The sequence below is a fragment of the Desulfocurvus thunnarius genome, assembly GCF_055390965.1.
The window spans coordinates 227,089-282,433 of sequence record NZ_AP042411.1 but is presented as its reverse complement, the minus strand read 5'-3'; the positions used below and the strand labels follow the sequence as shown (position 1 = coordinate 282,433).

The window sequence follows — 55,345 nt, the reverse complement described above, 5'->3', positions numbered from 1 at the left end:
TGAACCCTTACGGCCGGGCCAAGCTCGCGGTCGAGGGCATGCTTGCCGACTACGGGGCGGCCTACGGTCTGCGGCACATGAGTTTGCGCTATTTCAACGCCGCCGGGGCCGACCCCGACGGCGAACTGGGCGAGGAGCACGACCCCGAGACGCACCTCATTCCCCTGGCCATCGGCGCCGCCCTGGGCACGCGCGCTTCGCTTAAGGTCTTCGGGCAGGACTACCCGACCCCCGACGGCACCTGCGTGCGCGATTACGTTCACGTCGCCGACCTGGCCCGGGCGCACATCCTGGCCCTGGAGCACCTGGGCGCGGGCGGAGCCCCAGGGAGCCTGAACCTGGGCACCGGGCGCGGGCATTCCGTGCGCGAGGTGCTGGACGCCGTGGGGCGCGCTGCGGGGCGCCCCGTGCCCCACGAGGCCGCGCCGCGCCGCGCGGGCGACCCCGGGCTTCTGGTGGCCGCCGCCGGGCGGGCCCGCGAGGTGCTGGGCTGGGCGCCGGAGTTCACGGACATGGACGCCCTCGTCGCCACGGCCTGGCGCTGGCACGCCGCGCAGGCCCAGCCCCGCTGACGCCGCAACAGGGCGGGATTCGGCCATGCGCATCGTCGTCGTCAACCAGCGGACCATGGCCCGGACTTTCCGGGAGCTGGGCCACGAGGTGCTGGAACTGCACCTGGAGCCCGGGCCGCGCAGCGTGCCCGCCGCCCTGGCGGATCACGGGCGGGACGCGGCGTGGCCGGAGCTGCTGCTCGAAGTGGAGCGCCTGTCGCCGCGCACCATTCTCATGGGCCTGGGCGATCTGGCCTGCCCCAAGCTCTTCTGGGCCATCGACGTGCATCTCAATTCCTGGTGGCACCGGTTCTATGCCCGGCAGTTCGACGCCGTGCTCTGCTCCCAGTTGCCCTGGGTCCGGCGGTTGGAGGCCCTGGGCGCCGGGCGGGTGGCCTACCTGCCGTGGTTCGGCTCGCAGCGGCCCTGGCGGCCCTGGGCAGCGCGCGGGCGGGCCCTGTGCCTCGTGGCCCGCGTAACGCCCGAGCGGCCCGTGCGCAAGCGCATGGTCGAGCATCTCGTTGCGCGCCACGGCCTTGCGCACCTGGACGGGCTGGACGCCGAGGCCATGCATGAGGCCTATTGCGACACGTGCATCGTGCCCAACGAGGCCATTGCCAGCGAGGTCAACTTCCGGCTGTTCGAGGCCGCCTCGTGCGGCTGCGCGGTGCTCAATCATGCCGCCGAGGGCGGCGTGGGGCATCTGTTCGAACTGGGGCCCGAGGTCTTGGAGTTCACGGATATTCATACGCTGGATGCCCAGGTGCGGGCACTGCTGGCCGAGCCCAGCCGGGCCGAGGCCATGGGCCGCGCGGCCTGGGAGCGCGTCCGGCGCGAGCACCTGCCCGAACATCGCTGCGCCGCCATCCTGGAGACGGCGACCCGGGTGGCGGGCACGGCGCCCCGGGGGGCGCTGGCCGACGCCCATGCCTGGGCCGCCGTGGACCTGCTGGCCGAGGGCGGCATGGTGGAACCTCCGGCCGGGCCGGTGCTCGCGGCCCTGGGCGCCCTGGGCCGGACCGAACCCTGGGCCTTCACCGGGCTGGTGCGCACCCTGTGGCGCGCGGGTGAAACCGGAGAGGTGTTGCGCCTGCTGCGCGCGGCCCTCGGCCAGAGGGCTTTTGCGGGCGACCTGGAAGCGGACCTGACCGCTTCGGGCGCTGCCCTGCGTGCAGGCGATCCCGATCTGGCTCGGGCCTTCTGGCTGGGCCACGCCCGGGCGCACGGGCTGGCCGACCGGGGCGGCAGCGGCAGCCCGGTGGACCTGTTGCTTTCTTGGGCTGGGGAATGCGAGCGCGCGGGGCACGACATGCGCCCCGGGCTGCGTTTCAATGCCGCGCGCACCGTGCCCGGCTCGGCCATGGAGTGCCTGCTGTGGGCCAACGAACTGGAGCCCGGGCAGCCGGGAATCATGCGCCGCCTGGACGCCGTGGCCGCGCGCCATCCGGGGGTGGAGGAGTTCCGGCTTTCGGTGCTCTCCTGGCTCGGGCTGCGCGAGCCCGGCGACTGGCGCCTGGGCCTGGAACTGGGGCTGGTGAACCTGCGGGCCATGCGTCTGGCCCAGGGCCTGGAAGAGCTGGCCCTGGCCCGGGGCGCGGCCCTGGCCAAAGGCGCCGCGCGGCGCTTCGACACCGTGCTTGCCGCGCGCGGCGGGGCCGCCCTGGCCGCCACGGTGCGCGGCCTGGAAGCCCGCCCTCAGGGCGCGGCCGCGTCCGTCCCGTCTGCGGATTCCCCTCCTTCCGCACCGTCCAGATAGATACCTTCGGCAATCCACAGCCCGTGGTAGGCGCGCCAGGAATCCGCCAGCGCGCGGGGCACGACGTGGCGCACGCGCACGCTGTACGGCTCGGGGTATCGCGCGCGCACGGCCCGGCCGAATTCGCGCAGGCCGAGTTTGTCCAGCGCGCTGCCGTCCGGGTCGGGCAACGTTTCGGTGAAATCGAAAAATTCCGTCTGCATGGGCAGGGGCGCCAGGGCGCGCAGGTGGCGGTTGTTGGCCAACTGCTCCGCGCGCCGGGCGCGGCAGTTGTTGCCCGCGTGCTCGCGGTAGCGGTAGAGCTTTTCGGGTACGAAGGCCGCCTTGGCCGCGCCCGCGCGCTCGATGAGTGCGAAATACAGCGCCAGGTCGCCCGCCGCGCGGCAGGGGCCGCCCTCGGGGTCGCACAGGTACTCCGGCGGCAGCCCGCGCAGCAGGTAGCCCTTGAAGCTGCGCAGTTGCGACAGGCACCAGAGCTGCTGGCGCACGGGCACCCCGGGCAGCAGCGCCCGGCCCGTGGACCCTGCGCGACCTTCGATCTCCATGTCCGTCCAGACCACGTCGCAGCCGCGCGCGTGCTCGGCCATGAGCCGCGCCAGGGCTCCGGGCAGCAGGGTGTCGTCGCCGTCGAGGATCGCCACCACCTCCGCCGGGCCGGGGGCCAGCCGGGCCAGGGCTTCCCTGGTGTTGGCCATGAGCCCGCCGTGCGCGGGCAGGCGGCGCCAGGTGATGCGCGGGTCGGCCAGATAGGGGCGCACGGCGTCGGCCGTGGCGTCGGTGGATGCGTCGTCGGCCACCAGCAGGCGCCAGCCGGTGTACTCCTGGGCCAGGACGGAATCCAGGCAGGGGCCGATGAAGGCCGCGCAGTTGCGGCAGGGCACCACCAGGGTCGGGCCCGTCGGGCTCAGGGCGCTGCGCACGGCGCTTTCCCGGGGCTGTCGGGCCGCAGCCCGGCGTAGAATGCTTCCAGCCGCGCCACAACCCGCGCCTCGGACCAGCGCTGCTCCATGAAGCGGCGCGAGGCGCGCCCGGCGGCCTCGCGGGCCTCGGGGTCGCGCGCCAGCCGGGCCAGGGCCGCGGCCAGGGCCGCCCGGTCGCGGGCCACGATCCACGGCAGCTCCCCGCAGTCGGCGAATTCGCGCATGTGCGCGGAGCACCAGTCGTCGAGCCCCGCCACCACGGGCACGCCCTGGGCCAGGGATTCCAGGCTGCTCATGCCGTAGTAGCCCTGCATGTGGTCGAAGACCATGTGGCAGCGGGCCTTGCGGCGCAGGCACTCCTCGTGGGGCGCGTCGTCGATGAGTTCCAGGCCCAGGTCCAGCCCCGAGGCGCGCAGCCCGGCGACCACGGCCAGCAGGTCGTCGGTGTTCTTGAGGTCCTTGCGCGTGGGCGCGTGGGCCACCAGGGGCGGCCCGGCGGGGCGGTCCTCCACGGGCCGGTAGGCCGGGGCCTGTTCGGGCACGAGGTTCGGCTGCCAGCGGGCCCCGGGCAGCAGGGGCAGCAGGTCCGGCGTGGAGACCAGCAGGTTGCGCCGACCCCGTTCGGCGTAGCGTGCGCGGTATTTTCCGGGGTGGGCCCGGAAGTCGGGGTGGCCGTGGTGGTGGTGGACCACCAGCTTGCCGCGCAGGAAATCCGCCGGGACAAAGGGCCCCAGGCGCAGGTGCTCGTCGGCGGTCATGTGAAAATGGAACAGGTCCGCCCCGCGCAGGGCGGCTTCCAGCTCGGCCAGCCCGGCGTCGTCCAGGTCCGGCAGGTGCAGGTCCTTGCGCCAGCCGTGGTTGTAGCGCGTTTCCAGGGTCGCTACGCGGCAGCGGTGGGCCGTCAGGCGGTTTACGGCGTCGGCCAGGCCGATGGCCGTGCCCGCCGGGTCGTTGACGGCGATCATCAGGATGTTCACGGTCGGCCCCCGCCTTCGGCGGCCCGGGCCGGGGCGAGGTCGTCCCAGGCCAGGGGGGCGTCGGCCTCCAGGGCGCGCAGCAGCGTGCGCCCGGGCAACTCGTCCCAGAACAGCGGCGAGATGCCCGTGCCCGGGCATTTCACCGTCAGGTCGGCGGCGGTGAGCACCGTGCCCGGGGCCAGGGGGCGCGCGGCGACGATGCTCTTGCGCAGCTTGGCCGCCGTGGCCTGCTCGGCGGGGGTCACGGTCTTGCGGGTCACGCGCAGGGCGGCTTCCAGCTCGCGGACCATGCCCGCCAGCCGGGCGAAGCCTTCGGGGTCCAGGGAGGCCGGGTGGTCCGTGCCGGGCAGGGCGCGGTCCAGGGTGAAGTGGCGCTCGAGCATGCAGGCGCCCAGGGCCACGGCGCCCAGGCTGGGGGCCAGCCCGGCCTCGTGGCCGGAGTAGCCCACGGGCAGGCCGAAGCGTCGGGCCAGGGCGGGCAGCACGGGCAGGGCGGTTTCTTCCGGCGGGCAGGGGTACGAGGAATTGCAATGCAGCAGGACGAGCGGCGCGCCCGTGGCCCGCAGCGCGGCCACCGCCGTGGCGATTTCGTCCATGGTGCTCATGCCCGTGGACAGCGCCACGGGCAGCCCCAGGGCCCCGGCGCGGCGCAGCAGCGGCAGGGTCGGCAGGTCGGCCGAGGCGATTTTGAGCAGTTCCACGCCCAGGGCGGCCAGGGCGTCCAGGCTGGGCGCGTCCCACGCGGAGGCGAAGAAGACCAGCCCCAGGGCCTCGGCGTGGGCCTTGAGCCGGGCCAGGGCCTCCAGGGGCAGTTCCAGGGCCAGGCGGTGGGCGCCGTAGGTCGGGCCGAAGCTGTTGGGCCCCGCGTAGGGCGCGTGGCGTGCGGCGCTGGTCAGCAGGGCGTGCACGTCGCGTTTCTGGAATTTCACGGCGTCGGCCCCGGCGGCGGCGGCGGCCTCGATCATCCGGCGGGCCGTGGCCTCGTCGCCCTGATGGTTGTTGCCGATTTCGGCCACCAGGAAACAGGGCCGCCCGGGGCCGATGGCCCGGCCCGAGGCCAGTTGCACGGGGCGCGGCGCGCTCATAGCCGGACCACCTCCAGGGCGGCGGCGCCGGGCATGGCCCGCAGGCGGGCCTCGATGTCGTCGCCGCGCCCGAAGGAGGTGACCACCACGGCGTCGCAACGCAGGCCGGGCAGCACCTCGGGCGGCAGGATGGGGTGCCCGCCGAGCACGCCGCCGTGCTTGGCCGGGTCGCTGTCCAGCAGGGCCAGCACGGTCAGCCCCGTGGCGCCCAGGGCCGCGAGGACGACCTCGCAGGTCTCCGACGCGCCCCACAGGGCCAGGCGCGTGCGCCCGGCGGCTTCCAGCCGCGTCAGCTTGGCGCGCACCAGAGCCTTGATGGCCGTGTAGCCGCGCACGATTTCGGCGCAGTAGTCGCCGAGCAGGGCGCGGCGGGTTTCCTCGCCTCCGGGGGTCAGTTCGTAGCGGAAGCTTTTGCCGTTCACCGGGCGGGCCGCGACCAGCCCCCGGCTCTGGAAGTCGCGCAGGTAGGTGTTGACCATGGCCGGAGACAGACCCGTGCGCTCGCCCAGCACGGACTGGGAGCAGTCCGGCGCCTGGGCCAGGGCCTCGAGCAGGGCCAGGGTGCGCTGGGCGGTGCTGGGCCGGACGAATCGGCCCTGGTGGAGCAGCATGGTGCCTCCCGGCAAAATCGTTCAGTGGTCAAGCGATTCTATGCAAATCGCGCACCACTGTCAAAGCCGAGCGCAGGGCGGCCTCGCGCATGGGCAACGGAGAGTCCAGGAGGTCAACGATCAGGCTTTGTGTAATTATTTCTTTTGAATGTTTGAATATTCCGAGCAGGGCCCCGGGGGCCGGGGCGGGCAGGGGCGCGGGGCCCGGGGCGGCGGCGCAAGGGCTGGCCGGCCATTCCTGCCGGGTTTTATTCATTAAGTCGATGAACAATTTGTCCGGTACGGGAGGGGTGGCGGTGGCGTGGCGCGCGGCGTCGGCTCCGGCCCGGGCCCCGAAGACCAGGGCCGCGGCGGCCATGGCTCCGCCCACGCGGTCGGCGCCGTGCATGCCCGTGGCGCATTCTCCGGCGGCGAACAGACCCGTTACGGTGGTTGCGCCGTGGGCGTCCACCCGGGCGCCGCCGTTGCCGCTGTGGGCCAGGGGCGCGATGCGCGTGCGGCGGCCGTCGGCCAGGGCCACGGCCAGGGTGCCGTCCGTGTCCGGACGGGTGGCCAGGGGGGTGGCCAGGAAGCGGTCCAGGGCGGCGTCGGGTCGGCCCCAGGCCGCCGGGCAATGCGTGGCGCGCGCGGCGGCGTGGGCCGCCACCCCGGGCGGCAGGGGGCGCACGCTTCCATCCGCCGCGCACAGCCCGGCCCCGGGCGCGGCCAGGGTGTGGACGCGGAAAAATTCCCCGCCGGGAACCTCGCTCCAGAAGAATTGGACAAAGCCTTGGTTGTCCTGGCGGGCTCCGGCCCGTTCCAGCAGCCCGGGGCCCAGGCCCAGGCTTCCGGGCCCGGCCAGGGAACCTTCGAAAAGCGCCGCCGGGCCGCCCAGGGCCGCCACCACCGCCCGGGCCGCCACGACCACGGGGGACCCGTCGGCCAGGCGCACGCAGAGCGCCCCGCAGGCCGCGCCTTTCGGGTCCGGCAGCAGGCGCACGGCAGCCAGCCCGGGCTGGAACCGCACGCCCAGGTTCAAGGTGCGCGCGGCCAGCAGAGCCTGGGCCCGGGGCAGGTCGGGAAGCAGGACGGCACAGGGCAGATCGGGCACGAAGCAGGCCGGGTGCCGCCGTACGGCGCCGCCGGGGTCGCGGTCCAGGGGCACGCCCAGGGCGGCCAGTTCGGCCACGCGGGCGGCGGCTTCCTCCAGCAGGATGCGCACCAGGGCCGGTTCGACCCGACCCGGCGCGGCCAAGGCCAGGATGCGGGCGGCCAGAGCCTCGCGCAGGGCGTCGGTGTCCGGCGCCAGGATGCCCAGGCGGGCGTTGGCGTTGGCCAGGGCCGAGCCGGAGGGCCCGGGCCGGGGCGCGGCCAGCAGCACCCGCGCCCCGGGCGCGGCCTCGGCTGCGGCCCAGGCCGCGCGCAGCCCTGCCAGCCCGGCCCCGAGCACAAGCACGTCGCAACGCAGGAATGGGTTGGGCACGGGGCCTCCCGCAGGCTGGGGTGGACGGGGAAATCCGAAGACGCAGAATCCGGCGGCCGGAAGCGGACCGGAGCGGACGGGGCGACCGGGCCCCGCTTCGGCCGCCTGCGCCGTACCGCGTTTGCGGCGGGCGGGGCCGGGCGGGGGGTGGAATCAGGCCTGCTCTTCGGCCTTCTTGAGCTTCTTGGTGGCAAAGGCGCGCATCTTGCGCGCCTCGGCAAAGCCGGGGTTGATTTCCAGGGCGCGGGTGGCCATCTCGTCCACCTTCTCCCAGCGCTCCCAGTCGATGTACAGCCGCCCGATATTGAAGAACAGGCCCGCGTCGTCCTTGGAGAGGCGCACGGCCTTCATGTAGTATTTCTCGCTCATCTCGAACTCGCCCATCTTGCGCAGGACCATGCCCACGCGGTTGTAGAGGTGGGCGGATTCCGGGAAGTCCTTCAGGGCCTCGGTGAGCCATTGCAGGGCGTCGCGGTTGCGTTCGTGGCGCAGGAAGAGTTCCGCGATTTCGTACTTGAGGTCCGTGTCGTCGGGGAATTGCAGGACGAGTTTGTTGAAGATGAACTTGGCGTCCTTGACGTTGCCCTGGCCCAGGAGTTCCTCGCCCCGGGCGAGTTGCAGGCGCTTGGTGTCCTCCAGGGCCTGGAGCATCTGCTGGGCCTCGGCCACCGCCGAGCCCTGCAGGTCGTCCAGCAGTTCCTTGAGGGTGGTCAGCAGCGCCTTTTCCTCGCCCTCGGCATACTCCAGGACCATGGGGCAGATCTTGCGGAACCCCGGGTCGTTGTTCAGCAGGTCCAGGGCGTTTTGCAGGCTGCGCGAGAATTCGTCTCGCTCGTGCTTGATGAGCGGAGTGCGCACGATGATGCCGATGGCCTCGTGCAGCGAGACGATGGCGGGGAAGAGCTTTTCCTGTTTCAGGTAGCTCTTGATGCTGGAGATTTTCGATCTGGCCTTGATGAGTTCGCTGGACATGCTGCGCGCCTCCCCCGCTGTGTGGCGCATTGCCGGGCCACGTCCTGCTGCGGCCCGGCAATGCCTTCCAGGAAGTCTTGCCCGTTTTCCGGTTCTGCGTCTACACGCCCGCGTGCTCGCGGACCATCTCCCGGAAACGGCGGAAGAAATAACGGCTGTCGTGCGGCCCGGGGCTGGCCTCGGGGTGGTGCTGGATGGCCAGGATGGGCTTCTTGGTGTGGTGGAAGCCTTCCAGGGTCTGGTCGTTCAGGTTCACGTGGGTCACTTCCACGTCCTTCAGGCTGGCGATGTCCACACAGAAGCCGTGGTTCTGCGAGGAGATTTCGATGCGCCCGGTGGTCAGGTCCTTGACCGGGTGGTTCAGGCCGTGGTGGCCGAACTTGAGCTTGAAGGTCTTGCCGCCCAGGGCCAGGCCGAGAATCTGGTGGCCCAGGCAGATGCCCGCCGTGGGATAGCGGTCGGCCAGCTCGGCCGTGGCTTCGACCACGCCCTCGATGGCCGCCGGGTCGCCGGGGCCGTTGGAGAGGAACACCGCGTCGGGCTCCAGGGCCTTGACCTGGGCGGCGCTGGTCGCGGCGGGCACCACCAGGATGTCGAAGCCCTGGGCTTCGAGCAGGCGCAGGATGTTCCACTTGATGCCGAAATCGTAGACCACGACCTTGGGCCCGGTGCCGCGCCACTGGTGCCTGCCGTCCTTGATGGCGGCCGGGGCGGGGTGGGTGCCGGTCCAGACGTAGGGTTCGGTGGGGGACACGCGCGAGGCGAGGTCCTGGCCTTCCATGGAGGGGATGGCCCGGGCGCGCTCCACCAGTTCGGCCGGGGTGGCGTCGTCGGTGCTGATGACGGCGCGCTGGGCGCCGTGCATGCGCAGGTGGCGCGTGAGCGCGCGGGTGTCGATGCCCTCGATGCCCATGACGCCATGGTCGGCCAGATAGTCGGGCAGGCTCTTTTTGGCGCGCCAGTTGCTCGGCTCCTTGCAGCATTCCTTGACGATGAAGGCCTCGACCCACACGCGGCCGGACTCCACGTCGTCGAGGTTCACACCGTAGTTGCCGATGAGCGGGTAGGTCATGCAGACCATCTGCCCCGCGTAGGACGGGTCGGTCAGCACTTCCTGATAGCCGCTCATGCCGGTGTTGAAGATGGCCTCGCCCTGGGCGTTGCCCTTGCCGGTGAAGGACAGGCCCTCGAAAAAGGTTCCGTCTTCCAGTGCCAGGAATGCTTTCATCAGGGGTTCTCCGAGAGTCTTGCTATGACTTTGTCCACGTCTTCGGGCCGGTCCACGCCGCAGGTGCGGTGGGTGGTGGGCACCACGTAGATGGGGATGTCGTTTTCCAGCAGGCGCAATTGCTCCAGGCGCTCGCGCGTTTCCAGTTCGCTGGGGCCCAGGGCCACGAAGCGGCGCAGGGTTTCCATGCGGAAGGCATACAGCCCCACGTGGCCCCAGTAGAGGCCGGGGCCGCCGTCGCGGTCGTACGGAATGGCCGCCCGCGAAAAATATAAGGCCCCGCCGCGCTTCGTCCAGACCACCTTGACCTGATCCGGCCCGGCGGCCTGGGCGGCGTCGATGCGCGAGGCCAGGGTGGTCACGCGGATGGCCGGGTCGGCGAAGGGTTCCAGCAGCTCGGTGAGCATTTCCGGGGCCAGCAGGGGCTCGTCGCCCTGGATGTTGGCCACCACGGCGTCCTGCGGCACGCCGAGTTGCTCCGCGGCTTCCAGGACGCGGTCCGTGCCGCTGGCGTGGTCGGCGGCGGTCATGACCACGGGCACGTTGTAGCGGCAGGCGGCGTTGTAGATGCGGTGGTCGTCCGTGGCCAGGACCACGCGGCCCAGCAGCGGGCACTGGATGGCGCGCTGATAGACGTGCCAGAACATGGGCCGCCCCAGGATGTCGGCCAGAGGCTTGCCCGGAAAGCGCGACGACTCGTAGCGCGCGGGGATGATTCCGTAACAGGGCGGCAGTTGCGGCATGGTGCTCACAGGTAGCTTGCGATACGTTCGGCGGCCTGCCGGGTTCCGCCCCGGCGGTCGTTCACATAGGCCGCCACCCGGGCGCGCACATCCTCACGCGCGGCGGGGCGGCGCAGGGCCGCGACCATGGCCCCGGCCAGTTCCCGGGGGCCGTCCACTTCGACGGCCAGGCCCAGGTTCACGATCTCGCGGCCGATCCAGGCGAAGTTGGACCAGTGCGGGCCGATGACGGGCACCACGCCGTGGGCCAGGGGTTCGAGGAAATTCTGCCCGCCCAGGGGGCGCAGGCTGCCGCCCACGAAGGCCGCCGTGCAGAAGGCGTAGGCCTCGGCCAGCTCCCCGAAGGTGTCCCACAGGACCACCGCGCCGGGGGCGGGCGGCCCGCTGTGCGAGGACAGGGCCGAGCGCATGACGGGCGACAACCCGGCTTCATACAACGCCCGGCGCCAAAAGTCGAGTCTGTGCATGTGCCGGGGAAAGACGGCCAGCCCGGCCCCGGGCTCCGCGGCGCGGATTTCGCGCAGGGCGGCCAGGGCGTCCTGTTCCTCCTGGCGGCGCACCGAGGCCAGCACGGCCCAGGGCCGGCCGTCGCCCATGATCGCCGCCACGGGGCCCGCTTTGGGGGCGGCGGCGCCCTCGGCCGCTCCGGGCGCCAGGGCCGGGAAGCGGTCGAACTTGATGTTGTGCATGCGCTCCACGCGTCCGGCTCCGAAGAGCAGGGCGAAGCGCAGGGCCGCCTCGTCGGACACGGCCAGGATGCGCTCGGGCGCAAGCTCGCGCAGCAGGGCCCCGGCGCAAAGATATCCCGCCAGGCTCCTGGCGTTCATGCGTGCGTTGGCCAGGACCACGGGCACGTCGAATTCCTTTGCCGCCGCCAGCAGCCCGGGCCAGATTTCCGTTTCCAGCAGCACCAGCACCCGGGGGCTGGTCTGCTCCATGGCCCGGGCCATGAGCGAGGGCTGGTCGAAGGGGCAGTAGGCCGGGATGAGGCTGACCCCGGGGCGCAGTTCGGCCACTTCGGCGGCGGCGCGCTCGAGCACTTCGCGGCCCTGGCGGGTGTTGGTGGTCGCCAGGATGCGCAGGGGGCGCTCCTCGGCCATGGCCTCGGGCAGGGCCAGGGCCAGCTCGCGCACGAGGTAGGCCTCGCCGCCCGAGGCCGCCTGCATCCAGACGTCCACGAAGCCGTCGGGCCCGGTGCGCAGCAGGCGCTCGGCAAACCCCTCGCGCAGGCGCGGGGCCAGCCACAGCGCCGGAATGGCCAGGGGCCAGAGCAGGTCGTAGAGCCCGATCAGGGCCTTGCACTTGCCGCGCAGGGTCACGGCCGGGCCTCCCCGCGCGCGCGGGCCAGCCCGAGGTCCATCAGCCGGGCGATGAGGGCGTCGAAATCCAGGCCCACGGCGGCGGCCTCCTGGGGCAGCAGGCTCGTGGGCGTCATGCCCGGCAGGGTGTTGATTTCCAGCAGCAGGGGCTTGCCGTCGCGGACCAGGAAATCCGCCCGGCTGTAGCCCGCAAGGCCCAGGGCCCGGTGCGCCGCCAGGGTGATGGCCTGAATCTCCCCGCTCAGTTCCCGGGGCACGGGCGCGGGGCAGACTTCCTCGCAGCGCCCGGCCTCGTATTTGCTGGCGTAGTCGAAAAAGGGCGCGTCGCCCGCCGGGCGGATGGCCACCAGGGGCAGGGCCTCGTCGCCGAGCACGCCGCAGGTCAGCTCGTCGCCGGGCAGGTAGGGCTCCAGCAGGGCCTCGCTGCCCGAGGCGAAAATGGCCCGCAGGGCGGCGGCCAGTTCGTCCCGGCCGCGCACGCGGGTGGCGCAGACGCTGGAGCCGCCGGTGTTGGGCTTGGCGAACAGCGGGAAGGGCAGCCGGGGCGTGAAGCCCGGCCCCGGGTCGCGCGGGACGAATTCCCAGTCCGGCGTGGGCAGGCCCCGGTCGCGGAAGATGGCCTTGGAGGCGTTCTTGTTCAGCGCCAGATAGGAGCCCGCCGGGCCCGAGCCCTGGTAGGGGCAGCCCGCCACGTCGAGCATGGCCTGGATGAGCCCGTCCTCGCCGGGGGCGCCGTGCAGGTTGATGAAGGCGAAGTCGACCCCGCGGGCGGCGTCGAGCAGGCCGCCCAGGTCCGCCACGGGGTCCAGGTCGGCCACCTCGTGCCCCAGGCGGACCAGGGAGCGGCGGATGCCCCGGGCACCCGACAGGGAGACTTCACGCTCGGGCGACCAGCCGCCCGCTATCAAAAGGACACGCATGGAGCTTGACCTCCAGGAGTTCGCTTAAGGTGTGTTCCACGGCCCGGCCCTGGCGGAAGGCGGCGTCGATGCGTTCGCGGGCCGTCTCGTTCTTGCCGTAGCGCTCGAAGAGGTCCGTATAGCGCGCGCCGAGGGACACCACGGCGTCGTGGCGCACGCGTTTGTCGGCGTATTGCACGGCCAGGGGCAGGAAATAGCGCGCGGGCTCCACGGGGTAGGGCCACCAGACGTGGTGCATGACGCCCTGGGCCAGGGCCGGGTTGCCCGTGGCCTCCAGGGCCCAGGCCGCGCCGAGCTGGGCGTGGTTGCCGCCGTGCTGCACGCAGTAGAATTTCGCCAGGTCGTGCAGCAGGCCCGAGGCGCGCACGGCCCGGGCCCAGCCCGGGGCGACGACGCCGAGCTCTTCGCCGCGCGCGGCCAGGGCGCCCGCGATGTCGCCGACCAGGGCGCTGTGGGCGCGGATGTTGTCCGGCACGCCGAAGCGGTCCCACAGGGTGTGGCACTGCGCGTCGGTGGGGATGGGGAATTCCGTCGGGTCCGGGGGCAGGGCGGGAGCCAGCAGGGCGGGGTCCTGCGCCGCCCGGGGCCCGGCGGGGCCGGGAGCCGGGGCGAAGGGGCTGGCGTGCGGGGTCTGGGCGGTCATGCGTCGCGTGGTCCGGGCTTGAAGGGCACGCCGGGCGCGCCGTGCGTCCGGTGCCCAGGGTTCTACCAGCGTCACCGTGAAAAAGAAAGGGGTCGGCCTTGAGGTCATGGCGGCTTCGTAGTATGGCCGGGGGCCGGGGCGGCACCCCGGCGCGCAGGCCGCCTGCGCCCAACCTGCAACCGGACCTGGGAGCGCACGTGAGCATTTTCGACCAATTCAGCGATCCTGACCTGTGTAAGGCCGTGCTGGACGCCATCCACCGCGAACTGGACGGCGAGCTGCGCTTCATGGAGGTCTGCGGCACGCATACGGTGGCCATCTTCCGCAGCGGGCTGCGCTCCATGCTGCCGCCCGGCATCAAGCACCTTTCGGGCCCGGGCTGCCCCGTGTGCGTGACCCACGAGAGCGAAGTGGGCATGTACATGGACCTGGCCGGGCGCGACGGAGTCATCGTGGCCACCTTCGGCGACCTGGTGCGCGTGCCCGGCCCGGGCGGCACCTGCCTCAAGGACGCCATGGCCCAGGGCGCGCGGGTCGCCGTGGTCTATTCGCCCTTCGACGCCATCACCCTGGCTCGCGAGAACCCGGGCGACACCGTGGTCTTCCTGGGCATCGGCTTCGAGACCACGGCGCCCACCGTGGCCGCCACCCTCCAGGCCGCCCGCGCCGCCGGGGTCGGCAACCTCCGGGTGCTGTCGTTCCACAAGCTGGTGCCCCCGGCCCTGCGCGCGCTGCTGGGCGACCCGGAGCTGAACCTGCACGCCCTGGTCATGCCCGGCCACGTTTCGACCATCATCGGCCTGGAGCCCTACCACTTCATCGCCGACGATTTCCACCTGCCCGCGGCCATCACCGGTTTCGATCCGCTGGACATCCTGCAATCGCTGCTGGACATCGTGCGCCAGCGCAACGCGGGCCGGGCCGAGGTAGTCAACCTCTACCGCCGCGCCGTGCAGGACCTGGGCAACCCCAAGGCCGTGGCGGTGATGGACGCCGTGTTCACGCCCACGGACGCCCTGTGGCGCGGCATCGGCCTGATTCCCGGCTCGGGGCTGGCCCTGCGGCCCGAATACGAAGCCTTCGACGCCCAGAAGACCCTGGGCCTGACCCTGCCCGAGGCCAAGCCCATTCCCGGCTGCCGCTGCGGCGACGTGCTGCGCGGCAAGCTGACCCCCGACCGCTGCCCGCTGTTCGCCAAGGCCTGCACCCCCGCCAAGCCCGTGGGCCCGTGCATGGTCTCCACCGAAGGCTCCTGCGCGGCCTATTTCAAGTACCAGTTGGAGATATAGGCAAATGGACGCCAAGCACATCCTTCTCGACTACGGCAGCGGCGGCAAGGCCTCCCAGCGGCTGATCAGCGAACTCTTCCTGCGCCATTTCGACAACCCCGTGCTGGCGCGCATGGACGACGCGGCCTTTCTGGACATCCAGGGCCCCCTGGCCATGAGCACCGACTCCTTCGTGGTCGATCCGGTGTTCTTCCCGGGCGGGAACATCGGCTCCCTGGCCGTACACGGCACGGTGAACGACGTGGCCATGCTCGGCGCGCGGCCCCGGTTCCTGTCCTGCGCGTTCATCCTGGAGGAGGGCTTCGAGCTGGAGAAGCTGGAGCGCATCGTGGAAGCCATGGGCAAGGCCGCGCGGGACGCCGGGGTCAGCATCGTCACCGGCGATACCAAGGTCGTGCCCAAGGGCATGGCCGACAAGATATTCATCAACACCACCGGCGTGGGCACCATGCTCGTGGCCGAGCACCCCAGCGGCCACCGCGCCGCGCCCGGAGACGCCGTGCTCGTTTCGGGCAGCATGGGCGACCACGGGCTGGCCATCCTGGCCCAGCGCGAGGGGCTGGCCTTCGAAACGCCCGTGCTCTCGGACAGCGCGGCCCTGAACGGCATGACCGAGCGGCTGCTTCTTGAGGTCGGCGACATCCACGTCATGCGCGACCCCACGCGCGGCGGGCTGGCCACGACCCTGAACGAGATCGCCGGGCAGTCCGGCGTGGGTATACTGCTCGACGAGCCGGCCATCCCCGTGAGCCCCGCCGTGCGCTCGGGCTGCGCCTTCCTGGGGCTGGACCCGCTCTACCTCGCCAACGAGGGCAAGCTGATCTGCATCCTGCCCGAGGCCAAGGCCGAAGCGGCGCTGGAAGTCATGCGCGCCGACCCCCGGGGCGCGGGAGCGCGGCGCGTGGGCGCCGTGGAGGCCGCCAACCCCGGCAAGGTCGTGCTGCGCACGGCCCTCGGCGGCAAGCGCCTGCTCAACATGCTCGAAGGCGAGCAGTTGCCGCGCATTTGCTAGCGTGTTCCGCACCCGGAATGTCGGCGCCCGGCATCCCGGGCGCCTGGACGCCATGAGCCGGACAAGGCGCCGGGGCCGGGCGCGCAACCGGAAAAGACGCGCGCGAACCCCGCCCCCGCCCCGTTGCGGCCCGCTGCCGAAAATCGTGCTGCGGGCCGCGTCTTTTTCTGCTAGTTTCCTCTCGTGGGCCGGGGTGCGCACCGGGCGCGCCGTCGGCTCCGTCGCCCGTCTCCTTGCCGGGAGCCGCCATGTCTTCGCCTTTCCTGTGGCCCGCCCTGCGCATCAGCGCGCTTTACGCCCTGTTCGGCTGGGTCTGGATCGTGTTTTCCGACCAGGCCGTGGAGGCGCTGGTTTCCGACCCCGGGCTGCGCGCGCTGATGCAGACCTACAAGGGCGCGTTTTTCGTCTGCCTGACGGCGGGGCTCTTGTTCGTCCTGCTGTGCGGGGAGCTGCGCACGCGCGAGCGCGACCGGGCCCGGCTGCGCGCCCTGCTGGATGAGCAGGTCGTGCTGCTGTCCGAACTGCACCACCGGGTGAAGAACAACATGCAGACCGCCGTGGGGCTGGTGGAACTCCAGGCCGCACAGTTCGCCGACCCCGCCGACCGGGCCCGGCTGGCCGACTGCGCCCGGCGCATCCGGGCCCTGGGGCTGGTGCACGAGGCCCTGAGCCGCGAGGGCGGCCAGGGGCTGGTGCATATGGACCGCTACCTGGACAGCCTGGGCGGCGAACTGCTGCATGCCTACGACGGGCAACGCCGGGGCGTGACCCTGGAAGTGGACGGGGGCGGTGTCGTTCTGGGGGTGGACCGGGCGACTTTCCTGGGGCTGGCCCTGGCGGAACTGCTGACCAACGCCTTCAAGCACGCCTTTCCCGCCGGGACGGGCGGCACGGTGCGCGTGACCCTGCGGGCCGACGGCGACTGGCTGGAGGCCGAGGTGGCCGACGACGGCCCGGGCCTGCCCACGGACCTGGACCCGGACACGGTCCAGTCCATGGGCATGACCATCCTCGGCGGACTGACGGCGCAGATGCGCGGGAGCCTGGAATTCTTCGGCCCGCCGGGCACCCGGGCCGTGCTGCGCGTTCCCCGCGAGGGCGCCGGGGGCCCGGAGGATGCGCGGCGTGCGGGCGGCGCGGAGGGCGGCGCCGCTACTTGAGCAGCGCGCCCAGATGCACCGGGGCCACGCCCTGAACGGTGAACTCGCGCACGAAACCGACGCTCCGGCCCAGCAGCCCGGCTCCGGCCAGGCGCAGGGCGCGTTCGGCAGCGGTGGCCGCCCGGCGGCGCCCGGCGCGGACCTTGAGCCGCAGCGCCGGGCCCGGGGGCAGCGCCCCGCGCAGCAGCCGCCGCCACCAGGAGCCCGCGCCGCCCACGGCCAGGATGGCCACCTCGGCCGCGCGTTCCAGCCCGCCGGGCATTACCGCCGTGTCGTCCTCGAAATAGAAGCCCCGCCCCTCGCCGGTGAGCACCACCGAGCCGATGGGCGTGACCCGGGGCGCGCCGTCGGCGTCCACGGTGCTCAGGGCGCGGAAGCGCGCGGCGGCCACGGTGCGCCTGATTTCGGTCCAGGGCATGGGGTCGGACGTTTCGGTCGCCATGTCCGCCGCCTGCCTCGGCGCCGTTCCGGGCATTTCGGCTCCGTCGGGTCTCCCGGTCTGGATGCGTTCGGCGGTCGTTTTGATGTTCGGCGACGGCGCAGCGGTCGCGGTCGGTGCGGTCATGAGTCCTCCTTGCCCCGGCGTTCGCCAGGGGCCATGCAGAGTTCCGTCCAAAGCACATCGAGCATGGCCGCGCGCTGGGCCGGGCCCAGGGGCGGAGCCAGGGCCTCGGCCCCGGCCAGCAGGGCGCAGCCCATGCGCGCCAGCAGGGCCGCCCGGGCGGAGTCGCCCGTGGTTTCGCGCAGCAGGGTTTCCAGGGTTTCCAGGCGCCGGGCATCCACGCGGCGCTGGTAGGCCCCGACTTCCGGGTCGCGCATGGCCCAGGCGCGGATGGCGGCCTCGGGGCCGCCCGGGGCGGGCAGCAGGGCGTCCAGGCGGCGGCGCGGGTTGCGCGCGCGGCCCGGAGCCACGGCCCCGGCGGCCCAGTGCTCCAGCAGGGCGCGCAGGAAGGCGTCCCGCCCGGAAAAATGATGATAGAACGAGCCTTTGGTCACCTTCAGGCGCGCGCACAGAGCCTCGATGGTCAGGGCGTCGATGCCGCCCTCGGCCAGCAGTTCCAGCCCTTGGCGCAACACGTCCTCCCGCGAGCGGCGCGGCGCGGCGGCCGCCTTGCGCCCGCCGCGTCCGGTCGTTCCTGTTTGAGTTCTGCACCCTGAAATTCCAGAAGAAAGTGCTCCGACGTGCCGCATGTTCCCGTTCCATTGCCGGTTGGGTTCTTTTGTTCAGTACCATACGGTATGGTATTGTTTAGCGCAACTCCGGAAGGTTGTCAACGGAATAGGGCCGGAAAGACTGGAAATGCGCGGGGGAGGGAGGCGAATTGGGAGCAGGGGCCGGAGGGGCGGGGAGAGCCCGGCATGCGTTCGCGTTCGACCGGAGGGCTTCGCAGCGGGCGCCGAGGCCGGAGGCCTTGCGCATACCGGGCCGGAAACCCGGCTACCGGAAGCCGGGGCAAACGGGGGCGGTGTAAGGCCGTTGCGCCTGGATTTTCCGACATGACGAAGACCACGGGAGGAGCTTTCGGCAAGCCGGGCGTGGTGGGAAAATGGGGAGGAAAACGCGGCGCACCGGGCCCGCGCGTTCGATTGCCGCCCGTCCTCGGCCGTTTTGCGGAGCCTGGAACATCGGCACTGCAACGCTATCCATGGGGCGGGCGACAGGGCGCTTTCGGCGAGGCTTGCCCATACCCCGCAGGGTGCGCCCGCAGAGGTGCCCGCCGGAATTGCCCGCCGGGCGGGAGAAAATACCTTTGCAGGTCCGCGCCCGGGGTGCTACCAGGAAAGCGATGGACTCTCCATCCCCCTGCGGCTGTTGAAAATCGCGCTCCCGGCCGCAGGCGGCAGCGCGCGTATGGGAGCTCCATGGTGCTCAAGCGATTCTTTGCCCTGCCGCCTTGCCCGCCCGAGGCGGGCGATGCGGACGGTCCGGACCGAGACGCCCTGGTCGGGCTGGCCCTGTCCGCCGACCGCATGACCCTTGCCGTGGGCTGCCATACGCCCGCGCGGGGCCGGGGCCGCGCCGTGGACGAAACGGCCCTGCGCCAGGCCGCGCGGCGGGCGGGAGTCGAGGCCGGGCTGGACCCGGAGGCGGTGCGCCGGGTGCTGGCGTTGCTGGCCTCGGGGGGCGATCCGCGCAAGGTGGTTTTGGCGCGCGGACGCGAGCCGGTGGCGGCGGCGGACGCCACGCTGACGCCGCTGCTGGACCTGACCCGCCCGGTGCCGGAGGGGGCGGTTTTCGCACGGCTGCAACCGGCGCGCCAGGCCCTGCCGGGCCGCGATCTGACCGGAACGCCCGTGCCCCCGGCACAGGCGGACCCGCCGCACGATCTGCTTCTGGACCGCGAGGCCGGGTGCCGCCGCGAGCCCGACGGGCGGCTGACGGCTCTGACGACGGGCATGGTCCGCGTGGCGGACGGACTGGTGCGTGTCGCGCCGCTGTTTGTCGTGGCGGACGACCGGCTGACCGTGACCGGCACGCTGCACGGATTCGACGCCCAGGGGCAGCGGTTCATCCTGAGCCGGGTGGAGCAGGAGTTGGAGCGCCTCGGCGTGAGCTTCGGCATCGACCTGGACGCGGCCGCCCGGGCGCTGGAAGAAGCCTGGGCCACCGGGCGGGCGGCGCCGGATGTCGTCCTGGCGCGGGGGCGCGCGCCGCGCCACGGCGAGGACGAGCGCCTGGAAATGCTTGTGGAGGAGAAAAATGCCCTGGGCAAGCTGGATTCCCAGGGGCGGCTGGACTACCGCGAGCGGGGCTTCAGTCCGGTGGTGGAGGCCGGGGAGGAGATCGCGCGGCTGCATCCGTCCACGCCAGGGGAGGCGGGGATGGACGTGTTCGGCCAGGAGCTGCCCGCGCGCCATGGGCGGCCTCTGGGGCTGCGCCTGGGCCGGGGGGTGGAGGCCGCGCCGGACGACGACGCCCTGCTGCGGGCCACGGCCACGGGCGTGGTGCTGCATCTGCGTAATGTCATTGAAATTTCCGATCTTCTCGTGGTGCCGGGCAATGTGGACCTGAGTACGGGGAACGTGCGCGTGCGCCAGGGCTCGGTGCGCGTGCGCGGGGGCGTGGGCTCGGGCTTTGCCGTGCAGGCGCCGCACAGCGTGCTGGTGGACGGCACGGTGGAGGACGCGGCCATCGAGTGCGGCGGCGATCTGGTCGTCGGCGGGGGCATCGCCATGTCCGGAGAGGCGCGCGACGGCGCGCGGAGCGAGGACGGCCCGGGCATCCGCGCCGGGGGCTCGGTGCGCGCGCTGTTCGCCCAGAATGCGCGCGTCACGGCTGGCGGCGACGTGCTGGTGGTGCGCTATATCGCCCACAGCGACGTTCACGCGGGGTTCATGGTCCGCGCCGGGGGCTCGGTGCGCGTGACGGGCGGCAGCGGGAGGATCATGGGCGGCACGGTGGTGGCCGGGCGGGGCATCGAGACGAGCGAGGCCGGGTCGCCCATGGGGGTGGCCACGGTGCTGGTCCTGTCCCAGGAAGTGCCCGAGGCCAAGCCGCTGGTGGACGAGAAGCGCGCCCTCAAGCGGCGCATCGCCCAGATCGACACCGGGCTGGCCAAGCTGCCCCCCGAGCGCATCGCGGCCCTGACCCCGGCCCGGCGCAAGACCCTCGATCAGGCCATCGAACTGCGCCGCGCCCTGGCCGCGCGGGTGGCCAAGGTCGGCCAGGCCCTGGCCGAACTGGCGCGCACGCTTATGGAAAGCGTGGAGGCCGCGCGGATCACCGTGCGCGGCACGGCGCACCCCGGGGTGGTCATCAAAATGGGCGGGACGGCCCTGCGCCTGGAGGAGCCCCTGCGGGACGTGGCCTTCACCTGGAGCCGCCGCACGCGCAGCATCAAGGTCCTGCGCTGAGGCCGGAACGGCCCGGGCGCGATCCGTTTTCGGGGCTTTGTCTTCCGGAATGCGCGCCGGGCGCGCTCAGGTGCGCAGGCGGGATGCTAGGGGCATGCGCCAGCCGGTGCCGAAGGCGCGGTCGGTGATCTTCAGGCCCGGGGCGGCCTGACGGCGTTTGAACTCCGCCCCGGCCACCAGTGCGGCCACGCGGCGGACCAGGGCCGGGTCGAAGCCCCGGGCGGCCACCTCTTCCGGGCTTTCGCGGCGCTCCACCAGTCCTTCCAGAATCGGGTCCAGCACGTCGTAGGGCGGCAGGGAGTCCTCGTCCTTTTGGCCGGGGCGCAGCTCCGCCGAGGGCGGCTTGGCGATGATGGGCGCGGGGACGACCTCGCGGCCCCGGGCGGCGTTGAGCCAGCGGCACAGGCTGAAGACCAGGGTCTTGGGCACGTCGGAGATGACGGCCAGCCCGCCGGACATGTCGCCGTAGATGGTGCAGTAGCCCACGGCCAGCTCTGATTTGTTGCCCGTGGTCAGGAGCAGGGCCCGGCGTTTGTTGGACAGGGCCATGAGCAGGTTGCCGCGGATGCGGGCCTGAATGTTCTCCTCGGTCACGTCGGGGGCGGCGCCCGCGAAGGCCGGGGCCAGGGCGGCGTCGAAAGCGGCCATGAGCGGGGCGATGGGCACTGTCATTGTTTCGATGCCCAGGCTGCGGCCCAGGGCCAGGGAGTCGTTCACGCTGCCGGGGCTTGACCACGGCGAGGGCATGAGCACGCCGAGCACGTTTTCCGGGCCCAGGGCCTCGGCGGCCACGGCGGCGGTCAGGGCCGAGTCGATGCCGCCGGACAGGCCGAGCAGCACCCGCGAAAAGCCGCACTTGCGCGCGTAGTCGCGCGTGCCGAGCACCAGGGCGCGCCAGGTTTCGCTTTCCGGGGCGAAGTCGTCGTCTTCCACGCGCCCGGGGGCGGGCGGAGCGCCGCCGTCGCCCAGGTCCACCAGCAGCAGGTCGGTCTCGAAGGCCCGGGCGCGGGCCAGCAGGGCGCCGTCGGGCCCGAAGGCCATGCTGCGCCCGGCGAAAAGCAGGTCGTCGTTGCCGCCGACCTGGTTGGCGTAGACCACGGGCAGGCGGTATTTGGCGGCCAGATGGCCGAGCATCTTCTGGCGCACCTGCTGCTTGCCCAGGGTGAAGGGCGAGGCCGAGAGGTTGAGCACCACGTCGGCGCCCAGGGCGGCCACGGCCTGCATGGGGTCGCCGGGGTAGCGGCGGTGCTCCCAGAACTGCGAGTCGTTCCACAGATCCTCGCAGATGGTCACGGCCAGGCGCCGCCCGCCGAGCTCGAAGCAGCCCGGGCCGGGCCCGGGCTCGAAGTAGCGGTCCTCGTCGAACACGTCGTAGGTGGGCAGCAGGGTTTTGGGGAAGCGGGCCTCGACGCGCCCGGCGCGCAGCAGGGCCGCGCCGTTGCGCAGCGGGCGGCCCGGCGCGGCGTCGCCCGCCCAGGCCGTGCCCACCAGCACCGGCGGCAGGGCGGCCAGTTCGCGGGCCAGCTCCGTGAGCCTGGCTTCGGCGGCCTGCACGAAAGACGGCGCCAGAAGCAGGTCGCGCGGCGGATAGCCGAGCAGGGCCAGCTCGGGCGTCAGGCACAGGTCCGCCCTCTGGGCGGCGGCGGCGCGCACGGCGTCGGCCAGCAGGGCGGCGTTGCCCGGCAGGTCGCCCACCGTGGGGTTGGTCTGGATCAGGGCGATGCGCATGATGCTGCGAAAGGAGCGGCCCGGGTCAGCCCTGGGCGGTGCCCATGCGCTCCTCGATGAGTTGGCGCGCGCGCAGGGCCAGCCTGGAGACCTCGGGCTTGGACACCTGCTCGTCGGCGCCCACGGATTCGCCCTTGTGGCGCAGCTTGTCGGTGATGAGCGAGGAGAACAGGATCACCGGCAGGTTCTTCAGGAAGGGGTCCTGGCGCACGCGCACGGTGAGGTTGTGCCCGTCCATGCTGGGCATCTCGATGTCCGAAACCAGGACGTTGACGTAGTCCCACAGGGCGCGGCCCTCGCTCTGGGCGGTGTCGCGGATGCGCTCCAGGCGCTCCCAGGCCATGCGGCCGTTGACCACGGTTTCCACCGCGAAGCCCGCCTTTTGCAGCAGGTCCTTGAGCATCTCGCGGACCAGGGCCGAGTCGTCGGCGACCAGGGCGCGGTAGCCCTGGTTGGAGGTCCAGTCGATGGTTTCGTCCAGGCGCAGGCCCAGGTTGGGGTTCAGGTCGGCGACGATCTTCTCCAGGTCGAGGATGAAGACGATGCGCCCTTCGAGCTTGACCACGCCGGTGATGGAGTTGTTGGACAGCGAGGAGACGTAGCGGTTGGGCTGCTCGACTTCCTCCCAACTGATGCGGTGGATGCGCGTAACCCCGGAAACCAGGAAGGCGGTGGTCACCTGGTTGAATTCGGTGACCACGACCTTGGGCGAGTCGGCCTCGGTGCGGTTCTTGCCGAGCCACATGGCCAGGTCCACCAGGGGGATGATGTGCGAGCGCTGGTTGAAGGCGCCGAGCACCGAGGGGTGGTTGACCTCGGGCATTTCGGTGATCTTGGGCTTGCGGATGATTTCCAGCACCTTGGCGACGTTGACGCCGTAGTACCCCTGGTAGGCGGCTCCGGAAGGGGAAACCTCGTCGATGTAGAATTCGACGATCTCCAGCTCGTTGGTTCCGGCTTCGAGAAGGATGTTGGTCTGGGACATGGAGCCTCCGGTGCGGCCTGGCGGGTCGCGTGGTGCGGTTAAAGCGCCGCGAGCAGGGCGCGTACTTCCTCTATTGTCTTATCGTGGGTCGAGGCCCCCGCTGTCAAGCCGACAGTTTCGCACCCCGCGAAATCGGCGGGGTTCAGTTCGGCGGCGGTTTCCACGTGCACGCAGGGCACGCCCTGTTCGGCCACGACCTTGGCCAGGCGGCGGGTGTTGCCGCTTTCGTAGCCGCCGACCACCACCATGCGCTGCACCCGGCGGGCCACGGCGATGGCCTCCTCCTGGCGCACGCGCGTGGCGTCGCAGATGGTTTCCAGCACGGGGACGGTGCGCGTCACCCGGGCCTGGACGTAGTCCTTGATGCGCTGGAAGACTTCCTTGTCCTGGGTGGTCTGGGCGGCCAGAACGTAGTCGCGCCCGGGGTCCAGCCTGCCTTCCAGTTCCTCCGGTTCGCCGAAGACCAGGGCCTCGGTGGATGCGTAGGACAGCAGGCCCTGCACCTCGGGGTGATTCTCTTCGCCGTAGAGCAGCAGCGTCCGCCCGCGCTGGGCCTGGCGTTCGATGAGCAGTTGGGCCTTTTTGACCTTGGGGCAGGTGGCGTCCACGACCTGCACGCCCAGGTCCGCCAGGGTGCGTTCCACGCCCACGGGCACGCCGTGGGCGCGAATGACCACCGTGGCGCAGGGCGGGGCCTCGCCGGGGCCGTCGATGCGCCGCACGCCGCGCCGGGCGTACATGTCGAGCACCTGGGGGTTGTGGATGATCGGGCCCAGGGTGCAGATGGGGCCGTCGGGCCTGCTTTCCAGCAGGCCGTCCAGCCGCTTGAGGGCCAGGCTGACGCCCATGCAGAAGCCGGCGGTTTCGGCGAGGATGACGCGCATGACGGATGCTTCCGGGTTGAGAAATGTGTAATCTGTTGAATATGAAACTATTGCGGGGGGCTGTCCAGGAGAAATGCGCAAATCAGTGCGTCCAGTTCCTCCCAGGTCCGGCAGTGGACCAGCCGGGCGCGCAGGGCTCGGGAGCCCGGCAGGTGGCGCACGTAGCGCGGCACGATGGTGCGCATCCGCAGCAGGGCGTGGCGCTCGCGCAGGTGCTCGCGGGCCAGGGCCGCGTGGCGGCGGATGATCGCCGCCAGCTCCGCCGGGGAGGGGGCGGGCAGCTCGTGCCCGGCCAGCAGGGCCGTGTGCCGCGCGAAGATGGACGGGCCGTAGAGGGCGCCCCGGGCGTACATGACCCCGGCCGCGCCGGTTTCGCGCAGGCAGCGCACCCCGGCCTCGGGGTCGAACAGGTCGCCGCTGGCGATGACCGGCACGCTCACGGCCTGGGCCAGGGCCGCAAGGCACGACCAGTCGGCATCGCCGGAATAGCCCTGGCGCGCATGGCGCGGATGCAGGGCCAGCCAGGCCGTGCCCGTGTCGGCCAGACGGCGGCCCAGTTCCAGGTAGTTGTCCTGCCCGGCGGCCCAGCCCCGGCGCAGCTTGACCCCGCAGCGGCCCGGCCCGGCCAGGGCGGCCATGCGCCCGGCGATGGCCACCAGCAGGTCGGGGTCGTTGTGCAGGGCGGCCCCGGCACCGGTCTTGACCACCTTGCGCACCGGGCAGCCCGCGTTGAGGTCGAACCAGCGGAAGCCCTGGTCCAGCAGCAGGCCCATGGCCCGCTCGATGTATTGCGGCTCGGAGCCGAAAAGCTGCACCACCAGGGGCGCGTCGGCCGGGGTGCGGGCCAGCAGTTCGGCAGTGCCGGGGCTGTCGTGGCACAGGCCCTTGGCGCTGACCATTTCGGTCACGGCCACGGCGGCGCCATGTTCGCGGCACAGCAGGCGAAAGGGCAGATCGGAAAATCCGGCCAGGGGCGCGAGCCAGGGCGCGTCGGGGGCGATGGGCGGGCTGTCGGGGTGGCGCATGGAACCGTGGTTCGGGGCTGGAGGTGGGCCCTGGGCAGGGGCGACCCGCGGGCCATAGCATCCCGGGCAGCGAAAGACAAGGCGCCGATGGCGGAGGGGCAGGAGCGTGACGGCGGGCGGGGGCTTCCCCGGGGCTCAGACCCTGCGCGAGAGCCGGGGCCGGGCTCCGGCGGCGCGCAGCAGCGGCGCCAGCACTCCGGCCCGGGCCGGAACGGGCAGGGTCGCCGGGGCGAAAAGACGCACCCCCGCACCGGGCCAGCCTTCGTCGCGCAGGGCGCGCAGCAGGTCGGCGGCGTCGTCGGGACGCTCGGCCAGCAGCCGGGCGCTGGCCCTGGGCGGGCTTTCCAGCAGCCGCAGTTCGCACTGGCCCGGGCCGGGCACGGCAAAGGCGAAGGTCGTTTCCGTCAGGGCCGGGGCGTTGGCCGAGGCTGGGCGCTCGGCCACGAGCATTTCGCCGGACAGGGCGCGCGGCAGCAGCCAGGGCCGGTATTCCAGGCGCCCGGCGCCCCGGGCGGCGGTCAGGGCGCTGGCGGCGGCCCGGGCCTGCTCCAGGGTCTGGAACAGGGCGTCCAACCCGGGTTCGGCGGTCAGGGCCCGGGCAAAGGCCGCCCGGCGCGCGGCGGGGTCCGCCCCGGCGGCGGCCATGGCCTCGCGCAGGGTGCCCGCGCCGGCCTCGAAGTGCGAGCGGGCGGTCCAGAAGGCGTCGGCCGCCGGGCCCAGGGGGTCGCCCAGGGCCCGGGCGACCTGGAGTTCGCGCAGCAGGATGTCGGGGTCGGTGCGCAGCACCTCGAAAAGCAGGATCGTTCCGGGCTCGGGGTTCGAGGCGATGTTGGCCAGCAGTTCCAGGCCCTGGAAGTCCACCCAGGCCAGCCCGGGGGCCTCGCGGCGCAGTACGCGCCCGGCCAGGCGCTCGCCGGGCCGGTGCCTGCGGCGGAAGGCCCCGGAGCGATCGCCGCTTTGGCCGCCGCCCTGGCCGCCCAGCCCCGCGCCGTAGCCTTGGATGCGCACGGCCCTAACCCTCGGCCTGGCCGAGAATCAGTTCCACTTCGTCCACGGACAGGCCGGTGGCCATGGCCAGAGCCTGGGCGGGCTTGCCCTGGCGGTGGCCCGAAAGGACGACCTCGCGCAGGAAGCGCGGCGAGCGGCTGACCTGCTCGGCCTGCCTGAGCAGTTTTTCCAGCTCGGCGGCGCGGGCCTGGAGGCGCTGATCCAGCCCGGAGAGCACCTCCTGGCGCTGGGCGAAGGTGGACACGAGTTCCTGTTCCAATTCGGCGTTGAAGTGCAGTTTGCGCAGGAGCAGCTCCTGCTTTTCCTGCAGGGCGCCGAGCAGCGCCTCGGAGCGGCGCAGGCGCAGAAAGAACACCAGGACCACCACCAGCAGCACCAGTTCGCTGAGGCTGACCACCAGGAGCAGGACGAGAGACGGGGACATGCGTGCTTCCATGGCCGGGCGCGCGGGGCGGTCGGCGGTTCAGATCTTGAGGTTGATGATGTTGCCCGCCCAGGGGGACGCGGCCTTGGGCTCGTCCTGGTCGTCCTGGTTCCGGTCGTCCTCGGGGTCGGGTTTGCGCCGGGCCTCGCGGCGCGGCTCGGGTTGGGTTCCGCCCCGGCGCTGGTCGTCGGTCACGGCGGTCTTTTCCTTCTTGTCGATTTCCTGGACCTGATCCCGCGACAGTTCCTGGTGCTGGCGCGCCAGTTCCTCGGAAAAGCGCGTCTGGGCGGCGGGCCCCGACTGCTCGGCGCTGGTCAGCTTGGCCAGGTGCGGCAACTGGGCCAGCAGCACCGGGAGGTTGATGGTCGCGGGCATCTCATTTCACCAGATACTGGTCCACCAGGATGGTTTCCAGCCTTCCCACGCTGAGGTACTGGTTCATGACGGACAACAGGTCCGCCTTCAATGTCTCCACGTTGTTCTTGTCGGACAGGTAGGTCAGGTCCTTGTTCTTGAGATAGTAGTAGACCGCGTCCCGCAGGATGGTGGTCTTCTGGGAAATTTCGAAGGAGAACTTCTCGTCCTGCGTGACGGCGGTGAACTGGCAGACGAGAAAGCGCACCGTGCCCTGGTCGTCGCGCTTTTCCACCCAGAAGGGGGCCAGCGTGACCATGTAGTCCTTGGGCTGCTCCGGCTCGGGGGCCGGGGGCGGCGGCGGCGCCTCGGCGCTTTCGGCCGGGGCGGGGGGCTCGGGGGCGGGCTCGGAGCCCGGGCGTAGCGCCAGCCATGCCAGCAGCACGAGCAGGAGCAGCAGGCCGACCCCGGCGGGGATGATGATCTTCCTGCGCCGATACCAGGGGTCGGCGGTTTTGGGGGCGGGGTCGAGGGCGACGGGAGCGGCGGACTGCTCCTCGGGTTGTTCCTCCTCTTCCTCCTCCTCTTCCTCGAGGAAGGGCGCGTCCTCAAGGTCGAGTTCGACTTTTTGCTGTTCCCGGGGCAGCCCCGCGGTCAACTCCTCGACATCCAGTTCCGCCTTGGCGCCGTCGTCTTCAAGGCCGGGGGGGATGCCGGGACCGGGAACCATGGGAACCACCGCTGCGCAAGGCGCCCAGGCGGCCTGCTACCTGCGCTCGAAGATCTTGTCGATCTTCTGGGACAGGGTCTCGGCGGTGAAGGGCTTGACGATGTAGTTGGACACCTTGGCCTGGACCGCCTCGATGATGTTCTCCTGCAAGCCCTCGGCGGTGACCATCAAAAACGGGATGTGTTGGAACTCCTCGCTGGCGCGGACCTTGCGCAGCAGGTCGATGCCCGGCATCTCGGGCATGTTCCAGTCGGACACGATGAAGTCGATCTTGTCCTTGTTGAGGATTTCCCAGGCGGTGCTCCCGTCGTCGGCTTCGACAATATTGTTGAAGCCGAGCTGGCGCAGGATGTTTTTGATGATCCGGCGCATGGTCGAAAAATCGTCCACGACGAGAACGCGCATGTTTTTGTCGTAAGCCATGAAAATCTCCCGCTCTACTCCAGGCCGTAGGCGGCCCGGAATTTGTGTCGCAGCTTCTTGAGGGCCTGGGAGTGGAGTTGGGACACCCGACCCTCGGTGATGCCCATAACCTCCGCAGTTTCCCGCATGTTCAACTCGTCGCTGTAATAAAGCGATAATACCAGTTTCTCGCGGAGGGTCAACTCGTCTATCAGCTTGGCGATTTTGTCAACAACATCCTGCATGGCCGCCGAGCGGTAGGGCTCGTTGTCGTTGTGCGCCCCGTGTTCGGCGGAGAAGTGGTCCTGGATGGTTTCCAGGCTCAGGCAGAGCTGGTTTTGCAGGGCGGCAAGGCCGGACTCCACGTCCTTGCGCGACAGGCCCGTTTCGCGCATCAGCTCCTCCCGGGTGGGCTTGCGCCCGGTCTGGTGCTCCAGGGTCAGGGTGGCGTCCTCAAGCTGGCGCACCCGGGCGCGCAGCCCGCGCGAGAACCAGTCCATGCGCCGCAACTCGTCGAGCATGGCGCCCTTGATGCGGTTTTCCGCATAGGTCTCGAACTTGATGTTCAGCTCGGGTTTGTACTTGCGCAGGCACTCGATGAGCCCCAGGGTTCCGGCGGAGATCAGCTCGCCCAGGTCCACCTGCTGGGGCAGCTTGCCCTTCAGGCGCAGGGCCAGAATCTTCACCTTGGGGGCGAAGTGGCGGACGATGGCGTCCTGCTCCCGGGCGTTGAACTGGGCCCACGCGCACTCCCCGGTTTCGAGGAGCTTCCACGGCTCAGTTCTGGAAGAGGAGCTTTTTCCAGAAAAACTTAATGTTTCCATCGAGCTGTGTCGTTCCCTTCCATGAGGTTACCTTCCTGGCGACCTCCGCCAGGGCGGTGGCTGCCGGACCGTCCGGGTCCAGCACGGTAAACGGCGTCTGGCGCACCACGGCCGTGCGCACCCCCGGGTCGAAGGGCACCACTCCCGCGAGGTCCAGGGAGATGCCCGACAGGAAGTGGTCGCACGCGGCGTGCAGCTTGGCGTAGACCTCGCGGGCGGCCTTGGGCGTGCGGGCCATGTTCACCAGCACCCGGAAGCGGTCCACGTCGTGTTCGGCCTTGAGCACCTTGATCAGGGCGTAGGCGTCGGTCAGCGAGGTGGGCTCGGGGGTGAGCACGAGCAGCCGCTCCTGCACGGCGAGGTTGAAATACAGGACGTTTTCGTTGATGCCCGCGCCGGTGTCCACGATGAGAAAGTCCACCTCGTCCTCCATGGCGTCCATGGATTCCAGCAGGTCGAGCTTCTGGCCGGTGTGCAGCTCCAGCATCTCGCCCACGCCCGAGGCGGCGGGCAGGATGGAGAAGCCGTAGGGCGTGGGCAGGAGGATGTCGGCCAGTTCGGCCCCCTCCTGGAACAGGTGGAAAAGGTTCTTCTCCGGCGTCAGGCCGAGAACCACGTCCACGTTGGCCAGGCCGAGGTCGGCGTCGAGCAGGACCACGCGCTTGCCCGCGCGGGCCAGCAGGCAGGCGAGGTTCACGGAAATGTTGGTCTTGCCCACCCCGCCCTTGCCGGAGGTCACGGAGATGACCTTGGGCGTGGCCTGGGCGCGTCCTGCGCGGGGGGCGGGCCTTTCCCTAGTGAGCGTATCGGCCACGTTTCTCCTCGATGGGGCTTTGCGGCAGCTCGTGCTTGAACAGGAGCTTCCAGAGCATGATCGCCTTGGCCGGAACCAGGGTGCCCCGCAGGCCCGTCCCGAAGGACAGGGCCGACACGGGCAGGCCCGTTGCGTAGGCGGCGTTGACGATGTCCCCGTAGTTACAGGCTTCGTCGAGCTTCGTCCAGACGAGGGACGCCGTTTTCGGGGATTTGTAGGCCCGCAGGTAACTGGAAAGCTGCGCACCGGCATACAGCGGCGAGAGCACCAGGTGCACGGCCAGGTCGTCGCGTTCGGACAGGCCGAGCAGCTTCAGGTAGCCGTCCAGGGTCAGGCCCTTGCCCACGGGGGGCAGGTCCAGGAACACCTTGTCAAATTTTTGTCCGGCGGCGAGCACGCCCGCGAGGTCGCGCGGGCTGGCTGCCTCGCGGAAGGTAATGCCAGACAACTCGGCGTAATGCTTGAGGAACATGCGGCCCTTGGCCTGGGCTGCGTCGGCGTTGACCAAAAGGATGCGCGCGCCGGGGCGGGCCTGCTGGCAGGCCAGGGCCATGCGCAGCAGCGTGGTGGTCTTGCCCGCGCCGCTGGGCCCGGCCACGGCGTGCAGGCGCTGGGGCCAGTGGCGCGCGTCCATGGGCGCGGCGGCGACCATGGCGCCCAGGGGCGCCAGGATGGAGGCCTGCCGGTCGGCGCGCAGCGCCGCCGCCAGGGCCATGACGGCGCCTTCGCCCACGCCCTCGGCCTCCAGGTGCTCCAGGGCCTGACGCTGGCGCGGGGCCAGGGCGCCCAGGTCGAGCTGCGGGCGCATGAGCGCCGTCAGGTGGGCCTTGATCTGGTCCCACTCTCGGTGCCATTCGCCCCAGCCCGGGGCCGGGGCCGCCAGGGCGTCGTCGCCGGGCGCGGCCTGGGGCAGCGGGGAGTCCAGTGCGGCGGTGATCTCGCACCAGCTCCGGCCGCCCTCGGCGCATTTGCGGGTGGAAAGGATCACGGCGTCGCCGCCCAGTTCGGCCTTGACCCGGGCCATGGCGGCCGGGGCATCCTTGGCTGTGAACGTCTTAACCTGCATGGGGCCTGTCCGTGCGGTCTGTGGGTTGCGCTCTCAAGTCAGTTGCCATTGCCGGGCATGTCCACGTGGGCCAGGGTCTGCAACTTCACGTCCGCCGGAATCTCGGCCTGGGAGATGACCGGCAGGTTCGGGATGAACCTATGCAGCAGTTGTGCCAGGTGCGGGCGCACCGCCGGGGTGGTCAGCAGCACGGGCTGGCCGTCGGTGTTCACGGCGCGCTCGGCGGCGTCGTTGATCAGGTTGATGACGCGCTGGGCCAGGGCCGGGTCCATGGCCAGATAGGCGCCGTGCTCGGTCTGGCGCAGGTTTTCGCTGAATATCTTGTCGATCCGGGGCGCCAGGGTCACGATGGGCAGGGTGCCCTTGGAGTCCAGGTAGGGCTTGGTGATGGTCCGGCCCATGCGCGAGCGCACGTATTCGGTGAGCTGGTCGGTGTCCTTCACCGAGCGGCCGTAGTCGCCCAGGGTTTCCACCACGGTCAGCAGGTCGCGGATGGAGATGTGCTCGCGCACGAGGTTCTGGAGCACCTTCTGCACGGCGCCCAGGTCCATGGCGCCGGGCACGATGTCCTCCACGGCCTTGGGCGCGCGCTTGGCCAGGTTGTCCAGCAGTTCCTGCACCTCCTGGCGGCCCAGGAACTCGTGCAGATTGCGCTTGAAGACCTCGGTCAGGTGCGTGGCGATGACCGTGGAGGGATCGACCACCGTATACCCGGCGAGCATGGCTTCCTCCTTCTGGGCTTCGGGAATCCACAGCGCCGGAAGGTTGAAGGCCGGCTCCATGGTTTCGATGCCCTGGATGCGGTGCTTGGCGTCGCCGGGGTCCATGGCCAGATGATGGTCGACCATGATCTCGCCCGTGGCCACCTGGTTGCCCTTGATGAGTACGCTGTACTGCCCGGGCTTGAGCTGGAGGTTGTCGCGCAGGTGCAGCGAGGGCACGACCACGCCCATGTCCAGGGCGAACTGGCGGCGGATGGAGCGGATGCGCGCCAGCAGGTTGCCGTCCTGCTCCTCGTCCACCAGGGGGATGAGCCCGTAGCCCACTTCCAGCTCCAGCACGTCCAGGGGCAGCAGGGTCTGGACCTCCTCGGGGCTGTCCAGGGTCTGGGGGGCCTTGGCCTTGGCGCGGGTCTGCTCGCCCTGGGCCTCCTGGTGGCGGGCCGACAGGGTGGAGAGGAAGAACACCAGCCCCGCCAGGGCCAGGAAGACCAGCATCGGCATGCCCGGCACCAGGGAGAAGACCACCAGGATCACCGACACGAGCTTGAGGGCCCGGGTGTGGAAGGTGAGCTGCGCCAGGAACTCCTGGCCCATGCGCGCCTCGGCCGCCGCGCGCGAGACGATGATGCCCGCGCTGGTGGAGACGATGAGCGAGGGGATGGTCGCCACGAGGCCGTCGCCGATGGTCAAAAGGGTGTAGGTCTGGGCCGCGTCGGTCCAGCTCAGGCCCTTTTGCAGGGTGCCGATGAGGATGCCGCCCACGAGGTTGATGGCCGTGATGAGAATGCCCGCCTTCACGTCGCCGGAGACGAACTTGCCCGCACCGTCCATGGCGCCGTAGAAGTCGGCCTCCTTGCGGATGGCGTGGCGCCGCGAGGTGGCCTCCTTCTCGTCGATGAGCCCGGCGTTCAGGTCGGCCTCGATGGCCATCTGCTTGCCGGGCAGGCTGTCCAGGGTGAAGCGCGCGGCCACCTCGGCGATACGCGTGGTGCCGTTGACGATGACCATCTTGTTCAGCGCGAACAGGATGAGGAAGATGACGATGCCGACGATGTAGTTGCCGCCGACCACGAACTGGCCGAAGGTCTGGATGACCTTGCCAGCGGCCTGGGGGCCGGTGTCGCCCGTGAGCAGGATGAGCCGCGTGGAGGCCACGTTGAGGGCCAGGCGCAGCATGGTCGTCACCAGCAGCAGCGAGGGGAAGATCGAAAATTCCAGCGGGCTGGACATGAACATGGAGGTCACCAGGACCACCAGGCTCAGGCTGATGGAAAAAGTCAAAAGAATGTCCAGAAAGATCGTGGGCAGGGGGATGAGCATCACGAACAGGATGATGACCACACCCGTTGCCAGCAGGACATCGCCCTGCTTTTCAAAGCGCCCGTAGTCGAGGTTCAGCGCGCCGCTGCTTGGAGCCATTGCTTTGACACCTTGTGGCTGGGGTTCCGGGTGGCGGTCAGTTCCGTCTGCGCTTCATCTTGTAGACCTGGGCCAGAATCTGGGCCACGGCCTGGAAAAGTTCCTCGGGGATGGAGTCGCCCACCTCGCAGCTCTTATACAATGCCCGTGCCAGGGTGACGTTCTCGCGGATGGGCACGCGGTTTTCGCGGGCCACTTCCTTGATCTTTTCGGCCAGATGGTCGGCGCCCTTGGCCAGCACCAGCGGCGCCGGGCTTTGCAGCGGGTCGTATTGCAGGGCCACGGCGATGTGCGTGGGGTTGGTGACCACCACGTCGGCCTTGGGCACGTTCTGGAGCATGCGCTTGGCCATGGATTGCAGCATCTTCTCGCGCTGCTTGCGCTTGACCTCCGGGTCGCCCTCCTGCTGCTTGTGCTCGTCCTTGACCTCGTCCTTGCTCATCTTGATGTTTTCTTCGTAGTCCCAGCGCGTGTAGAGCAGGTCGGCGATGGCGATGAGCAGCATGGGCACCAGGGCGTAGAGCACCATGCGCGCCCCGGCGTCCAGGATGTAGGCCGCCACGCCCTGGGCGTTGGCGTAGAACAGGGCGCTGGCCTTCTTGATCTCCTGGTTGAGGACGATGACCGGGGCGATGCCGATGACCAGGGCCATGAGCACGTTCTTGACCAGATTCACCAGGGTCTTGGTGGAGAGGAACATGCGCTGGAGCCCGGCGGGCACGTTGAATATCTTGGCGAACTTGGGCTCGAAGACCTTGGTGGTCCACAGCGGGCCGACCTGCAGGCGCTGGGTCAGAAAGGCCACCAGGGCCATGACGGCCATGGGCGGCAGGATCATCAGCGCCAGGTGGCCGCTGATGTCCAGGGCCAGGGTGTAGATGGTCTCGCGGTTCAGGTCCACGCCCGGCGAGGCGCTCAGGAACTGGGAAAAGACCTTGCGCATCTCGCGGTCGATAAGGTTCATGAACAGGTACAGCCCGGCCAGGCCCGCCAGCAGCACCGTGGCCTTGGGCAGTTCCATGCCCTTGGCGACGTTGCCCTCCTCGCGGGCCTTCTTGCGCCGTTTTGGCGTTGCCTGTTCTGTTTTGCTCGGGTCTTTGGCCATGGGGCACTCCTGTCGCCGCTAGCCGGCGGCCTGCATCAGGCCCTGGAAGGTGGGCCCCATGTCGATGATGAAGTCGCCCACGTGCCGGGCCAGGGTGGTGAACAGGATGCCCAGAAAGAAGAAGCCCACGGCGATCTTGATGGGAAACCCGAGGATCAGCACGTGCATCTGCGGCGCGGCGCGGCCGACCAGGGCCAGGGCCAGGTCCACCAGGAACAGGGCGGCCATCACCGGCGCGGCGATGCGCACGGCCAGCAGGAACATGTCCGCCGCCAGCTCCATGAGCCCGCCGTGCAGGGCCGGGGTGATCAGGATGCCCCCGGGCGGCACCAGGGCGAAGCTGTCCGCCAGCCCCCGGAGCAGGTAGAGGTGGCCGTCCAGGGCCAGGAAGGTCAGCAGGGTGGTCATGTAAAGGAAGTGCGAGGTGATGACCACCTGCTGGCCCGTCAGGGGGTCGATGACGTTGATCATCGAAAAGCCCATCTGGAAGCCGATGATCTGCCCGCCCGTCTGCACCGCCGCGAACAGGACGCGCACCACGAGCATGAGGCACAGCCCGAGGATGACCTCGCCCACGAGCATCAGCGCGATGAGCCACATGCTTTTGGGCATCATCTCCCCGGGGAAGGACAACTGCGGCCACAGCGCCCAGGCCAGCACGACGCACAGCGCGCCCTTGACCGTCGCGGGCAACTGCTCCCCGCCGTAGAACGGCATGAGGAACAGCACCAGACTGATGCGCATGAGCGTCAGCAGGAAGCTGAAGACGTGGGCGGGGTCGAAGACGAAGATGTCCATGGCCCGGCCACTGCAAAGGCCGGGCCATGTGACGTGAGGATGCGCTTGTGGCTATCTATCCGTAATTCAAGTTATTCTTGTGCCGTGTCCGGCGTGTATTCGGGCACGATGGCGACGAGTTCTTGGCGGATGCGCGCCCGGTCGCGGGCGGCGGCGGCCTGGCGCAGGCGCTCCAGGGCATTCTCCAGCCCGGCGGGGGCGCTGGTGTCGCTGCGCAGGACCATGATCTGCTCGTGCCCGGTGGGCACCACGCCCTCGTCGGCGGTAATCAGCTCCTCGTAGAGCTTTTCGCCCGGGCGCAGGCCGATGAAGCGAATCTCGATGTCCCGCCCGGGCTCCTTGCCCGAAAGGCGGATCAGGTCGGCGGCCATGTCGGCGATGCGCACGGGCTGGCCCATCTTGAGCACGAATATCTCGCCGCCCTCGCCCATGCTCCCGGCCTGGAGGATGAGCTGGCAGGCCTCCTCGGTGGTCATGAAGAAGCGCGTGACCTCGGGGTGGGTCACGGTCACGGGGCCGCCGCGCTCGATCTGGCGGCGGAAGAGCGGGATGACCGAACCCGCCGAGCCGATGACGTTGCCGAAACGCACGGCCATGAGCCGCGTGCCGCGCCCGCAGTGGGCCTGCATGATCTTTTCGGTGATGCGCTTGGAGGCGCCCATGACGTTGGTCGGCCGCACGGCCTTGTCCGTGGAGACGACCAGCAGCCGTTCCACGCCCCGCTCCACGGCGGCCTCCATCAGGTTCCACGTGGCCAGCACGTTGTTGAACACGGCCTGCCAGGGGTTGGCCTCCAGCATGGGCACGTGCTTGTAGGCGGCGGCGTGGAAGACGACCTCGGGCCGGTAGGTGTCCAGCACGTGGGCGGTCCAGGCCGTGTCCTGCAACGAGCCGAGCAGGGCCTCGTAGCGCTTGAAGCCGCGCTCGTGCTCCATTTCCATCTGGATGGCGTAGAGGTTGGATTCGCTGGAATCGAGCAGCAGCAGCCGCCCGGGCTCGAAGGCCGCGATCTGGCGGCACAGCTCCGAGCCGATGGACCCGCCCGCCCCGGTGACGAGCACCGTGCGCCCGCGCAGGTAGCCCGCGATGCCTTCCATGTCCAGGTGCACGGGTTCGCGGCCGAGCAGGTCCTTGTAGTTCACGTCGCGCAGGTCCTTGACCGAGACCTTGCCCTGGGCCAGCTCCGAGAGCCGGGGCAGGCGCCTGTAGGTCAGGCCCGTGGCCTCGCAGGTGGCGATGATTTCGCGCATGGCCGGGCCCGAGAGGTCGGAGATGGCGATGAGCGCCTCGCGGGCGCGGTACTGGTCGGACTCCATCCAGCGCTTCAGGGTGCGCACCGGGCCGACCACGGGCACGCCGTGCAGGGCCGCGCCCTGCTTCTCGGGGTCGTCGTCGAACAGGGCCACCACGTGCAGGTCGTTTTTCGTGGCGCCGGTGATGTCGCGCAGCAGGCGTTCGGCGGAGTTGCCCGCGCCGATGATGACGCAGCGCGTGGCCGTGGTGTGCTTGCGCGAGCGGCGCAGCACCGAGGGCAGGTCCACGAAGCCCAGGCCGTAGAACAGGCGGATGCCCACGCGCAGCCCGGCCACGAGGGCCATGGTGAAGAACCAGTCCAGGACGAACACCGAGCGCGAATAGCCCGCGAAGTTGCGCGAGAGCACCAGATAGCCGACCACCAGCAGCGTCGCGCCGGAGGCGGCCTTCACGATGTTGGCCATGTCCGTCAGGCTGGTGTAGCGCCACATGCCCCGGTACAGCCCGAAGGCCAGGAAGCAGCACAGCTTGACCACCAGCAGGGCAGGCAGGGCCGCGAACATGCGTTCGGCCTGCCAGGGCGGCGGAAAGCCCTCGAAGCGGATCAGGTAGCTCAGGACGTGGGCCGCCAGCACCAGGGCGGCGTCCATGGTGAGCAGAATATAGAAGTTGTATGATTTGAGTCTGTTGAGCATGGTCATCTCGCCTGTTCACGGCCCGTTCGGCGGACCACGTCGCACACGCGGTCCAGGTCGGCTTCGGTCATCTTGGTGTCCGAGGGCAGGCACAGGCCCCGGGCGAAGAGCGTCTCGTCGGCGCCGGAGCCCACGAAGGGCGCGTCCGCGAACACGGGTTGCATGTGCATGGGTTTCCACACCGGGCGCGATTCGATGTTTTCGGCCTCCAGGGCCAGGCGCACGGCCTCGCGCAGGCGGTAGCCCGATTCTGCGTCGTGGCCGAGCTGGGCGCAGGTCAGCCAGCGGTTGGCGCGGCCCGTGGGCACCTCGGGCATGAATTCGATCCACGGTTCGGCGCCCAGGCGCTCCCGGTAGCCCGCGAACAGGGCGCGCTTGGCCTCCACGCGTGCGGCCAGCACTTCGAGCTGCCCCCGGCCCACGGCGGCCAGCAGGTTGCTCATGCGGTAGTTGTAGCCCAGCTCGGAGTGCTGGTAGTGCGGCGCGGCGTCGCGGGCCTGGGTGGCCAGGAAGCGGGCCTTGTCCGCCACGTCCTTGTCCTGGGCCACGAACATGCCGCCGCCGCCGCAGGTGATGATCTTGTTGCCGTTGAAGCTGAACACCGCCGTGGGCGCGAAGGTGCCGGTCTGGCGCCCGGCGTGCAGGGCGCCCAGGGATTCGGCGGCGTCCTCGACCAGGGTCAGGCCGTATTCGGCGCAGATGGCGCCCACGGCGTCCATGTCGCAGGGCTGGCCGTAGAGATGCACCAGCATCAGCGCCCGGGGCATGGGCCTGCCCGCGCGGCGCCGGGCCGCCAGATGGGCCTCCAGGGCCTCAAGGTCCATGTTCCACGTCGCGGGGTCGGCGTCGACGAAGATCGGGCGCGCGCCCTGATAGAGGATGGGCGAGGCCGAGGCGATGAAGGTCAGGTCCGAGCAGAGCACCTCGTCGCCGGGGCCCACGCCCGCCAGACGCAGGGCCAGATGCAGGGCCGCCGTGCCCGAGGCCACGGCCACGCAGTGCCCGCGACCGATAGCGGCCTCGAACTCCTGCTCGAAGGCCGGGATGTGCGGGCCCACGGGGGCGATATAGTTGTCCGTGAAGGCTTGTTCGACGTAGCGCCGTTCGCTGCCGCCCATGTGCGGGGAGGACAGGAAGATTCTGTCTGACACGAGTGTCCACTCCTTGTTGCCGGGCTCCGGGATGGAGCCGATGGCGCGGGTCTATCCCAAAAAAGGGGGGCCGACAACGCCCCTCTAGGGGTTGCCGGTGAAGGGCGAACGGGTGGCCGCGCCGGGCTCGCTGACGCCCCGGCGCGAGAACACGGCGCCCACGGTGCGCGCCAGGATGGTCAGGTCCAGCAGCGGATTCACGTTGTCCACGTACCACACGTCGAGGTTGAAGACCTCGGGCCAGGTGATGGCGTTGCGGCCGTTGACCTGGGCCCAGCCGGTGATGCCCGGCAGAACCTCGTGGCGCCGGGCCTGCTCCGGGGAGTAGAGCGGCAGGTACTCGGGCAGCAGCGGCCGGGGGCCGACCAGACTCATGTCGCCGGTGAGCACGTTCCACAGCTCGGGCAGTTCGTCCAGGCTGGTGGCGCGCAGGATGCGCCCGAAGCGCGTCAGGCGCGCGGCATCGGGCAGGGGCGCCCCCGAGGCGTCGCGGGCGTCGGTCATGGTCCGGAATTTGCGGAGGGTGAAGATTTTCCCGCCCAGCCCGGGCCGGGGCTGGGAAAAGAGCACCGGCCCGCCCAGCCGGACGCGCACCAGCAGGGCCACCGCCGCCGCCACGGGCAGCCACAGCGGCGCCAGCAGCAGCACCAGGCCCACGTCCATCCAGCGTTTCCAGGCCGGGATGCGGGCGTAGAGGGTCAGGTAGGCGGTGTTCATGCGAACTCCTTGTGGACCCGGCCGTAGACCTGGACGATCTCCCCGGCCAGGGTGTCGGCGTTGAAGAGGGTTTCGGCGCGGCGGCGGCCCGCCTGACCCATGCGCTGGCGCAGGGCCGGGTCGTCCAACAGGGCGGCCATGGCCCGGGCCAGGGCCGGGGCGTCGCCCACCGACGCCAGCAGGCCGCTTTCCCCGGGGGCGACCACGTCGCGGCAGCCCGGGGCCTGGGTGGTGACGATGGGCAGCCCGCAGGCCGCGGCCTCCTGGAGGCTCACGGGCAGCCCCTCGCGGTAGGACGGCAGCACGGCCACGTCGGACAGGGCCCAGATCAGGGGCATGTCCTCGCGCCAGCCCGCGAAGACCACGGCCCCGCCCGCGCGCGCGGCCTCCAGGGCCTGGGGCGACAGGGAGGCCGGGTTGCCCGGGTCGGGCTCGCCCACGAGCAGGAAACGCGCCCGGGGGTGGCTTTCGGCCAGGGCCCGGGCCGCCTCCAGGAACTCGAACACGCCCTTGTCGCGGATCAGCCGCGCGGCCAGGGTCAGCACCACGTGCTCCGGCTCCAGACCCAGGGCCGCGCGGGCGGCCGCCACCCGTTCGGGCGCGACGGCCCCCGGGCGCAGGGCGGCCACGTCCACCCCCGTGCCCCGGACCATGAACACGGGCGTGGGGCCCGTCAGGCCGTGGGCCGCGAAGTGGGCGCGGTCGTCGTCGTTCTGGAAAATGAGCGCCGCGCAGCGCGGGCGGGTGGCGCGGTAGAGCGTGTGGAACAGCGCACGGCGCAGCCCGCCGCCCAGGCCCCGGCCCAGGAAGTTGGACCCCAGCCCGGTGACGGAATTGACCAGGGCCGCGCCGCCGCCCACGGCCAGCCGGGCGAAGATGTTCGGCTGGTGGGTAAAGGAATGGACGACCTGGGGCCGCGCGGCGGCCACGATGCGCCGCAGGGCGGCCACCGAGGCCAGGGCCGCCCCCGGGCCCAGGCTGCCCCGGGCCATGGCCCAGGGATGCACCTCGGCCCCCAGGGCGGCCACGGCCTCGAAATGCGCGTCGCGCGGCACGGCCACGTGGACCTGCGCGCCCCCGGCCAGCAGGCGGCGCACCAGGGCCCGGCGCAGCAGGGCCACGTTGACCCCGGCCGGGGCGGCCAGCAGCACGCGCGGCGCGCTCATTGGCCGTACTCCTCCAGCCAGGCCTGGAACATGAGCACGGCCCAGAGCTGGTATTGGCGGTTGGCGCGGCCCGAGAGGTGTTCGTCCAGGGCGCGGGCCACGGGGGCCGGGTTCAGGTGCCCTTCGCGGTTCAGGCGCGCGGGGTCCAGCAGGGCCCGGGCCCAGTCGCGCAGGGGGCCGCGCAGCCATTGGTCGATGGGCACGCCGAAGCCCTGCTTGGGGCGCTCGAAGATCTCCGGCGGCACGTGGCGGTAGAGCACCTGGCGCAGCAGCCATTTGCCGCGCCCCCGGCGCAGCTTCATGGCCGGGGGCAGGGTCAGGGCGAATTCGGCCACGCGGTGGTCGATGAGCGGCACGCGCGCTTCCAGGGCCACGGCCATGGACGCGCGGTCCACCTTGTGCAGCACGTCGCCGGGCAGGTAGGTGCGCATGTCCATGGCCATCATCCAGGCCGCGTAATCCGGCTGGTCGGGCCAGCGGGCGGGGTCGGTGAAGGCCGTGGGGCGCGGGGCGGCCCCCAGGGCCACGGCCTCGGGGTGCGTCCAGTACGAGGCCAGGGCGTGGAAGAACGCCTCGCGCGAGGGCGCGCCCAGGGCGGCGGCCAGCTTGTGCAGCTTGTCGCGCACGATGAGCTGGCGTTTGGCCGGGGGCCGCAGGAGTTGCAGGGCCTGCACCGCCGCGCTGACCAGGGCGCCGCCCGGGCCTTCCAGCAGGGCGCCCAGGGCGCGGCGGGCGCGCCGGGGCAGCCGCGCGGCCCGGGCCCACAGCGCCGGGGCCAGCAGGTAGCGGTTGTAGCCGCCGAACAGTTCGTCGCCGCCGTCGCCGGACAGGGCCACCACCACCTGCTCCCGGGCCAGCCGCGAGACGAGGTAGGTCGGAATCTGCGAGGCGTCGGCGAACGGTTCGTCGTAGAAGCGCGGCAGCAGCGGAATGACCTCGCGGGCCTGGGCCGGGCTCAGGCGCAGGGTGGTGTGTTCCGTGCCCAGGTGCGCGGCCACGGCCTCGGCGTGGGCGGCCTCGTCGTACCCGGCCTCGGCGTAGCCGATGGTGAAGGTCTTCACCGGGCGGGTGCTGATTTTTTGCAGCAGGGCGGTGACGGTGGAGGAGTCCACCCCGCCGGAGAGGAAGGCGCCCAGGGGTACGTCGGCCACGGTGCGCAGGCGCACGGCGTCGGTGAGCAGGGTTTCCAGGGCGTCCACGGCCTGGGCGTCGGAGCCCGCGAAGGGCGTCCGGCGCCCCCGGCGCACGGCCTCGTCCAGGGACCAGAACGCCCGGGGCGCGGGCAGGGTGCGCGCGGCCAGGTCGGCGGCGGTGAAGCGCACGCTGTGCCCGGGCTCCAGCTTGCGGAAGCCGGGGTGGATGCTCCACGGCTCGGGCACGTAGAGGGTTTGCAGGTACAGGGCCAGGGCGCCGGGGTCCACGCCGCCGGTCCAGTGCGGATGGCGGCGCAGGGGCTTGAATTCCGAGCCGAAAAGCAGGCTCGGCCCGGCAAAGCCGTAATACAGGGGTTTCACGCCCAGCCGGTCGCGCACCAGGGTCAGGGAGCGGTCGCGCCGGTCCCACAGGGCGAAGGCGAACATGCCCGTGAAGCGCGACAGGGCGTCGTGCAGCCCGAAGGCGCGCACGGCTTCCAGGATGACCTCGGTGTCCGAGTGGCCGCGCCAGCCCGTGGCCGGGGCCTGCCCCAGGGCCTCCAGCTCGCGGCGCACGTCCGCGTAGTTGTAGACCTCGCCGTTGTAGATGATGGTCAGGGCGCCGTCGGCGGAGTGCATGGGCTGTGCGCCCGCCGGGGAGAGGTCGAGGATGGACAGGCGCACGTGGGCCAGGGCCGGGCCGCCTTCGGGGTCGGCGAAGCCGCCGCTGGCGTCGGGGCCCCGGTGGTCCATGGCCCGGGCCATGGCTTCCAGCAGCGGCGCGTGGCCGCCCGGGGGCGGGGCGGGGCTCCAGTATCCGGCTATGCCGCACATGGCGGGTTCCTGCGGAGAGTGGGGCGTTGGGTCATGGCTGCTTCCTGTGGGCTCCCGGGCGATGGTTTGACGGCTGGCGGCCTGCGGCGGAGTGCCGGGGCTTGCCCAAGAGAAAGCCCTCTTGCGTTGGCGAACCGGCAAGAGGGCTGGGGGCGCGTGGTGCCGGTCGGCCGGCTAGTTCAGGATATAGCGCATGGGGTTCACCGGGACGCCGTTGAGCCGGACCTCGTAGTGCAGGTGCGGCCCGGTGCTGCGGCCCGTGTTGCCCACGTAGCCGATGAGCTGGCCCCGGGTGACCTTCTGGCCGGCTTTGACGGCCATGGAGTGCATGTGCGCGAAGCGGGTCGAGATGCCCGAGCCGTGGTTCACGGTCAGGCACAGGCCGTAGCCGCCGTCGCGCCCGGAGAAGTTCACCGTGCCCTTGGCCGGGGCGTAGATGGGCGTACCCTGGGGCGCGGAAATGTCCAGGCCCTTGTGGAATTCGCGTTTGCCGGTGAAGGGCGAGGTCCGGTAGCCGAAGTCGGAGGAAATCCAGCCCTGGGCGGGCCAGATGCTCGGGGTGGCGGCCCACAGTTCGCGGTTGTCGCGGATGACGTGCATGAGCTGCTGCTGACGCACTTCTTCCATCTGGGTGTCGGTGTTCAGTTGATGCAGGAAGTTGTGCATCTTGCGCGCCAGGAGCTCCTGGCGGTGCATGGGCAGGTAGTTCTCGGAGAAGTCCGAGGGGGCGGCGCCGCCCAGGGACGTGCCGCCGTCGCGCTCCTGGTCGAGGTTGATCATCACCCGCAGCTTGGAGTCGAAGTCGCGGATGCGCATGAGGTCTTTTTCGAGGTTCTTGATCTTGGAGGCCAGGGAGAGGAGCTGGGTGCGCTGCTCCTGAACGGTTTTCTGGGCCTCGTCCAAATCGGCCTGGGCCGAGGAATAGCCGGTGAAGTAGGTCCAGAAATAGACGTTGCTGGCGATGAGCCCCGCAGTCAGGCCCGCCAGTACGAACAGCAGCCAACCCCGCAGGCGGAGCTTTCGGGAACACCCCTCGTTATCCTTGAAGACCACGATGTGGTATTTTCGAAAAAGCATACGCCTCCCTGTCGGGCCGGGCGGTTGTTCCAAGGGAACAGGAACCCCGGCACGATAGCTTCTTGTGACCTATTGTTTCCCGTCTGTTCTGTCAAGCTGCCAGCGTTGCAGGCCCTGGAGCACGTTGGGCCGGATGTGCTTGGCGCGGCGGTAATGCTGGTCCAGCCAGCCTTCCCAGTCGGAGCGGCGGGTGGATCCGGCGCTGGGGCAGGGGTTGGACCATACGGGCAGATCGAAGGCCGTGGCGGCCTTGATGACGGTCTTTTTCTCCAGATAAAGCAGGGGCCGGATGACCTTGAGCCGCCCCCCGAAGAAGTCCTCGGCCATGCCCAGGCCGTGGACCTTGCCCGTTTCGAAAAGATTCATAAAGAATGTGGTGGCGAGGTCGTCGGCGGTGTGGGCCAGGGCCAGGTGGGTCAGGCCGTAGGTCCGGCACAGGGCGAACAGCGATTTGCGCCGCAGTCGGGCGCAGTAGAAGCAGGTCGAGGCCTTGCGGTTCTCCTCGGAGTGGGCGCGCGGGCCGTGGTCGGCCAGCTCGATGTGCGCGGCCACGCCGCGCTCGCGGCACCAGCGGGCCAGGGGCTCGTGGTTGTGCGCGTCGAACCCCGGGTTCACGTGCAGCACCATCAGCTCGAAAGGAAAGGGCACGATGCGCTGGCGCATGGTCAGCACCTGGAGCATGAGCCAACTGTCCACCCCGCCCGAGGCGGCCACGCCGACGCGCGCCCCCGGGGCGAGCATCCCGGCCTGCTGCATGAGCTTGCCCACGGCCCCCAGGCACTGCTTCTGGGCATAGGTCAACTTTCCCCAACGGGACATGATTCGTGCGTCGCCTCGCGGAGTTGTTCAGGATTTTTACGCGGAGGCCCGGCCTGGCGCCGGGCGCGTGCCGTCTGTGTACGGCAAACGCGGGCCGGACGCAACCGCCGGAAAGGCGGCCGAAGCGGGGACGGACCGCGGCTCCGGGTGGTTTTCGGGCGGCAAGGGGATGATGATGAGTGCGTTTCCCCGGTGCGCCGCCGCGCGGCTCCTGTGGGCGCGGTCCGGCCCCGTGGGCGGGGTGTCCTTTGTTCCGGGCGGCTTGACAGGACCGGGCCTGCAAATTAGGCATGGCTGCCCGCGCGCCCGTGTTGCGGCGCGAAATTTCCGCCCCTGCCCTGGGAACGAGCATGAAGAAGCGTCTTTTTGCGGCCCTGGCGGCCTTCCTGGCCCTGGGCGCCGCCCTGGCCCTGCCGCGCCTGCCCGCGCGCCACGACGCGGCCTGGCCGGAGCTTGCGCCCGGCAAGGTCGCGGCCCTGGCCGTGCGCGGCGCGGGCGGGAGCTATGCCCTGCGCGCGGGCGACGGCGGCTGGACCCTGAGCGGGACGGGCCTGGATGGGGAGTGGCCCGCCGACCCGGAGGCGGTGGCCGGGCTGGTCGAGTTCGTGAACCGCAACCGGCCCCTGGGGCGCGTGGCCGACCCCGGCCCGGAGCACGCGGGCCAGGACCGGGGCGCGGAGCTGATCATCAACGGCACGGACCGCCTGGAGCTTGGCGCCGCCGGGGACGGCGGGGGACGGCGCTACGCCCGGCGCGGCGGGAGCGGGGTGCTGCTGCCCGGGGAGTATGCCCAGGTTCTGGCCCGCCCGGCGGCGTTCTATCTCGACCTGCGTCTGCTGGCTGCGGACCCCGGGCAGGTGGAGGCCGTGACCCTGACCCGGGGCGGCGAGATCGTCGAGATGGCCGACAGGCCCGGGGGCCCGGTGTTCGTCCGCCCGGGCGGGCTGGCCGGGCAGCCTGTTTCCGCCGAGGCCCTGGGCCAGTGGCTGCGCGAAGTGGTCGCCCTGCGCGCCCTGGGGCCCGCGCCCTCAGGCGGCGCGGGCTCTGCTCCGGTCCCGGACGCTCCGGTCCCGGACGCTCCGGTCCTGCTGGTGGAGCTGCGCCTGCGCGGCGGCGGCACGCGGACCCTGGCCCTGTACGGTGCGGCCCAGGGGCCCTGGATGGCGGTCCGCAGCCCGGGTGGCGCCCATTTTCTGCTTGACCCCGGGCAGGTCGCCAAAGTAGACAGAAATGCTTTTTCGTTCGCTGATCGCCGGTTGGCCGTCCTCGATCCGGGTGCGGTCGACCGGCTGGTGCTTTCCGCTTCCGGCCAGGAGTTGCGCGCCGAGCGCAACGGCAGGCGCTGGCGGGGCCAGGGCGTTCCCGGCGAGTTGACGGGGATTGACATGCTCCTGTGGCGCCTTACAGATTTGCAGTACGAATCCGGCCCGTTGGCGGCCGGGGCGCCCGGCGCGCGCGAGGGCCTGCGGATGGACCTGGGCCTGCGCGGCGGGGCCCGGTGGGAGTTCGTGTTTCATATCGACCCGGGGTTGCCCTCGGGGCGGTGTTGGGTGTCCGTCGGCGGTCAGCCGGGGCTCTACCGGATTCCGGACCAGATTTACAAGGATTTGAAGGGCCTTTTGCCTTCGGCGCCGAAGGCGGGCTCAAACCAGAGTGCCCGGACCAGCCGGGCCCGCAGCTTTGCCAAGGGAGACGCACATGGCCAGAATCACTGTTGAAGACTGCCTTGAGAGGGTCAACAACCGCTTTCTCATCGTGCAGATGGGCATCAAGCGCGTGAAACAGTACCGCGAGGGCTACGACACGCTGGTGCCGTGCAAAAACAAGGAAGTGGTCTCCTCCCTGCGCGAGATCGCCGCCGGGAAGGTGCTGCCCTCGGACGACCTCAGCGAGATCGGTGTCGCGGCGGACAACGGGTAGCGGACCATGGCCAAGGCTGACTACTACGAGGTGCTGGGCGTCGCGCGCGAGGCATCGGACGACGAGGTCAAGCGGGCCTACCGCAAGAAGGCCTTCGAGTTCCACCCCGACCGCAACCCCGACGACCCCGAGGCCGAGGTGCGCTTCAAGGAAGCCGCCGAGGCCTACGACGTGCTGCGCGACCCGGACAAGCGCGCGCGCTACGACCGCTTCGGCCACGAGGGCCTGGGCGGCAACGGCGCCCACGGCTTTTCCAACGCCGAAGACATTTTCAGTTCCTTCTCCGACATTTTCGGCGACCTGTTCGGCTTCGGCGCCGCCTCGCGCGGCCCGCGCCCGACCCAGGGCTCCGACCTGCGCTATAACCTGCGCATTTCCTTCCGCCAGGCCGCCAAGGGCGACAGCGTGACCATCAAGGTGCCGCGCAACGTGCCCTGCCCGGACTGCGGCGGCAGCGGCGCCGCCCCCGGCACGCGCCCCGAAACCTGCCGCCACTGCGGCGGCACGGGCCAGGTCGTGCAGTCCCAGGGCTTCTTCCGCGTGGCCACGCCGTGCCCCTCGTGCCGCGGCAAGGGCCAGATCATCGCCGAGCCCTGCCCCGGCTGCCGGGGCGTGGGCATCGTGCAGCAGATCCGCGAGCTGGCGGTGAACATCCCCGCCGGGGTGGACAACGGCTCGCGCCTGCGCCTGCGCGGCGAGGGCGAGCCCGGCATCCACGGCGGCCCCCCCGGTGATCTCTACGTGGTGCTCTACGTGGAGGAGGACAAGACCTTCCGCCGCCAGGGCCAGGATCTGGTGCATACCATCGAGATCGACATGGTCGCCGCCGCCCTGGGCACCAGCGTGGAAATTCCCACTCTGGACGAGCCCGAGAAGCTGACCGTGCCCAAGGGCACCCAGAACGGGGCGGTGTTCCGCCTGCGCGGGCTGGGGTTGCCCTTCGTGAACCGCGGCGGCATGGGCGACCTGCTGGTGGAAGTCATCGTGACCACGCCGACGGGCCTTTCGCGCCGCCAGGAAGAGCTGCTGCGCGAGTTCCTCGAAATCGAGGAGGGCAAGGTGGGCAAGAAGATGAAGAACCTCTTCAAAAAGGCCGTGGACAAGGCCATGGGCGGGTGAGGCCATGAGCGGGACGGGCGGACTGACGCATATCGACGGCTCGGGCGACGCGCGCATGGTCGACGTGGGCCACAAGGCCGACACCCGCAGGGTGGCCCTGGCGGGCACCACGGTGCGCATGTCCGCAGCGACGTTCGCCCTGCTGCGCGAAAACGCCCTGCCCAAGGGCGACGCCCTGGCCACGGCCAAGGTCGCGGGCATCCTGGCCGCCAAGCAGACGCATACGCTCATCCCCATGTGCCATCCGTTGCCCCTGTCCTACGTGGACGTGCGCTTCACCCCCGTGGAGGCCGAGTCGGCCATCCACGTGGAGGCCGAGGCGCGCACCACGGGCCCCACGGGCGTGGAGATGGAGGCCCTGATGGCCGCCCAGATCGCCGCGCTGACCATCTACGACATGTGCAAGGCCGTGCAGAAGGACATCCTGATCACGGACTGCCGCCTGCTGCACAAGAGCGGCGGCAAGAGCGGCACCTACGACGCCCCCGGGCGCTGACCCCGCGCGCTGTCCGGGTGTTCGTGCCCCCGCGCCAAAGGCCCCCGGAACCTCGGTTCCGGGGGCCTTTGCGCGGATGCGCGGGCGTGAGCTTCGCCTTCCCGCCCGCCGCCGCTGGGCTACCAGACCTCGCGGACCTTCACGCCCCGGGCCTTCATGACGTTCTTGCAGTCGCGGATGGAGTATTCGCCGTAGTGGACGATGCTGGCGATGAGCGCGGCGCTGGCGCGGCCCTGCTGGCAGGCCGCGGCCATGTGCTCCGGGGTGCCCGCGCCGCCCGAGGCGATGACCGGGATGGACACCGCGTCGCAGATCATGCGCGTGAGCTTCAGCTCGTAGCCTTCCTTGGTGCCGTCGGCGTCGATGGAGTTGACGCACAGCTCGCCCGCGCCCAGGGCCTCGGCGGTCCTGGCCCACTGGATGGCGTCCATACCCATGCGCTGGCGTCCGCCGTGGATGACGATCTCGTAGCCCGAGGGGCAGGCTTCCGAGGGCGGCACGGCCAGCACGTCCATGCCGACCACGATGCACTGCGACCCGAAGGCCGCCGCGCCCCGGCTGATGAGGTCCGGGTCCTTCACCGCCGGGGAGTTGATGGACACCTTTTCGGCGCCCGCCAGGAGCACGTCGCGCATCTGCTCCACCGTGCCGATGCCTCCGCCCACGGAGAAGGGGATGAAAATCTGCCTGGCGACCTCTTCCACGACCTTGAGCATGATGCCCCGGCCCTCGTGGGAGGCGGTGATGTCGTAGAACACCAGTTCGTCGGCGCCTTCCTCGTAGTAGGTGCGGGCGGTGGCCACGGGGTCGCCGATGTCGATGTTGTCCTTGAATTTGATGCCCTTGGTCAGGCGTCCGTCGCGAACGTCCAGGCAGGGGATGACGCGCTTACTGAGCACGGGCGGCCTCCTTGCAGTAGGCGGCGAAGTTGGCGAGCAGGGCCAGGCCCGGGCGGCCGCTTTTCTCGGGGTGGAACTGCACGGCCCACAGGCCTTCGCGGCCGTGGATGGAGCAGAATTCGATGCCGTAGTCGGTCGTGCCCAGAACGTATTCCGGCGCCGGGGCCGGGTAGTAGCTGTGCACGAAGTAGAACTCCGAAGCGGGGTCGATGCCCGCGAAGAGCGGCTCGGCGGGGTTCTTGAGGGTCACGCGGTTCCAGCCCATGTGCGGCACGCGGATGGGCACGCCGTCCTCGTCGGCCCAGGAGGGGTTGAACATGCGGCACTCGCCGGGAACGATGCCCAGGGTGGTGGTGTCGTTCTCCTGGCAGTAGTCGAGCATGATCTGGCAGCCAACGCAGATGCCCAGAAGCGGCTTGCCCGCCGCGATATGCCCGGCCAGGGCCTCGTCCAGCCCGCTGGAGCGCAGTTGGCCCATGGCCTGCCCGGCGGCGCCCACTCCGGGGAAGATGAGGCCCGAGGCGGTGCGGATGCGCTGCGGGTCGGCCGTGATTTCGCAGGCGATGCCCAGGGAATCCAGAGCCCGGCGCACCGAGGTCTGGTTTCCGGCCTTGTAGTCGAGGATGGCGAGCATGAGCGGTTCTCCGTTGCGGTGAGGGCCGGGCGGCGGCGCCCGGAATGCGCGGGACGCGGCGTTCCCCGTGCGTTCCCGCGCGGGCGGGGCCTGCCGCGAGGCGGGCCTCCGGGCGCAACCGGCCGTTCGGGCGGCACTCCCGCCGGGCGGGACGGCCGCGCGCACCCGCGTGGGTACGGCCTTCGCGCAATAGTAAAAATCCGCCGTCAAGACAAGGGGCGGGCAGGGCGTTTCGCCAATTTTGCCAAAACATCGCGGCGGGCTGAGGCCGGGGCGAGGTCGCGGAAAAGCCGGGGGAAGGCAGCGCGCGGCAGGCGCGGTGCCCTTGGGGGCAACCGGGAACACGGGGCACTTCTGTCCGGAAACATGGATAAAACGTTCAGTGTCGGTGCTCCGGTTCCACGGGGCTGGTCGCCCCGGGTGCCCTGGCGGCTTGCCCTGCGGCGCCGGGGAGGGTAAGACAGGGCGGCCGCGCCCGGGGCCCCCGGCCAGGGGCCCAGCCCGAGGCTCCAAAAGCCTGGGGCCGCCAATTCCGGGCCCTCGGGGCCCTCCCGGGGCGCCGGGCCCGCCCCGGCCCGCACGGCCCAACCCGCAACTCCCGCGCTCCGGCGCGAAAAGGAAGGCAGCATGCATATCGTCACCGGCGGCGCCGGGTTCATCGGCAGCGCATTCGTCTGGAAACTGAACCGGATGGGCATTACGGAGATCGTGGTCGTGGACGAACTGGGCACCAGCGAGAGCTGGAAGAACCTGGTCGGCCTGCGCTATGCGGACTACCTGCACAAGGACGCCTTCCTGGACCTCGTGCTGCACGACGAGTTGCCCTTCGAGGTCGAGAGCGTGACGCACATGGGCGCCTGCTCCTCGACCACCGAGCAGGACGCCGACTACCTGATGGAGAACAACTACCGCTACAGCGTGACCCTGGCGGCGTGGTGCCTGGAACATGGCGTGCGCTTCATCAACGCCTCGTCGGCGGCGACCTACGGCGACGGCTCGCGTGGCTTTTCCGACGACGAAGCCCGCCTGGGCGAGCTGCGCCCGCTGAACATGTACGGCTACTCCAAGCAGCTTTTCGACCTCTGGGCCCAGCGCGAGGGCGTGCTCGGCTCCCTGGCGAGCCTGAAGTTCTTCAACGTCTTCGGGCCGAACGAGTACCACAAGGGCGACATGATGAGCGTCATCTGCAAGGCGCACACGCAGATCGGCCAGACCGGGAAGCTCAAGCTCTTCAAGAGCTACCACCCCGACTACCCCGACGGCGGCCAGATGCGCGATTTCGTCTACGTGAAGGACTGCGTGGACGTGATGTGGTGGCTTTTGGAGCACCCGGAGGTCGGCGGCGTGTTCAACGTGGGCACCGGCCGGGCCCGCACCTGGAACGACCTCGCCCGCAGCGTTTTCGCCGCCATGGGCCTGCCCGAGGCCATCGAATACATCGACATGCCCGAGCAACTGCGCGGCAAGTACCAGTACTTCACCCAGGCCGAAATGACCAAACTGGCCGCCACCGGCTGCCCCGTGCGATTCACCAGCCTGGAAGACGCCGCGAAGGACTACGTGCAGGGCTATCTGGCGCGGGAGGAGCGGTATCTGTAGAAATCGGGCGCCGGAGCCCCGATTACGCCGGGCTACGCGCCACGCAAAAGGGCTCCCCCGCATGGGGGAGCCCTTTTGCGTGGCTTGCTGCCGGGGAGGCTACCCCTCCCCCTCGCCCAGCAGGTCGTCCAGTTCCACTTCCGCGCCGCCGGGGGCGAAGAGGGCGGGGACGATCATGCGTTTGCCCTTGCTGTCGTCGTGGCCGGGGGTCATCGGGCGGCCCGCGTAGCTCAGGCCGGTGATGAGTTTGTCCTCGTGGCCGAACTCGGCGAAGCTTTCCATGGCCACCGCCAGTTGCGCGGGGTCGAAGTCGCCCTCGAAGCCGTCGAGCAGGAAGGTTTGGGCGCCCTTGTCGATGGAGCCCATGAACAGGAGCACCTCGCCCTCGCCCAGCTTGTGCAACAGGGCGCGCTGGGACACGGGCGTTTCGGCGTGGCTGACCTGCGAGGGGTAGATGGTCTGCTCCTGGCCACCGGTGCGGACCAGGATGCGCATGCCGCCCTCGAAGACATAGGCCGCGCGGTGGTGGAACTTGCATTCCTCCCACCAGCCGTTCCAGTCGTAACCGACCTGCTGGGCGAACTTGCGCGCCAGTTCCTCGTCGAAATAGAGCACGCCCTTGAAGCAGTTGTGGGCGAAGTAGGGCGTATTGTTCTTGCCGTGGCAGTGGCGGGCCACCCGGGCCAGGAAGGCGCGGGGCACGGCGGAGATGGCGACCTCGTTCTTGTAGCCTGCGATCTCGATGCTCAGTTGCACGGGGAAACTCCTTGCGTGGCGGGGGGATGCATTCCTGCTTCGGGCGATGATAGCCCCGGGCGCGGCTTTGGCGCAAGCAAAACCCGGGGCGCCGGGCATGGGGGCGCTGCCGCCGGGCTGTGCGTACGGGCGGGCCGCCTGCGCAGACGGCCCGTGCGGCGAGGCCGGAACTCCGGACCGCGGGCCAGCGCGCCACGGGGCTTCCATGCCGGAAGCCGCATGCAACGGGGACGGCTCCGCCCGCGAACGCTCCGGCGGCCTTTCACCGGCGCGCCCCTGAGGTGGAGTTGCAAGGCGTTGCTCACGCCCCAGCCCGGGCGGGAACTGGGTGGTTCGCGCTGTAACGCGGAGTGATTCCCGGCTCGGCTAGGCCTTGCGCTTGAACAGGCGTTCCAGGTCGGCGGGGGTCCAGGCGATGCGTACCGGGCGGCCATGGGGGCAGTAGTCGCGCCCCGGCACGGCGCGCCAGGCTTCCAGCAGGGCCAGGGCCTCGTCGCGCGCCAGGGCCTGCCCGGCCTTGATGGCCGCCTTGCAGGACATCAGCGCCCACAGGTCGCGCACGTCGCGCGACTGGCCGCTGACCGCCGCGCGCAGGTAGTCCTTGGCCCGGGCCACGGTGAGCAGCGGGGGGATGGCCGTCACGCGCAGCAGCTCCGGCGCCGGGCGGGCGAGGCCGAAACCCAGGCCGCGCAGGCCCTCCCAGAGTTCGTCCAGCCGCGCGGCCTCGGCGGGGTGCAGGGGCAGGTCCAGCGGCACGGCCAGGGGCTGGGCGTCGCCGCGCGTCTGGGCCCGCTCGAAGCTGTGGTAGAGCACGCGCTCGTGGGCGGCGTGCTGGTCCACCAGCGAGAGGGTGCCGTCGTGGTGGCGCAGGATGAGGTAGGTGTCGGCCAGTTGCCCGAGGTACGTGGCCGGGCCGCCGCCCAGGTCGTCCAGGGTCGGGCCCGGGGGGGGCGCGTCCAGGGCCGGAGCGGGCGCCGGGGCCGGGGCGTCCGGGCGCGGGCCCGGGCCGGGTTCGGCCAGCCGGTCGGGCCCGGTGAAGTCGCGGGAGGCCGCCGCCCCCGGGCGCGGGGGCAGCCCGAAGCCCAGGCGCTCCTCGCGGGCCACGGTGCGCGTGTATTCGCGCCAGGTGTCGAAGCCCGGGCGGGTGTCCGCGCGCGGGGGCAGGTCGTCGTGCGTGGCCGGGTCGCCCGGGGCGGCGGGCGTCGTCTCCGCCGGGCCCGCCCCGCCGCGCAGGGCCTCGCGGACCCCGGCGCCGGAGCCCGGGGCGCCGTCCATGTGCCGCTCCAGGGCGCTGGCGATGGCCCGGCGGACCACGGAGAAGACCAGGGATTCGTCGCGGAAGCGGACCTCGGTCTTGGCGGGGTGGACGTTTACGTCGGTGGCGCCCGGGGGCAGCTCCAGGAAAACCACGGCCTGCGGGTATTCGCGCGAGAGCAGCCGCCCGGTGTAGGCCTCGCGCACGGCGCGCAGCATGAGCCGGTCCTGCACGGCGCGGCCGTTGACGTAGAGCAGGATGCGGTCGGCCCGGCCCTGGGCGGCCTGGGGGTCGCCCGCCAGCCCGTGGGCCCGGCAGCCGTCGCGCTCAAACCCGAAGGGCAGCAGCGCCCCGGTCACCGCCGGAGGCCAGGCCACGGCCAGCCGCTCGGCCAGAGTCTGCCCCGGGCGCATGGCGAAGATTTCCCGCCCGCCGCTGGAAAAGCGCAGGCCCACGTCCAGCCGGGCCAGGGCCAGCCGGAACAGGGCGTCCTGGCAGCGGCGGGCCTCGGTGGCCGGGGATTTGAGAAACTTGAGCCGCGCCGGGACGCTGACGAACAGGTCGCGGACCTCGATGCGCGTGCCCGCGCGCAGGGCCGCCGGGCCCCGGCCCGCCTCGCGCCCGGAGTCCACCTCGATGAAAAAGCCCTCGGCGGCCCCGCGCGGCACGGAGGTCAGCTTCAGGCGCGACACCGAGGCGATGGACGGCAACGCCTCGCCCCGGAAACCGAAGCTGGAGATCGATTCCAGCTCGCGCACGTCCATGATTTTGCTGGTGGCGTGGCGGGTCAGGGCCAGGGCCATTTCCTCCGGGGCCATGCCCCAGCCGTCGTCGGCCACGGTCATGGCGCCCTGGCCGCCCTGGTCGATGCTCACGTCCACCTGGGTCGCCCCGGCGTCGAGGCTGTTTTCCACCAGTTCCTTGAGCACCGAGGCCGGGCGCTCGACCACCTCGCCGGCGGCGATCTGGTTTTGCAGTTCCGGAGGCAGGACCTGGATGGGGCGGCGCGGGGCGGCGGGCTGGCTGGGCATGAGCCTATCCTAGCCCAAAGCCGGGCCGGGCGCCAGGGGGCGCGGGGGCCCCGGGGCGGCGGCTCCGGCGCGGGGCGGCCCCGGGCGTCCCGGAAGGCCGCTCAAAACGGCGACCTGCCGCGGTAACGGAAAAATCCAGGCCGCCTGTGCATGCGGGATACACTGCGCGTCCTGGATTTTTCCGTTCCCCTGCACCGCACCGTGTTTGAACGGCCTGCATTCTTTGAGTTTTTCAAAGGCTTCAGCTAGAAGGTCAGGCCCATGAGCTGGACCCGGGCCTCGAAGCGGTCCTCGAAGGGGGTGTGGGTGTAGTAGACCGTCACGTCCCAGCATTGGTGGGTGTAGGTGGCGTAGTAGGTCTGCTCCAGGTCGGTGTTGTCGTCCAGGTCCGCGCGGTAGACGAACCCGGCGGACCAGCGCCGCGAGGCGATGATGTCCAGCCCGAAGCGCAACTGGCGGATCTTCCTGCGCGTGCGCGACTGGTAGGTCTCGGGCGTGTTCAGGAAGTCCAGGCCGAATTCCGCCCGGCCCACGTCCTCCCAGTAGCCGCGCAGCAGATGCTCGTGGCGCGTGATGTCCGAGGTGTAGGGCGACCAGTAGCTGCTGTTGACCAGCGAAACCCACTGCCCCGGCGAGACGAGCAGTTCGGCCTTCACGTCGCTGAAGGGCCGCCGGGGGTATTCCTCGACCTTTTCCGTGCGCGTGGCCTCGCGCAGGTCGAAGGTCTGCTTCAGGTTCAGGCGCAGGAACTCGCGGTAGTCCGCCAGGAGCAGGGGCGTTCCCTGGGGCAGGCCGTCCTCGCCCAGGGGGGCCTCGGGGTCGCGGGTGATGATGTAGCGCTCGCGCTTGCGGTCCAGGATGTTGGACAGGGAGTAACTGATTTCATTGCGGGCCGAAAGGCGGTCCAACTCGTCGAAGAAGGGCTTGGTGGACTGGGAGACGTAGGGGGCCCAGTCGTATTCCAGGCGCGGCTGCACCGCGTGGCGGATTTTGGTCCAGCGGCCCTTGTCGCGCACGGCGCGGAACTGGTCGTCGTCCGAGAGGTTGCTGCTCAGGAATTCGTCGGACAGCAGGCTGCTGTCGCGCAGGCGGTCATCCAGCGTTTCGTCCTGCCGGTCCGCCTCCGCGGCCAGCGCGTCCATGGTGGGCGGCTCGGGCGAGGGCGCCAGGGTGAAGACCTTGAAATACTCGGTGAAGGCCATGACGTTCATGGTCGGCATGGTCCGCGTGGTGAAGCTGTCGTCGTGGCTGTCGGCGGGGTGGTTCTCGTAGCCGCTTATGAAGTAGGCCGTCTCGCGCAGGCCCAGGGTGGGGATGACCGAGACGTTTCCGGCCCGCACGGGCAGGCTGACCTTGGGGTACATGTCCACGCGGGTGCCCTGGGTGCCGTACTGGCGCCAGAAGTGGGTGGCCCCGGTTCCGGCCTCGAACTCCAGCGGGCCGGAGAACAGGCGATCCTTCCACAGGTAGGCGTGCAGTTCGGGCAGGGTCTGGACCGAGGGGTCCTCGTCCTTGTCCTTGTTGCCGTTGCGGTAGCTCAGGTTCTGGGTCCAGGCGGTTTTGGCGACCACGCCGCCCGCATCCCACGAGCGGGAGAGCATCGCGGCGGACTCGCGTTCCAGAGCGTCGGCGTTGGCGATGTTGCGCGAAAATTCTTCAAGGAATTCCTGACGGTTTTTGGCGAAGCCGGTTTTTCCGATCTTGAATTCGCGCAGGTAGTTCTGGTCCGAGACCCAATCGATGTCCAGCTTGGCCTTCCAGTTGGGGTCGAGCAGGTGCGTGTCGAGCTTGCCGCGCACCCAGTAGCGGTCGGCATTGGGGCGCACCAGCCCGTCGCGCTGGAACTGGCTGTCCTCGTCGGCCCTGGTGGGCTCGCGGATGGCGTCGTTCAGGTAGTCGATGCGCCACAGGCCCTTGGTGCCGGTGTTGGGGGTGTGGCGGAACTCCAGGCCCTGCATGAGCCCGCGGTCGCTCATCCACGTTTCGTAGAAGGTGGCGT

General features: G+C 70.7%; 51 protein-coding genes (2 of these 51 running past the window's edge). 11 read left to right on the top strand and 40 right to left on the bottom strand.

What is annotated here, in order from left to right; genetic code table 11:
- Together galE and ACZ5KV_RS01260 are read left to right on the top strand one after the other, a co-directional pair.
- Positions 1-572 carry the 3' portion of a UDP-glucose 4-epimerase GalE gene (galE, locus tag ACZ5KV_RS01265; RefSeq protein ID WP_464240530.1) on the top strand. It extends 430 nt beyond the left edge of the window, so 572 of the gene's 1,002 nt are visible here — the last part of the coding sequence; its start codon lies off the left edge, out of view; it ends in the stop codon at positions 570-572.
- A 25-nt stretch (positions 573-597) separates the two neighbouring features.
- A complete protein-coding gene (locus ACZ5KV_RS01260) occupies positions 598-2,307 on the top strand; it encodes a glycosyltransferase family protein (RefSeq protein WP_464240529.1) in 1,710 nt (569 codons plus the stop codon).
- On the opposite strand, the gene ACZ5KV_RS01255 is transcribed toward ACZ5KV_RS01260, so the two are convergent.
- The 11 genes from ACZ5KV_RS01255 to ACZ5KV_RS01205 form a co-directional block, all read right to left on the bottom strand.
- Positions 2,247-3,227: a glycosyltransferase family 2 protein gene (locus ACZ5KV_RS01255; RefSeq protein ID WP_464240528.1), complete on the bottom strand. Its 981-nt coding sequence runs from the start codon at positions 3,225-3,227 to the stop codon at positions 2,247-2,249. The two genes, ACZ5KV_RS01260 and ACZ5KV_RS01255, sit on opposite strands and share 61 nt — an antisense overlap.
- Positions 3,212-4,204 carry a glycosyltransferase family protein gene (locus tag ACZ5KV_RS01250; protein ID WP_464240527.1) on the bottom strand — a complete coding sequence of 331 codons (993 nt, stop codon included), beginning with the start codon at positions 4,202-4,204 and terminating at the stop codon, positions 3,212-3,214. The genes ACZ5KV_RS01255 and ACZ5KV_RS01250 overlap by 16 nt, the downstream gene beginning before the upstream one ends.
- Entirely contained in the window at positions 4,201-5,289 is a 1,089-nt protein-coding gene (locus ACZ5KV_RS01245; protein WP_464240526.1) for an N-acetylneuraminate synthase family protein, read from the bottom strand. The genes ACZ5KV_RS01250 and ACZ5KV_RS01245 overlap by 4 nt, the downstream gene beginning before the upstream one ends.
- The gene (locus tag ACZ5KV_RS01240) at positions 5,286-5,900 is read right to left on the bottom strand and encodes a winged helix-turn-helix transcriptional regulator (protein WP_464240525.1); all 615 of its coding nucleotides are present in this window, start codon (positions 5,898-5,900) and stop codon (positions 5,286-5,288) included. The genes ACZ5KV_RS01245 and ACZ5KV_RS01240 overlap by 4 nt, the downstream gene beginning before the upstream one ends.
- Positions 5,901-5,928: 28 nt before the next feature.
- Positions 5,929-7,362, bottom strand: coding sequence for an FAD-binding protein (locus ACZ5KV_RS01235; RefSeq protein WP_464240524.1), 1,434 nt, complete (start codon positions 7,360-7,362; stop codon positions 5,929-5,931).
- Between the two features lie 153 nt (positions 7,363-7,515).
- Entirely contained in the window at positions 7,516-8,334 is an 819-nt protein-coding gene (locus tag ACZ5KV_RS01230; RefSeq protein WP_464240523.1) for a tetratricopeptide repeat protein, read from the bottom strand.
- 100 nt (positions 8,335-8,434) lie between these two features.
- Positions 8,435-9,562: a glutamine-hydrolyzing carbamoyl-phosphate synthase small subunit gene (gene carA, locus ACZ5KV_RS01225; protein WP_464240522.1), complete on the bottom strand. Its 1,128-nt coding sequence runs from the start codon at positions 9,560-9,562 to the stop codon at positions 8,435-8,437.
- Positions 9,562-10,305, bottom strand: a complete 744-nt coding sequence (gene kdsB, locus ACZ5KV_RS01220) for a 3-deoxy-manno-octulosonate cytidylyltransferase (RefSeq protein WP_464241789.1) — start codon at positions 10,303-10,305, stop codon at positions 9,562-9,564. The genes carA and kdsB overlap by 1 nt, the downstream gene beginning before the upstream one ends.
- A 5-nt stretch (positions 10,306-10,310) precedes the next feature.
- Positions 10,311-11,624, bottom strand: a complete 1,314-nt coding sequence (locus ACZ5KV_RS01215) for a 3-deoxy-D-manno-octulosonic acid transferase (RefSeq protein ID WP_464240521.1) — start codon at positions 11,622-11,624, stop codon at positions 10,311-10,313.
- Positions 11,621-12,544, bottom strand: coding sequence for a D-alanine--D-alanine ligase family protein (locus tag ACZ5KV_RS01210; RefSeq protein WP_464240520.1), 924 nt, complete (start codon positions 12,542-12,544; stop codon positions 11,621-11,623). Before ACZ5KV_RS01210 ends, ACZ5KV_RS01215 begins: the two co-directional genes overlap by 4 nt.
- Positions 12,501-13,187, bottom strand: a complete 687-nt coding sequence (locus ACZ5KV_RS01205) for a phosphohydrolase (RefSeq protein WP_464240519.1) — start codon at positions 13,185-13,187, stop codon at positions 12,501-12,503. The genes ACZ5KV_RS01210 and ACZ5KV_RS01205 overlap by 44 nt, the downstream gene beginning before the upstream one ends.
- 197 nt (positions 13,188-13,384) lie before the next feature.
- On the opposite strand from ACZ5KV_RS01205, the gene hypD reads away from it, so the two are divergent.
- The 3 genes from hypD (at position 13,385) to ACZ5KV_RS01190 (ending at position 16,648) form a co-directional block, all read left to right on the top strand.
- Positions 13,385-14,476, top strand: a complete 1,092-nt coding sequence (gene hypD, locus ACZ5KV_RS01200; RefSeq protein WP_464240518.1) for a hydrogenase formation protein HypD — start codon at positions 13,385-13,387, stop codon at positions 14,474-14,476.
- Positions 14,477-14,480: 4 nt separating this feature from the next.
- Positions 14,481-15,488 carry a hydrogenase expression/formation protein HypE gene (hypE, locus tag ACZ5KV_RS01195; protein WP_464240517.1) on the top strand — a complete coding sequence of 336 codons (1,008 nt, stop codon included), beginning with the start codon at positions 14,481-14,483 and terminating at the stop codon, positions 15,486-15,488.
- 248 nt (positions 15,489-15,736) lie between these two features.
- Positions 15,737-16,648, top strand: a complete 912-nt coding sequence (locus tag ACZ5KV_RS01190; RefSeq protein ID WP_464240516.1) for a sensor histidine kinase — start codon at positions 15,737-15,739, stop codon at positions 16,646-16,648.
- On the opposite strand, the gene ACZ5KV_RS01185 is transcribed toward ACZ5KV_RS01190, so the two are convergent.
- Positions 16,641-17,090 carry a pyridoxamine 5'-phosphate oxidase family protein gene (locus tag ACZ5KV_RS01185; protein WP_464240515.1) on the bottom strand — a complete coding sequence of 150 codons (450 nt, stop codon included), beginning with the start codon at positions 17,088-17,090 and terminating at the stop codon, positions 16,641-16,643. The two genes, ACZ5KV_RS01190 and ACZ5KV_RS01185, sit on opposite strands and share 8 nt — an antisense overlap.
- 119 nt (positions 17,091-17,209) lie before the next feature.
- A complete protein-coding gene (locus ACZ5KV_RS01180) occupies positions 17,210-17,722 on the bottom strand; it encodes a TetR/AcrR family transcriptional regulator (RefSeq protein WP_464240514.1) in 513 nt (170 codons plus the stop codon).
- 789 nt (positions 17,723-18,511) lie between these two features.
- On the opposite strand from ACZ5KV_RS01180, the gene ACZ5KV_RS01175 reads away from it, so the two are divergent.
- The gene (locus tag ACZ5KV_RS01175) at positions 18,512-20,503 is read left to right on the top strand and encodes a flagellar assembly protein A (protein WP_464240513.1); all 1,992 of its coding nucleotides are present in this window, start codon (positions 18,512-18,514) and stop codon (positions 20,501-20,503) included.
- A 66-nt stretch (positions 20,504-20,569) separates the two neighbouring features.
- Here the strand turns inward: ACZ5KV_RS01175 and ACZ5KV_RS01170 are convergent, their stop codons facing one another.
- From ACZ5KV_RS01170 to ACZ5KV_RS01065, 22 genes are all read right to left on the bottom strand, one after another.
- On the bottom strand, positions 20,570-22,231 hold the full coding sequence (locus ACZ5KV_RS01170; protein WP_464240512.1) for an NAD+ synthase: 1,662 nt from the start codon (positions 22,229-22,231) through the stop codon (positions 20,570-20,572).
- A gap of 25 nt (positions 22,232-22,256) precedes the next feature.
- Positions 22,257-23,216, bottom strand: coding sequence for a chemotaxis protein (locus ACZ5KV_RS01165; protein ID WP_464240511.1), 960 nt, complete (start codon positions 23,214-23,216; stop codon positions 22,257-22,259).
- Between the two features lie 38 nt (positions 23,217-23,254).
- Entirely contained in the window at positions 23,255-24,100 is an 846-nt protein-coding gene (gene ispH, locus ACZ5KV_RS01160) for a 4-hydroxy-3-methylbut-2-enyl diphosphate reductase (RefSeq protein WP_464240510.1), read from the bottom strand.
- A gap of 47 nt (positions 24,101-24,147) precedes the next feature.
- The gene (locus ACZ5KV_RS01155) at positions 24,148-25,125 is read right to left on the bottom strand and encodes a tRNA dihydrouridine synthase (RefSeq protein WP_464240509.1); all 978 of its coding nucleotides are present in this window, start codon (positions 25,123-25,125) and stop codon (positions 24,148-24,150) included.
- A gap of 135 nt (positions 25,126-25,260) precedes the next feature.
- Entirely contained in the window at positions 25,261-26,133 is an 873-nt protein-coding gene (locus ACZ5KV_RS01150; RefSeq protein ID WP_464240508.1) for a hypothetical protein, read from the bottom strand.
- Between the two features lie 4 nt (positions 26,134-26,137).
- Positions 26,138-26,557, bottom strand: coding sequence for a hypothetical protein (locus tag ACZ5KV_RS01145; protein ID WP_464240507.1), 420 nt, complete (start codon positions 26,555-26,557; stop codon positions 26,138-26,140).
- Positions 26,558-26,596: 39 nt separating this feature from the next.
- The gene (locus ACZ5KV_RS01140) at positions 26,597-26,932 is read right to left on the bottom strand and encodes a hypothetical protein (RefSeq protein WP_464240506.1); all 336 of its coding nucleotides are present in this window, start codon (positions 26,930-26,932) and stop codon (positions 26,597-26,599) included.
- 1 nt (position 26,933) lies between these two features.
- Positions 26,934-27,641, bottom strand: a complete 708-nt coding sequence (locus tag ACZ5KV_RS01135) for a flagellar basal body-associated FliL family protein (RefSeq protein WP_464240505.1) — start codon at positions 27,639-27,641, stop codon at positions 26,934-26,936.
- Positions 27,642-27,677: 36 nt separating this feature from the next.
- The gene (locus tag ACZ5KV_RS01130) at positions 27,678-28,064 is read right to left on the bottom strand and encodes a chemotaxis response regulator CheY (protein WP_464240504.1); all 387 of its coding nucleotides are present in this window, start codon (positions 28,062-28,064) and stop codon (positions 27,678-27,680) included.
- Between the two features lie 14 nt (positions 28,065-28,078).
- Positions 28,079-28,867 (bottom strand): FliA/WhiG family RNA polymerase sigma factor, encoded by a 789-nt coding sequence (locus ACZ5KV_RS01125; protein WP_464240503.1) that lies wholly within the window; start codon positions 28,865-28,867, stop codon positions 28,079-28,081.
- Positions 28,821-29,681, bottom strand: coding sequence for a MinD/ParA family protein (locus ACZ5KV_RS01120; RefSeq protein WP_464240502.1), 861 nt, complete (start codon positions 29,679-29,681; stop codon positions 28,821-28,823). Before ACZ5KV_RS01120 ends, ACZ5KV_RS01125 begins: the two co-directional genes overlap by 47 nt.
- Positions 29,662-30,747, bottom strand: coding sequence for a flagellar biosynthesis protein FlhF (locus ACZ5KV_RS01115; RefSeq protein WP_464240501.1), 1,086 nt, complete (start codon positions 30,745-30,747; stop codon positions 29,662-29,664). The genes ACZ5KV_RS01120 and ACZ5KV_RS01115 overlap by 20 nt, the downstream gene beginning before the upstream one ends.
- A gap of 38 nt (positions 30,748-30,785) precedes the next feature.
- Entirely contained in the window at positions 30,786-32,888 is a 2,103-nt protein-coding gene (gene flhA / locus ACZ5KV_RS01110) for a flagellar biosynthesis protein FlhA (protein WP_464240500.1), read from the bottom strand.
- A gap of 37 nt (positions 32,889-32,925) precedes the next feature.
- The gene (gene flhB, locus ACZ5KV_RS01105) at positions 32,926-33,993 is read right to left on the bottom strand and encodes a flagellar biosynthesis protein FlhB (RefSeq protein WP_464240499.1); all 1,068 of its coding nucleotides are present in this window, start codon (positions 33,991-33,993) and stop codon (positions 32,926-32,928) included.
- An 18-nt stretch (positions 33,994-34,011) separates the two neighbouring features.
- Positions 34,012-34,791 carry a flagellar biosynthetic protein FliR gene (gene fliR, locus ACZ5KV_RS01100; RefSeq protein ID WP_464240498.1) on the bottom strand — a complete coding sequence of 260 codons (780 nt, stop codon included), beginning with the start codon at positions 34,789-34,791 and terminating at the stop codon, positions 34,012-34,014.
- Positions 34,792-34,862: 71 nt separating this feature from the next.
- Positions 34,863-36,740 carry a polysaccharide biosynthesis protein gene (locus tag ACZ5KV_RS01095; RefSeq protein ID WP_464240497.1) on the bottom strand — a complete coding sequence of 626 codons (1,878 nt, stop codon included), beginning with the start codon at positions 36,738-36,740 and terminating at the stop codon, positions 34,863-34,865.
- 2 nt (positions 36,741-36,742) lie between these two features.
- On the bottom strand, positions 36,743-37,891 hold the full coding sequence (locus ACZ5KV_RS01090) for a DegT/DnrJ/EryC1/StrS family aminotransferase (protein WP_464240496.1): 1,149 nt from the start codon (positions 37,889-37,891) through the stop codon (positions 36,743-36,745).
- Between the two features lie 84 nt (positions 37,892-37,975).
- On the bottom strand, positions 37,976-38,608 hold the full coding sequence (locus ACZ5KV_RS01085) for a sugar transferase (protein WP_464240495.1): 633 nt from the start codon (positions 38,606-38,608) through the stop codon (positions 37,976-37,978).
- A complete protein-coding gene (locus ACZ5KV_RS01080; RefSeq protein ID WP_464240494.1) occupies positions 38,605-39,774 on the bottom strand; it encodes a glycosyltransferase family 4 protein in 1,170 nt (389 codons plus the stop codon). Before ACZ5KV_RS01080 ends, ACZ5KV_RS01085 begins: the two co-directional genes overlap by 4 nt.
- Entirely contained in the window at positions 39,771-41,741 is a 1,971-nt protein-coding gene (asnB, locus tag ACZ5KV_RS01075; RefSeq protein WP_464240493.1) for an asparagine synthase (glutamine-hydrolyzing), read from the bottom strand. The genes ACZ5KV_RS01080 and asnB overlap by 4 nt, the downstream gene beginning before the upstream one ends.
- Positions 41,742-41,915: 174 nt before the next feature.
- Entirely contained in the window at positions 41,916-42,818 is a 903-nt protein-coding gene (locus ACZ5KV_RS01070) for a peptidoglycan DD-metalloendopeptidase family protein (RefSeq protein WP_464240492.1), read from the bottom strand.
- Positions 42,819-42,887: 69 nt separating this feature from the next.
- Positions 42,888-43,637 carry a tRNA lysidine(34) synthetase gene (locus ACZ5KV_RS01065; protein WP_464240491.1) on the bottom strand — a complete coding sequence of 250 codons (750 nt, stop codon included), beginning with the start codon at positions 43,635-43,637 and terminating at the stop codon, positions 42,888-42,890.
- A 350-nt stretch (positions 43,638-43,987) separates the two neighbouring features.
- Between ACZ5KV_RS01065 and ACZ5KV_RS01060 the strand changes: the two genes are divergently transcribed.
- The 4 genes from ACZ5KV_RS01060 to moaC are packed head-to-tail and all read left to right on the top strand — an operon-like array spanning position 43,988 to position 47,172.
- Positions 43,988-45,355 carry a hypothetical protein gene (locus ACZ5KV_RS01060; protein ID WP_464240490.1) on the top strand — a complete coding sequence of 456 codons (1,368 nt, stop codon included), beginning with the start codon at positions 43,988-43,990 and terminating at the stop codon, positions 45,353-45,355.
- Positions 45,336-45,557, top strand: coding sequence for a DNA-directed RNA polymerase subunit omega (gene rpoZ / locus ACZ5KV_RS01055; RefSeq protein WP_464240489.1), 222 nt, complete (start codon positions 45,336-45,338; stop codon positions 45,555-45,557). The genes ACZ5KV_RS01060 and rpoZ overlap by 20 nt, the downstream gene beginning before the upstream one ends.
- A gap of 6 nt (positions 45,558-45,563) precedes the next feature.
- Positions 45,564-46,676, top strand: a complete 1,113-nt coding sequence (gene dnaJ / locus ACZ5KV_RS01050) for a molecular chaperone DnaJ (RefSeq protein ID WP_464240488.1) — start codon at positions 45,564-45,566, stop codon at positions 46,674-46,676.
- 4 nt (positions 46,677-46,680) lie between these two features.
- Positions 46,681-47,172: a cyclic pyranopterin monophosphate synthase MoaC gene (gene moaC / locus ACZ5KV_RS01045; protein ID WP_464240487.1), complete on the top strand. Its 492-nt coding sequence runs from the start codon at positions 46,681-46,683 to the stop codon at positions 47,170-47,172.
- 119 nt (positions 47,173-47,291) lie between these two features.
- Here moaC and hisF read toward each other — a convergent pair whose 3' ends face one another.
- Positions 47,292-48,071: an imidazole glycerol phosphate synthase subunit HisF gene (gene hisF / locus ACZ5KV_RS01040; RefSeq protein WP_464240486.1), complete on the bottom strand. Its 780-nt coding sequence runs from the start codon at positions 48,069-48,071 to the stop codon at positions 47,292-47,294.
- Complete coding sequence (gene hisH / locus ACZ5KV_RS01035) at positions 48,061-48,705, bottom strand: imidazole glycerol phosphate synthase subunit HisH (protein WP_464240485.1); 645 nt, start codon at positions 48,703-48,705, stop codon at positions 48,061-48,063. The genes hisF and hisH overlap by 11 nt, the downstream gene beginning before the upstream one ends.
- Positions 48,706-49,332: 627 nt before the next feature.
- Here hisH and rfaD point away from each other — a divergent pair.
- Complete coding sequence (rfaD, locus tag ACZ5KV_RS01030) at positions 49,333-50,304, top strand: ADP-glyceromanno-heptose 6-epimerase (protein ID WP_464240484.1); 972 nt, start codon at positions 49,333-49,335, stop codon at positions 50,302-50,304.
- A 99-nt stretch (positions 50,305-50,403) separates the two neighbouring features.
- On the opposite strand, the gene ACZ5KV_RS01025 is transcribed toward rfaD, so the two are convergent.
- The 3 genes from ACZ5KV_RS01025 to ACZ5KV_RS01015 form a co-directional block, all read right to left on the bottom strand.
- Positions 50,404-51,060 (bottom strand): hypothetical protein, encoded by a 657-nt coding sequence (locus ACZ5KV_RS01025; RefSeq protein WP_464240483.1) that lies wholly within the window; start codon positions 51,058-51,060, stop codon positions 50,404-50,406.
- Positions 51,061-51,426: 366 nt separating this feature from the next.
- Positions 51,427-53,346: a DNA mismatch repair endonuclease MutL gene (gene mutL, locus ACZ5KV_RS01020; RefSeq protein ID WP_464240482.1), complete on the bottom strand. Its 1,920-nt coding sequence runs from the start codon at positions 53,344-53,346 to the stop codon at positions 51,427-51,429.
- A gap of 245 nt (positions 53,347-53,591) precedes the next feature.
- Positions 53,592-55,345, bottom strand: the 3' portion of a protein-coding gene (locus tag ACZ5KV_RS01015; protein ID WP_464240481.1) for an LPS-assembly protein LptD. The gene runs 766 nt beyond the window's last position; only the last 1,754 of its 2,520 coding nucleotides appear in the window; the start codon falls outside the window, past its right edge — the gene reads right to left on this strand; it ends in the stop codon at positions 53,592-53,594.

Excerpts from the sequence above, each read along its gene's own strand:
- ACZ5KV_RS01260 (WP_464240529.1), top strand. The coding sequence starts at position 598 with ATGCGCATCGTCGTCGTCAACCAGCGGACCATGGCCCGGACTTTCCGG.
- ACZ5KV_RS01245 (WP_464240526.1), bottom strand. The coding sequence starts at position 5,289 with ATGAGCGCGCCGCGCCCCGTGCAACTGGCCTCGGGCCGGGCCATCGGC.
- ACZ5KV_RS01240 (WP_464240525.1), bottom strand. The coding sequence starts at position 5,900 with ATGCTGCTCCACCAGGGCCGATTCGTCCGGCCCAGCACCGCCCAGCGC.
- ACZ5KV_RS01230 (WP_464240523.1), bottom strand. The coding sequence starts at position 8,334 with ATGTCCAGCGAACTCATCAAGGCCAGATCGAAAATCTCCAGCATCAAG.
- carA (WP_464240522.1), bottom strand. The coding sequence starts at position 9,562 with ATGAAAGCATTCCTGGCACTGGAAGACGGAACCTTTTTCGAGGGCCTG.
- kdsB (WP_464241789.1), bottom strand. The coding sequence starts at position 10,305 with ATGCCGCAACTGCCGCCCTGTTACGGAATCATCCCCGCGCGCTACGAG.
- ACZ5KV_RS01210 (WP_464240520.1), bottom strand. The coding sequence starts at position 12,544 with ATGCGTGTCCTTTTGATAGCGGGCGGCTGGTCGCCCGAGCGTGAAGTC.
- ACZ5KV_RS01205 (WP_464240519.1), bottom strand. The coding sequence starts at position 13,187 with ATGACCGCCCAGACCCCGCACGCCAGCCCCTTCGCCCCGGCTCCCGGC.
- hypE (WP_464240517.1), top strand. The coding sequence starts at position 14,481 with ATGGACGCCAAGCACATCCTTCTCGACTACGGCAGCGGCGGCAAGGCC.
- ACZ5KV_RS01190 (WP_464240516.1), top strand. The coding sequence starts at position 15,737 with ATGTCTTCGCCTTTCCTGTGGCCCGCCCTGCGCATCAGCGCGCTTTAC.
- ACZ5KV_RS01185 (WP_464240515.1), bottom strand. The coding sequence starts at position 17,090 with ATGGCGACCGAAACGTCCGACCCCATGCCCTGGACCGAAATCAGGCGC.
- ACZ5KV_RS01175 (WP_464240513.1), top strand. The coding sequence starts at position 18,512 with ATGGTGCTCAAGCGATTCTTTGCCCTGCCGCCTTGCCCGCCCGAGGCG.
- ACZ5KV_RS01170 (WP_464240512.1), bottom strand. The coding sequence starts at position 22,231 with ATGCGCATCGCCCTGATCCAGACCAACCCCACGGTGGGCGACCTGCCG.
- ACZ5KV_RS01165 (WP_464240511.1), bottom strand. The coding sequence starts at position 23,216 with ATGTCCCAGACCAACATCCTTCTCGAAGCCGGAACCAACGAGCTGGAG.
- ispH (WP_464240510.1), bottom strand. The coding sequence starts at position 24,100 with ATGCGCGTCATCCTCGCCGAAACCGCCGGCTTCTGCATGGGCGTCAGC.
- ACZ5KV_RS01155 (WP_464240509.1), bottom strand. The coding sequence starts at position 25,125 with ATGCGCCACCCCGACAGCCCGCCCATCGCCCCCGACGCGCCCTGGCTC.
- ACZ5KV_RS01145 (WP_464240507.1), bottom strand. The coding sequence starts at position 26,557 with ATGTCCCCGTCTCTCGTCCTGCTCCTGGTGGTCAGCCTCAGCGAACTG.
- ACZ5KV_RS01140 (WP_464240506.1), bottom strand. The coding sequence starts at position 26,932 with ATGCCCGCGACCATCAACCTCCCGGTGCTGCTGGCCCAGTTGCCGCAC.
- ACZ5KV_RS01135 (WP_464240505.1), bottom strand. The coding sequence starts at position 27,641 with ATGGTTCCCGGTCCCGGCATCCCCCCCGGCCTTGAAGACGACGGCGCC.
- ACZ5KV_RS01130 (WP_464240504.1), bottom strand. The coding sequence starts at position 28,064 with ATGGCTTACGACAAAAACATGCGCGTTCTCGTCGTGGACGATTTTTCG.
- ACZ5KV_RS01125 (WP_464240503.1), bottom strand. The coding sequence starts at position 28,867 with ATGGAAACATTAAGTTTTTCTGGAAAAAGCTCCTCTTCCAGAACTGAG.
- ACZ5KV_RS01115 (WP_464240501.1), bottom strand. The coding sequence starts at position 30,747 with ATGCAGGTTAAGACGTTCACAGCCAAGGATGCCCCGGCCGCCATGGCC.
- flhA (WP_464240500.1), bottom strand. The coding sequence starts at position 32,888 with ATGGCTCCAAGCAGCGGCGCGCTGAACCTCGACTACGGGCGCTTTGAA.
- flhB (WP_464240499.1), bottom strand. The coding sequence starts at position 33,993 with ATGGCCAAAGACCCGAGCAAAACAGAACAGGCAACGCCAAAACGGCGC.
- fliR (WP_464240498.1), bottom strand. The coding sequence starts at position 34,791 with ATGGACATCTTCGTCTTCGACCCCGCCCACGTCTTCAGCTTCCTGCTG.
- ACZ5KV_RS01095 (WP_464240497.1), bottom strand. The coding sequence starts at position 36,740 with ATGCTCAACAGACTCAAATCATACAACTTCTATATTCTGCTCACCATG.
- ACZ5KV_RS01085 (WP_464240495.1), bottom strand. The coding sequence starts at position 38,608 with ATGAACACCGCCTACCTGACCCTCTACGCCCGCATCCCGGCCTGGAAA.
- ACZ5KV_RS01080 (WP_464240494.1), bottom strand. The coding sequence starts at position 39,774 with ATGAGCGCGCCGCGCGTGCTGCTGGCCGCCCCGGCCGGGGTCAACGTG.
- asnB (WP_464240493.1), bottom strand. The coding sequence starts at position 41,741 with ATGTGCGGCATAGCCGGATACTGGAGCCCCGCCCCGCCCCCGGGCGGC.
- ACZ5KV_RS01070 (WP_464240492.1), bottom strand. The coding sequence starts at position 42,818 with ATGCTTTTTCGAAAATACCACATCGTGGTCTTCAAGGATAACGAGGGG.
- ACZ5KV_RS01065 (WP_464240491.1), bottom strand. The coding sequence starts at position 43,637 with ATGTCCCGTTGGGGAAAGTTGACCTATGCCCAGAAGCAGTGCCTGGGG.
- ACZ5KV_RS01060 (WP_464240490.1), top strand. The coding sequence starts at position 43,988 with ATGAAGAAGCGTCTTTTTGCGGCCCTGGCGGCCTTCCTGGCCCTGGGC.
- rpoZ (WP_464240489.1), top strand. The coding sequence starts at position 45,336 with ATGGCCAGAATCACTGTTGAAGACTGCCTTGAGAGGGTCAACAACCGC.
- dnaJ (WP_464240488.1), top strand. The coding sequence starts at position 45,564 with ATGGCCAAGGCTGACTACTACGAGGTGCTGGGCGTCGCGCGCGAGGCA.
- moaC (WP_464240487.1), top strand. The coding sequence starts at position 46,681 with ATGAGCGGGACGGGCGGACTGACGCATATCGACGGCTCGGGCGACGCG.
- hisH (WP_464240485.1), bottom strand. The coding sequence starts at position 48,705 with ATGCTCGCCATCCTCGACTACAAGGCCGGAAACCAGACCTCGGTGCGC.
- rfaD (WP_464240484.1), top strand. The coding sequence starts at position 49,333 with ATGCATATCGTCACCGGCGGCGCCGGGTTCATCGGCAGCGCATTCGTC.
- mutL (WP_464240482.1), bottom strand. The coding sequence starts at position 53,346 with ATGCCCAGCCAGCCCGCCGCCCCGCGCCGCCCCATCCAGGTCCTGCCT.